We start from the raw sequence: 57,392 nt of genomic DNA, 5'->3' as shown, positions 1-57,392 counted from the left end.
CCACAAGCGCGGCGGGAAGCACGACCAAAATGGCCGCCCACGACAGGTGTTCGATCACGCCCATCCGCAGCAGCGCTTCCATTACCGGCATATGCCACAGGTACAGGCTGAAGCTGACCAGACCTACCCAGCGCAGGCCCCGCCATGCGAAAACCCGCCGCAGCCAGCCCGGACCATGCAGCGTCGCCAGCAGCAGCATCGCCCAGATCATGCCGAAGAACAGGTACCAGGTGCGCGTCACCGTCGCCTCGAACGGCATGCCGCGCAGGTGGCACCAGATGGCGGGAATCGCGACGCACCACAGCGCGACGGCCAGCAACGCCACCGCTCCCCACCAGGACGCTGACGACGGTCGCCGCGCCGCCCATTCATCCACGCGCGCGGCGAATGCGCCGCACAGGAACACCACCAGGTAGGGCCCGAGCCGCACGCCGTTCTCGACCGATTCGGCAGGCGGCCAGCACCACGTCGCCGCGACCAGCGCAACCACGAACACCCCTGTCTGCGCCCACGCCGGCCAGCGCCACCGCGCCATGCCCACCAGCGCCAGCACCAGCAACGGCAGCCACAGGTAGAAGGTGAACTCCACGGGGATGCTCCAGAGCACGCTCCGCCCTTCGCGCAGGGTCAGGTGCCGCCACAGCGCCGCAGTGTCGATGTCGTACAGCACAGGGTGGCCCATGCTCAGGGCCAGCCAGCTGGCGCCCAGCACCACCAGGTACAGCGGCCAGATGCGCAGCACGCGGCGCAACGCATAGTCCAGCCAGGTACGCGCCTGCCGCAGGGCTCCCGGAGGCTGCCGCAACAGGTTGCGCGCCAACAGATAGGCGCTGAGTACGAAGAACAGATAGACGCCGCTCTTGCCTACCCCATGCAGGGCCGGGCGCGGCAACAGTACCGCGGCGGAAAAATGTGAAGCCAGCACCACCAGGACCGCCAGCCCGCGCAGCCCGTCCAGTACTTCCAGCCGCGCCGTGCCGCGCGCATGGCCATCACCGCGCGCCGCGCGCTCAACGTCCATCTTCCCCATCCCCCCATCGAAACAAGGCGACGATTCTGCCCCGTTTACCAGCGTATAGGTAGACGGAACATCGACGCGTGCGCCGCTCCATCGACCTGGTCCCGATGACTGCCGCGACGTACCCATGGCCCCGGCCTTCCGGAAAAAAGGAAAGGCCCGCCGAAGCGGGCCTTTCCAGGTACTGCTACCGAACTACAGGGGCGATTAGTGGCCGCCCGCAGCAGCGTTGCTCGGGTTGATCATGTTGATGTTGCTGATGGTGTTCGCAGCGGTGTTGACCAGCTGGTAAACGCCCTTGATGTCTTCAGCCGGCGCGTTGACGATGGCGGTGACGGTGCCACGGGCGCGACCGTTGAAGGTCAGGGTGTTGGCCAGGTTGTCGAACACGTAGGTGGTACCGGCCTTGACGACGAAGCTGTTCGTGCCATTGACGGTCACGGTGCTGCTGTCGCCTTCGCTGTCGAAGCCCTGCGCACGCAGGGTGAAGGTGCGGTCCTTGGTGCCGGTGTTGCTGATGGCCAGACGGGCCAGCCAGTTGCCACCGGCCAGCTGCACCAGCGGGGTCATCAGCTTGACGCCGTCCTGGTCGATCTGACCAGCGTTGGCGGCAGCATCGGTCACGCTGGTGTCGGCCAGAACCAGGCTCTCGTCGATCGCCGGAGCCAGATCAACAGCAGCGCCCGAACCGGTGCCCACGACGTAGTTCAGGGTGTAGCCGGCGTTCGGGGTGACACGCATGCTGGCCTGGTAGATGCCCGACGGAATCTCGCCGTCGCCGTTGGCTTCAACGGTGAAGGCGTTCGCGGCGGTCAGCACGGTCAGCGGGTTGAACGCAGCCGAGGTCACCGACTCTTCGTCGGCAGCGGCGGTCAGGGCGGCACCGGTGAACACGGCGCTGTCCAGCCAGTCGCTGTTGAAGTTGCCGGTGATCTTCAGCGTGGCAGCGGTCGGGAAGATGTCGGCCAGGGCGATCGGGGTGCCGTCAGCCTTCAGGATGCCGCCCGGAACCAGCGCCAGGGTGGCGTTGCTGGCCAAGGTCACCGGACCCAGACCACCCGGGAACGCGTTCAGGCCCGAGCCCGCAGCGAAGGTGGTGTAGGACGGATCGACGGTCACGGTCGAAACGGCCTTGTGCGAGTCGATCTTCAGGGTGTACGCCTGCTTGAACGAGATCAGGGTCTCGGTGTCGCCGGTGCCCGGGATCAGCTGGTTGGCACCGCAGGCGCCAGCAGCGGCCGGGTTGTCGTACAGGCCGACAGTGGCGGTGATGGTGGCGTTGTAGTTGGTGGCATTGATCGCCAGGGCCGGCATCGTGACGATGTCAGCGGCGGTGCCGGAGATGCTGGCGGTCGGATCCGAGCTGATCGTGAAGAACGCCACGTTGTTGCCAACGACGTTGACGACGCCGGCGGTCAGGTCGCCGCTGCCGGTGATGGTCGGCGAGGTGATGCTGGCCGGCAGGGTGGCGCCCGACAGCTTGACGCAGGCGTAGCGGGTTTCGTTGGTGTTGAAGTTGTAGCCCAGCTTCCAGGCCACCGGCACGGTCAGGGTGGCCGGCAGCGCGATTTCCTTGGCGTAAACGGTGTTGGCGCTCTGGATTTCTGCATCAGCCAGCGCATTGCCGGAAGCCAGTGCGCCGAGAACGGCGACGGCCAGGACCTTCTTGTTGATGAACTTCATTTACTCAGCTCCTAAGCTTAGGGTTTGTCAATCATTTGACGCTTTTCAACACCATGGGCACCACTCGCCGTTCGCAGATGCGCGTATCGGCGCCGATACGTAACCATCGGCCGGTCAACAGCTGCATGAAGCCCCCTGTCCCCCTGTGCCTTTGGTTCACCTGCGCATGCAAATCCAAGCGCAGCCCCCAGATGCCGAGGCATCATACGGGCATCGTTCAAAGAGTGTCAACGATGCTTGATGCCCGCTGAAGACAGGTGTACGGAGCCCTCAAACGAGGGTATTTCCCCGTGTTGCGGGGACCGTCACATTCACCCGAGTGGTGGCTTTGGTAAGCCGCCCACCCGGCGATGACCCCGGACGAACCGGCCGGGCACCGGTGACGAAGGTGGCCGGGCGGAGCGAAGCCGGGGAGCGCCGGTGGATGCCGGCCGCGGGGACTCAGTTACCGCGGCCTTCAGCCGCCGCGTCTTTCGCAGGGACCGCATTTTCCGGGGGAGCCGCATCGCTGGACCGGGGGGGCGAGGGAACGGTGGCATCGCCCTCCGGCGCCTCTTCCCTGCGGCCCGGATCGGGCTTGCCCGGCCACTGGCGCTCGTTGCGGCCGAAACGATCACGCACCGCGCGGCTGATATCGTCCACCTGGCTGGCGTCTTCCAGGACGTAGGGCGTGATGAGCAACAGCAATTCGGTACGGTTGCCCGTCTTGTTGCGGTTCTGGAACGCCCGTCCAATCAACGGGATATCACCCAGCAGCGGCACCTTGGTCTTGGCATCGCTCTGGGTGCTGGAAATCAGCCCGCCCAGCAGCGTGCTCTGCCCGTCCGCCAGGCTGAGGCTGGTCTGCAGCTTGCGGCTCAGGATGCTGGGCGACGAGATGTCACTGGTGTCGGTGGTCGTGGCCTCGCTGACTTCCTGCGAGACCTTCAGGTCCACGCGCTGGCCGGAGTGCACGACCGCCTCGATATCCAGCAGCGTACCGGTCTTGCGGTACTGGATGGACTGCAGGATGGAGCCGTTGTTGCCGAGGTCAGACGCCGTTGCCTGGCTGGTGATGATGGGCACCTCGGTACCGACGTCGATGCTGGCGGTCTCGCCGCTTTTCACCATGAGCCGGGGGGTGGAGAGAATGGTGACGCGGCTGTCCTTGGCGAACAGGTTGAGCGTGGCACGGGTCTGCCCGGACGAGGACAGCGCGGCCCAGCGCAACCCGCCGGTGGGCGCCGACATGCCCGCCAGCGCCGTCAGCGGCCCGGACATGCCACCGGCCGAGACGTTCCGCAGCGCCCATTCCACGCCATGGGTAAGCTCGTCGGTAAGCATGACCTCGGCCACGGTCACTTCGATCAATACCTGGCGCGCCGGCTGGTCCAGCCGTGCAAGGACGCCCTGCAGCGCGCGCCAGCTCTGCGCGTCGCCCTGGAACACGATGAGGTTGCGCACGGTATCGGCGGCCAACTGCCCACCGAAACCGCTGACCGCCGTTGTGCCCGCCCGCTGCCTTGGCGCCGCGGACTGCTGGCCCGCCCCCGCCGCAGGGGTGGCCGCCGGGGCGGCAGCACTGCCCGTGCCCCCGCCTGCCAGCGCCTGCAGGACCGGCAGCATGGTCTCGACCGTTGTGTGGCGGGCGGCATAGACATACATTCCGCCGCCACCGGCGGTCTCGTTGGGCTGGTCGAGCTTGAGCACCCACTCGCTGATCGCATCCAGCGCTTCCTGGCTGTTGGCGAACACGACGAGCGCATTGGCGGAATTGATCGGCACGAAATTCACCGCCCCCGGCTCGCCGGAGCCCAGGCGCACGGCCATGCCCTGCGCGGTCAATACGTCACTGAGCTCCTTGGCCAGCAGGTCGGCCGGCATGTGCAGCGGATTGACGCGCATGGAGTACTTGTCGCGCAGCACCGACTGGTCGAGGGCATCGATGGCCTGCATGGCGGCGCGCACGGACGTACCCGGGCCGCTGAGGAGCACCGCATTGGTTTCCACCAGCGGCGTGAAGGCAACGCTGTTGCCCCCGATCAGTTCCTTGGCCTGGGGGATGACCGAACCCGGGCGCCGATACTGCAGCGGCATGGCCACGAACACCGACCGCTGCCCCACCGGCACTTCAGGCAAGGAGCGCGTCACCAGCATCTCCGCCTGTTCGGCGGCGCGCTGCTCGGCCGGCATGAAGCGCAGGACGCCGCCCAGCTCTTCGATGCGGACGCCATAGCTGCGCAGGACTTCCTCGGCGACACGGAACGCCTGCTCCGGCGGCATCGGCGCGGCCAGGCTGAGACTCAGCAGTTCCGGGCGGCGGCGCAGGGACTGGTCGATCTGGACCGGCAACCCCAGTTCCATGCCGTAGACGATGTTGATGAAGCTGTCCATCGCCACGCCATCGAGCACCAGCGATACCGGTTCGGTGCGCTGCATCGGCGGGATGCGGCTCAGGCCAGGATCGGCCCGCTGCACTTCGCGCACCGGTCCTGCCGGTTTCGGGCCCGCCTCGATGCGCGGCCGCGACTGCTCGGCGGCGCGCTCCTGGTTGAGCACCTCGCTGGCACTGGCCTCGGCCTTGGGCCCGCGCAATGGAGCGGGCAACTGCGGCGGCCGGGTGGCGCAGCCGGCGGCCAGCAGCGTCACCAGCGCGGCGGCCAGGAAAACGGCAAATCGGCTGGCACGGCCCGAACCGGGCCGGTAAGTGTTCTGCAAGTGCTTCACTGGCTCAGACTTAGGTTGGTTTGCGCGAATCGCGGGGACGCATGGCCGCGGGTGAAAAGGCATCAACGCGTCCTCCGCGAGGGCTTGGCAGCATCAGACCCGGCGCCTGCCCGGGGAGTTCCGCCCGCGGGCGCTTCCTCCTGGACGCGGTAGGCATTGAACATCTCGTGCTCGTGACGCTCCCCCTTGCCGTCCACCCATTCCACGCCGAGACGCGAAACCTTCAGCACGCGGCCGCCGTCGGGCAGCCGCCCGCCCGGCGGGATGCGCAGTTCGCCCGCCCCCTGCACGCTGAAAAGCGCCTCGAAACTGCGCTTGCCCTTGGCGATGCCCACGGGCATGGGCGGCGCCGGCTCATCGGCCTTGGCCGGCTCGGCCGCCTCCGGTGGCGGCGGCGGTGCCGGCCACGGCGGGCTCTCCTGCCACTGCGCATCGAGCGCGGCAAAATCAAGCACGGCAAGTTCCGGCACCTGCCAGTCAAGCGCGGCGGGGGGGCTGCTCGAAACCGAGGGCGGCTCAGCGCCGAACAGGATCGACGCGCCCGCTCCGAGACCCAGCGCAAGCAGGCCTGCCAGCGGGATTTTCCAGGCGCCGGTCATGGACTTTCCTCCTGCGCAGCGACCGACGCATCGCCGGCACCGCGCTTGTAATAGAAGCGCACGACCATGTTGACCCGCGAGGATTTGGTCTGCTCGCCCAGCTCCAGGCGCTCGACCTGCACCCACGGCAAGCCCCGCGAAAGACCCCGCAGCAGCGCCGCCTGGCCGAACTCGGGGAGTTTTCCGTCGAGCCGCGCGAGCACCTGCTGCAGCTCGGCGTGGCCCGGCACATCCAGGACGCTTTCCACCTTGATCGTCGGCCCTTCCAGGCCGACCGTTCCGGCCAGCTCGGTGAGCCACGCACGCGCTTCGGCCTGCGCCTGGCCGGCGCTGCCTACCTGCATCATCTGCCGGCGCAGGGCGTCCAGCTCAGCTTCCGCCTTGCCCGCACGCTCCGTCCATTCGGGCTGCGCAGCCACCAGTTCCATGCGTTCGCGCAACTGCAGATCGGCTTCGTACTGGGCGGCGGCCTTCACCCGGCGGCCATCGATGGCATCAAGCACATGCAGACCGGCAAAAACCACGATGACCATCGCCGCCACCCGCAGGCGAAGATTGCCCTGCCATTGCTCACGCACCTTGAGCCACTGCCCGCGAAGCTTGTCCCACTGTTCGCGGCTCATTCCTTGACCTCGTCGGTTGCGGTACTGGCCAGCTCGAACTCGAGCAGCATGCCCCCCTTGCCGGTGGGGGTCGCGGTGACGTCGGGCAGCCAGGCCGCCTCGATGAAGGGAAGGATGAACCTGCGCGGATCAGCCTCGGGCGAGGCAACCGTCAACCGCAGCTTCCCCGGCTCGCGGTTCCAGCTGCTCAGCTGCGTGCCTTCCGGCAACAGCGAGAACACCTCCAGCATCAGGCGGTAATCGCTGTTGGCCGCCTGCTGCAGGCTCAGCAGGTCTTCGATCTTGCCCGCGGCGCTTTCGGCACGCTCGCGCGCGTCGAGCAGCGGCTCCGCCTTCTTCCGTACCTGTTCCAGGCGCAGCGCCCCGCTGTCGACGGCGGCGTTCCAGCGCAGCAAAGCGGTCAACTGCCAGCCCACCGCGAACAGGAGTACGAAGGCGATGCTCCACCACGCCAGGCGTTCGGCCAGCACCGCATCGATGGCGAGCCGGCTCTCGGACTCGCCCCACGGTGCATCCGACCAGTCCATGCGCTGCGGATCGGGAACGGCCACGACATCCACCAGGGCCAGTCCGCCGGCACGCAGGAACCGCTGCCAGACCTGGATATCCGGCGGGTTCGGCCACCACTGGCTGGCCTGCAGGCGTCCCTCATGCCAGATCTGCCCTTCCACCCCCTGCGACACGCGCAACAGGCGCGCGCCCGACTCCAGCGGCGGCGCATACAGGCGGCTTTCCGGCAGCCAGCGCCGGTAATCGACCCGGTCGTCGTCGCCATCGCCCGGCATCCATATCCAATAGTGCGCGATGCCCTGCTGCCAGGCGATATGCACCCGGGCGCCGGGCGCGGGCTCGAAGCGCGGTACGGCCAGGCGCGCGGCGGCACGGCGGCGACGCGCCGGCAGCTGCGAGAAATCATGCTGCCGGTATTGGCATTCGCCCCGCGGAACGACCCATTCGCGGCCGCCCAGCAGGCCACCGGATGTCGGCGCCGTCCCATCCTCCCGGACAAGGCTACGGCTCGGCAAAAATAGCGCCGTCGGTCGTTTTTGCTGTGTGGTCATCGGCAGGGCGTGGGACCGGGTAGGCGGCCAGAATTGTCCAAGGCCCTCGCCGATCGGCGAGGGGCGTCAATCTTATATGATAGCGCTGACCCGGCCCTTTACGCCCCCATACGTCCAGCCGCATCACATCGGAGGGCACGAACCGGTAATCCACGGCGGCGTCGCCCGGCAACAACGCGCCGGCCAGGGCCTCGACCTCCGAAGCGCGTACCAGCGGACGCTGTGCGCGGCGTGCGAGTACCGCCTCGCACGCCTGCGGACAGTTGGGCACCCAGGCCGGCAACAACGCCGCGGGGACGGTGTTGAGATTGACGGATCCGGCGTAATTGACCGTCACCTGTGCCGTGATGGCTGCCAACCGGGACGGAGGCAGCTCGTCCCACGACAGGACGTTGGCCAGTTCACTGGGCAGCAGCAACGGCCGGTTCGGGGGCGGCGGGCGGCCGAGGCGCTCGTAATCGCGCCGCTCGGCGCCATTGAGCCGGTTCAGGTCATCCTCGTCGATGTAGTCGAGCAAGGTGTCGCGCAGGCGGGGGATTTTTCCCGCCTCGACGCCGTTGGCCTGGAGGAAGCGCTCGATGCTGCCGCCGGGCATCGCACGCAGCGAAAACAGCCCCGATTCGTCCTGGATGTCGAAAACGGCACTGCCACGCCCCTTGTAGAGCGTGCCGTCGAGCCGAAGTTCGCCGCCCACAGGGTCGAGCACGGTTCCCCCCAGCTCATCCAGCCGCCGGATCGCGAGCTCATCCTCGCCCAATGGCTTCAACGGCAGTCCGGCCAGGGTGAACTCCCGCGTGGAGGCGACGTACAGCAGGGTGTCCCGGGTCTCGAGGGCGGCCACTTCGTCGTCGAGGCGCTCGCTGTCGACATGCGCCTGCTCGACCTGCATGCGCGCCCACAGCGATACCAGCCCCACCGCGACGGCGATGCCGGCGAGCAGCCATAGCGTCACCGCCAGAACGAAGCCGGCCTGGCGATGGTTACTGGCCACCGATCAACTCCCGGAAACCCAGGTTCTGGTCCACCGGCCTCAGGTCCGATGGCAGGTGGACCACCCAGTCCAGCTGGCGCCCCTGCGCGGTCACCGCCTGGAAACGGAGCAGGCGCGGCAGGATCGGCGGGGGTGGCGGCGCAGCCGGCTCCCCGGGCGCCTGCTGCGCGTCGAAACTCGGCAACTGTGCGGGATCGGGCACCTCGCCACGCCATTGCTGCATCCACTGCTCATCCGTCGATGCATAGGAAAAGCGCGCATCGCGCAGCGGCCCCTTGACGATGACCAGTTGCTTCACCGCGGAGTCGGAATAGTTCAACGACATGCCGCCCCCTTCGTCCTGGGCAAGCCACCAGCGCACGCGGCCGCTGCCGCCGGTCACCAGCGGCACCGCACTGATGAAGGACACGCTGTCGGCAGCGCCCTCGAAGGCATCTCCCGTCCCGATGGTGGGGGGCTGGGCCGTGGCGATGTTCTCCCTGAACCAGGCTTCCTGCAGCAACATCTGCCGCGACTCGCCATACAACCGCAGCAGCCGCGTCCTCAGGCCCAGCGACTGCGACAGCGCCTGCATCAGCAACGCCATCAACATGGAGACGACCACCAGGGTCACCACTGCCTCCAGCAGGGTGAAGCCTGCCTGGCCCCGCGACATGGACCTTTTCATAGCACGCCGGGCTCGCGCACTTGTTCGTAGCCGACCCGGCGCAGTTCGATCTCCGCCAGCGGCTGCCCGTCCCGGTCGAGCTCCAGGCGCATCTTGTAGAGGCCCACCCGGTACAGCCCCGCGCGCTCATGCCCGGTGGCCGCGTCGCGGGGCGGCTCCACCGGCTCGGATGTCCAGCGCAGCCGCAGGTCGCCCAGTTCATGCTCACCACGCGGCTGCTGGGCCGGGTTGACGACCTGGATCCAGGCCACCGCATTGCGCAGGGCCGATTCGCGCTCGCGCACCTTCTCCGCTCTGGCCACCATGCTCAGCGACTGGTTCATGGCGGCGAACAACGCCATGCCGACCGAGGCCAGGATCGCCAATGCGACGATCGCCTCGAGCAGGGAAAACCCGCGCTGTCGTTCAGTTCGCATCGCCGACAGCGCAGTCCGGCATCTGCAGATGCCAACGCTCGACCAGACCTTCCGCGCGCACCTGCACGTCCGCGGCGTCGCAGATTCCGTTCTCCCTCACCCGCACCGGACTCAGGGCCACCACGCTCCACCCTTCCGGAAGCGCCAGCAATGCGGACAGGTCGGCATGTTCGTTCAGGGTGATGGCGGCCGCCTGACGACGCGCCTGCATCGGCAGCTCCTCGAGCTGCCGCACCACCTCGGCGCGGTCACCGCTGCGGCCGATCGCCGCCACCGTCTGCGAGAGGCGCGGGGCGACCAGCGCCACGACCATGGAAGTCAGCGCGAGCACGATCAGCAATTCCAGCAGGGTGAAGCCGCACTGCGCGGCCACCCGCCGACCGCCGGCATCACTTGCCTGGCAGGAACCCGACGTCCGCATCATTGCCCTCGCCCCCGGCCTTGCCGTCGGCGCCGAACGAATACACCGCGAACGGCAGGCCATCGCGCCCGGGAATCGCATATTGATAGGGATTGCCCCAGGGATCGGACGGCACCTGCTCATCCAGGTACGGACCGCGCCACCGGGCCTTGGCACGCTCGTCGGCGGGAGCGACGTAAAGCACGGACAGGCCCTCGCTCTCGGTCGGGATGCGCCCCACTTCGAGGCGGAACGTCTCGACCGCGCCGCGCAGCAGGCGCGTCTGCGTTTCGGCCACCTGGACCTTGGAGCTGTCCACGCGACTGAACAGGCGCGGGCCGACAAGGCTGGCGATCAATCCGATGATCACCAGAACCACCAGCATTTCCAGCAGGGTGAAGCCCGATTCGATTCGATGGGAACGCATGTGATACTCCGGAAATAACCTACAGGCGCACGTCGTTGACGCTGGTGATGGCCAGGATGATGGCGGTCATGATCGTGCCCACCACGATGCCGATCACGATGATGGCCAGGGGCTCGACCAGCTGCAGCGTGCGCTTCATGCGGTCCCGGCCGATTGTCTCATACAACTTGCCGAGCGCCGTGAGCAGCTTGGGCAGTTCGCCACTGGCTTCGCCGACCGCGACAAGGTCGTAGCCGGTGTCGTTCAGCGCCCGGTGCTCGCGCAGCGAGACGGCAATGGACTTGCCGGCCTTCACCGACTTGGCGACAGCGCCCAGGCGGTCGCGCAGGAAGCCCATCTTGACCGATGCGGCGGCCAGGTTGAGGGCGCGGATCAGTTCCACCTTGCCGCCAAGCAGGGCCGCAAGGGTGCTTGCCCAACGCCCCACCTCGGCCTCGATCAGCCATTCCCCCAGCACTGGCAGGCGCGCAGCGCGCTCGATCAGCCCTGCGGTGAACCCCGGGAGCTTGAACACCATGCGCAGCGCCACAGCGATGGCCAGCACCGCCGCCAGCACCAGCCATGCATGCGAACTCAGCCAGACACCGGTACTGATCACCCAGCGTGAAAGCGCCGGCATGCTGTCTCCATGCTGGGTAAGCAGGCCACCGAAGCGCGGCACCACCCACATGAAGATGATTCCCACGGCAGCGATGCCAGAGCCCACCAGCACCAGGGGGTAGATCAATGCCCCGGTCATTTCCTGGCGGACCCGCTGGTCGTATTCGAACTGTTCGACGCCGCTGCGCAACGACTCGGCCAGCCTGCCGGTGGCCTCACCGGCCTGGACCAACTGGTGGAAGTACTCCGGCACCGGCAGGACCGACGAACGCAAGGCCATGCTGAAGCTCTCGCCCCGCCGCACCATCCGCTCCATGTCCGCGAACGCGGCCACGAGCGAGGCGTGATGGCTGGAGTGGGCCAGCGAGGACAGCGCGGTCACCAGCCGGACGCCGGCCTCGAGCAGGGTGGTGAACTCGTGCAGCATCAGCTGCAGCTCGCGCGTGGACGCCCTGCCCCGCTTGAAGCCGCGCCATGCCGGACGGACCGGGGACAGCGCCGATACGGTCAACCCCTGCGCCGCCAGCATGCGCGACGCCTCGGCTTCGCTGGCCGCTTCCACATTGCCGGTCGCCCGCTTGCCGGCGCGGTCGAACGCTTCGTAACGGAAGCCTGCGCTCTCACTCATCGAGACTGATTCCCCCGGTCACGCGCACGACTTCGTCGATGCTGGTCAAGCCCGCGCGCGCCTTGAGCAGGCCATCCTCGCGGAGGCCGCGCCCGCCCTGCGCATCAGCGAGCGCGCGCATGCGCTCGGCCGGTGCGCGGGCGACGATCAGTTCCTGCATGGCGGGGGTAACGTCCACCAGCTCATAGATGCCCACCCGGCCGCGGTAACCGCTGCCCTGGCAACTTGCGCACCCCTTCGGCTGGCGCCAGTCGGCCGGAGCGCCATCCTCCACCATGCCGGCGACCAGTGCCTCGATCGCCGGGGGCGCCTCGGCCGGTTCGCTGCACCGGGTACAGAGCTTGCGCACCAGCCGCTGCGCCTGCACCGCACGCACGCTGGTCGCCACCAGGAACGGCTCGACCCCCATGTCCGTCAGGCGGGTGAAGGCGCTCACCGCATCGTTGGTATGCAGGGTGGACAGCACCAGGTGACCGGTGAGCGCGGACTGGACGGCGATGGCCGCCGTCTCCAGATCACGGATTTCACCAATCATGATGACGTCCGGATCCTGGCGCAGGATGGCGCGCAGCGCACGGGCGAACGTGTAGCCGATCTCGGCATTGCACTGGATCTGGGTGACGCCCTTGACCTCGTACTCGACGGGGTCCTCGACCGTGATGATCTTGCGATCGGCCTGGTTGAGTTCTTCCAGCGTCCCGTAAAGGGTCGTTGATTTACCCGAGCCGGTCGGGCCGGTGACGAGGATGACACCGTGCGGTTCGCGCGCCCAGGCACGGAACAGCTTCAGGTCCTGGGGCGAGAAACCGAGCCGCTCGAGGTTCAGGTCTTCCCGCTCCTTCGGCAGCAGGCGCATCACGATCGATTCGCCATGCACGGCCGGGACCGCCGAAGCGCGTATGTCCACTTCCTTGCCACTGACGCGGATGCTCAGGCGCCCGTCCTGCGGCAGGCGGCGTTCGGCGATGTCCATGCCGGATATCAGCTTCACGCGCGAGGCCACCGCCGGATAGCGGCTGGCAGGCAGGGTCATGCGGGAATGGAGGATGCCGTCAATGCGCATGCGCACATGGAACTGGGCCTCCTCGGGCTCGATGTGGACGTCGGACGCGCGCAGGTCCATCGCCTGCGCAAGCATGTTGTTCACCAGCTCGATGACCGGCGCTTCTTCCGCCAGCTCGCGCAGATGATTGACATCATCGTCCCAGGAGGGATCGGAGCCACCGCCCCCGGCATTGGCCAGTTCAAGCAGGCGCGCGAGCTCCTGCGACTGCAGCAGCCGCCATTGCCAGGGCCGGTCGGGAAACGCGCGCAGCAGCGCTTCGTTGACGACCGGCTCGAGCGGATCGGCGGCGGCGACCAGGATCCCATCGCCAGCGGGCGATTCCCACGCCACCACGCCATTGTCCAGCCACCAGCCCAGCGCGAACGGCGATGCGCTCAGCAGGCTGCGGATCGCCTCCCCCTCCATGGGCCATTCGGAGGCATGGATCAACGGTATGCCCAGCTGTTCGGAAAGTACCGGCAGCAGCGATTCTTCGGACAGGGCGCCAAGCCGGACCAGGACGCTGCCGATGCGCCCGCCGTACTGCTCCTGGAAGGCCAACGCCTTGCCCACGTCATTGCCGGAGACCAGCCGGCGCTCCACCAGAATCTCGCCCAGCCGCCGCCCTGCGATGCCTGCTGCAGCAGAGGCCGGCAGGGGGTGCGTTTCAATCGACGGATTCATGCTTGGACGGTCCAGAGGGCGCGGTGCGGTACCGGAGGCATGGGGTTGCGGCGCATCGACCCCGCAACCGTGCACTGACTCGAAGGTAGGCCGGGCGACATGGTAGCCGCAAAACCCGAACCGGAGCCATGCCCTCCATGGGCGCGCGCAGGCATGCCGTGGCCTGGCATGCGGCCCTTCCCCCGCGGTGCAACCCGGCCGCCTATCGCGGCTGCCCCTGTGCGCGCTGCGCCAGTTCACCCAGCACCCGGCCCACGCCTTCGCGCCAATCGGGCAGCTCAAGGCCGAAGTCCGCCACCAGCGCCGACGTATCCAGGCAGGAATATGCGGGCCGCCGAGCCGGCGTCGGATACTGCTCCGTGGTGATCGGCAGCACCTGCGGCAGACGCTCGATCATGCCCATCGCACCGGCCTGCCTGAAGATCTCCTCGGCAAAACCGTGCCAGCTGGTCTGCCCCGATGCGGTCAGGTGCCAGGTGCCGGACAGGCCGCCCGGGTGCCGCAGCGCGTGCGCGGTGACGTCGGCGATCAGCCCCGCCGGGGTCGGCGTGCCGATCTGGTCGGCGACCACGCGCAGCTGGTCGCGCTCGGCGCCCAGGCGCAGCATGGTGCGCAGGAAATTGCCGCCATGCGCGGCATACACCCACGCGGTGCGGAAGATCAGGTGGCGTCCGCCGGCCGCGCGCACCGCGTCCTCGCCGTCGCGCTTGCTGGTGCCATAGACGCCCAGCGGCGCGGTCGGCGCGTCCTCGCGGTATGGCGTGCCGCCCTGCCCGTCGAACACGTAGTCGGTGGAATAGTGCACCAGCGGCACGCCATGGGCGGCGCACCAGCGCGCGAGCACGCCCGGGGCCTGCGCATTGGCGCGGAACGCGGCCTCCAGCTCCTGCTCGGCACGGTCCACCGCGGTATAGGCCGCGGCATTGACCACGTGCGCCGGCTGCAGGCGGTCCAGCAGCGCCGGCAGGCTGTCGGGCCGGTCGAAATCGGCCACCTCACAGGCACTGCCGTCGGCCAGCATGCCGCTGCGGGTGGTGGCGACCACCGTGCCCAGCGGCGCCAGCGCGCGCAGCAGCTCCCGGCCGACCTGGCCGTTGCCGCCGAACACCAGCACCGTCATGGCACGTACACCGGCAGCCGCTCCTCGGCGATCTCCGCCAGGAACGGCGCGCTCTCGTCCTTGGCCGACAGCGTCGGCGCGCCGATCGGCCAGTCGACGGCGATGTCGGCATCGTTCCAGCGCACGCCGGCATCGGCTTCCTTGACGTAGACATCGGTGCACAGATAGCTGAACACCGCCCGCTCGGAGAGCACCGCGAAACCGTGCGCGAAGCCTTCGGGGATCCAGAACTGGCGGTGGTTCCCGGCGCTGAGCAGCACCGCTTCCCAGTGCCCGAAAGTCGGCGAGCCGCGGCGGATGTCCACCGCCACGTCATAGACCTCGCCCTCGAGCACGCTGACCAGCTTGCCCTGCGGCCGCGGCCACTGGTAGTGCAGGCCACGCAGCACGCCCTTGACCGAGGTGGAGACGTTGCTCTGCACGAACTTCGTCGGCAGCCCGTGCGCGGCGAAGCGCTCGGCGTTCCAGGTCTCGAAGAACATGCCGCGGGCGTCGCCGAACACCGCCGGCTCGATCACCACGCAGCCCGGCAGCGAGGTTTCGATGACCTTCATGGCACCACCCCGCGCTGCAGCAGTTTCTGCAGGTACTGGCCATAGCCGTTCTTGAGCAGCGGCGCGGCCAGCGCTTCCAGTTCGGCCGCGCCGATCCAGCCCTGCCCGTAGGCGATTTCCTCGGGGCAGCAGACCTGCAGGCCCTGGCGGGTCTGGATGGTCTCGATGAAATTGGACGCCTCCAGCAGCGACTGGTGGGTGCCGGTATCGAGCCAGGCGTAACCACGCCCCAGCTGCTCCAGGTACAGCGCACCGGCATCCAGGTAGCACTTGTTCAGGTCGGTGATCTCCAGCTCGCCGCGCGGCGAGGGCCTGAGCCCGGCGGCATGGTCGCTGGCGTTGCCATCGTAGAAATACAGCCCGGTGACCGCGTAGTTGGAGCGCGGGTTCTCCGGCTTCTCGACCAGCCCGACGACCTTGCCGTCGGGGCCGAACTCGGCCACGCCGTAGCGCTCCGGGTCATTGACCCAGTAGCCGAACACGGTGGCGCCGGTATCGCGCGCGTCGGCGCTGCGCAGCAGCTGGCGCAGGCCATGGCCGTGGAAGATGTTGTCGCCCAGCACCAGGCAGCTCGGCTTGCCGGCGACGAAATCGCGGCCGATCAGGTAGGCCTGTGCCAGCCCGTCGGGGCTCGGCTGCACCGCGTAGCGGATGTCCATCCCCCACTGCGAGCCGTCGCCCAGCAACGCCTGGAACAGCGCCTGCTCATGCGGCGTGTTGATGATCAACACCTCGCGGATGCCGGCCATCATCAATACGCTGAGCGGGTAGTAGATCATCGGCTTGTCGTACACCGGCAGCAGCTGCTTGCTGACGCCCTTGGTGATCGGATACAGCCGCGTGCCGGAACCGCCGGCGAGGATGATGCCTTTGCGTTGGGTCATGTCGTCTCCGGTGTCAGGCAGCGGTGCCGATGCGCTGCAGGCGATAGCTGCCGTCGAGCACGCCGTTGACCCACGCCTGGTTGTCCAGGTACCAGTCCACGGTGAAGGCGATGCCCTGCTCGAAGGTGTAGGCCGGCTCCCAGCCCAGCTCGTCCTTCAGCTTGGACGCATCGATCGCATAGCGGCGGTCGTGGCCCGGGCGGTCGGCCACGTAGGTGATCTGGCTGCTGCGCGGCTTGCCGTCCTCGCGCGGGCGGCGGGCATCGAGCAGTGCGCAGATCGCCTGCACAACCTCGATGTTCTGCTTCTCCGAGTTGCCGCCGACGTTGTAGGTCTCGCCGACCCGGCCCTTGGCCAGCACCGTGCGGATCGCTTCGCAGTGGTCGGTGACGAACAGCCAGTCGCGCACCTGCCTGCCGTCGCCGTACACCGGCAGCGGCTCGCCGGCCAGCGCCTTGGCGATCACCAGCGGGATGAGCTTTTCGGGGAAGTGGTACGGACCGTAGTTGTTGGAGCAGTTGGTGGTCAGCACCGGCAGCCCGTAGGTGTGGTGGAACGCACGCACCAGGTGGTCCGAGGCGGCCTTGGACGCCGAATACGGCGAGTTCGGCGCATACGGCGTGGTCTCGGTGAACTTGCCGGTCTCGCCCAGCGTGCCGTAGACCTCGTCGGTGGACACGTGCAGGAACCTGAACGCCTCGCCCTGCGCGGCCGGCAGCGCCTTCCAGTAGTCGCGCACCGCTTCGAGCAGGCCCAGGGTGCCGACCACGTTGGTCTGGATGAAGGCGCCGGGGCCGTCGATCGAGCGGTCGACATGGCTCTCGGCGGCGAAGTTCAGCACCGCGTCGGGCCGGTGCTCGGCCAGCAGGCGCTCGACCAGGACGCGGTCACCGATGTCGCCCTGGACGAAAACATGGGCCGGGTTGCCTTCCAGGCTCGCCAGTGTGCGCAGGTTGCCTGCGTAGGTCAGGGCATCGAGGTTGACGACCTTGATGCCGCGGGCGACCGCCTCCAGCACGAAGTTGCCGCCGATGAAGCCGGCACCGCCGGTCACTAGCCAGGTGGGCACTATTCTTGTCTCCTGTGACGTCCATTTGCCCGGATCTCCGCGATCCGAGGCTTGCTCCAGGCGGCACAGGATACAGGCAGCCCCGCCTCGCCAGCTTTGCCGCCACTGAACACCGGGCGATGCGTGTACATCCGGGTGCAGGCCGGCGATGGGCCGCCAGCGGGGGACAGGCGCACCTGCACGGACACGGGGCGACCACATCCATACGCATTCGCACGGGACTTCCCCACCCGCTAGAATCGGGCCTTCATCTGTCCGGCACTGGCGCCGGCCCCCTGCAACCGAAGGATCCCGCAGCACATGAAAATCCTCGTCGCGTACAAGCGCGTGGTGGACTACAACGTCCGCATTCAGGTCAAGCCGGATGGTTCCGGCGTGGTCACCGACGGCGTCAAGCTCTCGCCCAACCCGTTCGACGAAATCGCACTGGAAGAAGCCCTGCGCCTGCGCGACAAGGGCATCGCCAGCGAGGTGGTGGTCGCCACCATCGCCCCGGCCGACGCCCAGGCGCACCTGCGCAACGGCCTGGCCATGGGCGCCAACCGCGCCATCCACGTGGTCACCGACCAGGCCATCCAGCCGCTGACCGCCGCCCGCACGCTGCTCAAGCTGGTGGAAAAGGAACAGCCGGACCTGGTCATCCTCGGCAAGCAGGCCATCGACGACGATGCCAACCAGACCGGGCAGATGCTGGCCACGCTGTGGGCACGCCCGCAGGCCACGTTCGCCTCCAGGGTCGAGATCGCCGACGGCAAGGCCACGGTCACCCGCGAAGTGGACGCCGGCCTGGAGACGCTGGAAGTGGAACTGCCGGCGGTGATCACCACCGACCTGCGCCTGAACGAACCGCGCTTCATCAAGCTGCCGGACATCATGAAGGCCAAGGCCAAGCCGCTGGAAACCCTGCAGCTGGCCGACCTGGGGGTCGAAGCCGCCGACACCTTCAAGACCACCCACTACGCCGCGCCGGCCAAGCGCAGCAAGGGCGTGATGGTGAAGGACGCCGCCGAACTGGTGGCCGCACTCAGGCAGAAGGGGCTCTTGTGATCCCCCTTGATCAGGAGCCCGGCCGTCCATGGCCGGACTTTCCAATGCCGAAGCCTTGCGCCCCATTTGAAGGAAGTTCCGATGTCTAAAATTCTCGTAATCGCCGAACACCTGGACGGCAAGCTCAACAACGCCGTGGCCAAGACGGTCTCGGCCGCGGCCGCCATCGGTGGCGACATCGACGTGCTGGTGCTGGCCGCCGATCCGGCCGCCATCGCCGCCGAAGCCGCGCAGATCGCCGGTGTCGGCAAGGTGCTGACCATCGCCAACCCGGCCAACCAGCACGCCGTGGCCCAGGTCCAGGCCCCGCAGATCGCCAAGGCCGCCGCCGGCTACAGCCACGTGTTCGGCCCGTCCACCACCACCGGCAAGGACCTGATGCCGGCAGTGGCCGCGCTGCTGGGCGTCAACCAGGTCTCCGACCTGATGGCCGTCGAGGGCGCGCACACCTTCAAGCGCCCGATCTACGCAGGCAACGCCATCATCACCGTCGAGGTGCCGGCCGACCAGATGGTGGTGGCCACCGTGCGTGCCGCCTCCTGGCCGGAAGCGGCCAGGGGCAACAGCGCCCCGGTCGAAGCCATCAGCGTCGATGTCGCGCTGCCCGCGCACACCCGTTTCGTCGGCCTGGCCGCCGGCAAGAGCGACCGCCCGGACCTGCAGAGCGCCAAGCGCGTGGTGTCCGGCGGCCGCGGCGTCGGTTCGGAGGAGAACTTCAAGGTGATCTACCAGCTGGCCGACAAGCTCGGTGCCGCGGTCGGCGCCTCGCGCGCCGCGGTCGACGCCGGCTACGTGCCCAGCGACATGCAGGTCGGCCAGACCGGCAAGATCATCGCGCCCGAGCTGTACATCGCCGTGGGCATCTCCGGTGCCATCCAGCACCTGACCGGCATCAAGGACGCCGGCACCATCGTGGCCATCAACAAGGACGGCGACGCGCCGATCTTCGAAGTCGCCGACATCGGCCTGGTCGGCGACCTGTTCGCCATCCTGCCGGAGCTGGAAGCGGCGCTCTGACGCCGCGCGTGGCGGCAGCCGCTACCGGTTGCCGCCACCATCATCCCGCCCGCCTGCGCGGGTGCCTGTACGTTCGCGTCGCCGGCCCCGCCTCCGCAGGCACGAGGGCATCGCGGCCTCCCGTGCCGATCGCCGCCGCACCTTCCCGTCGCGGCGGGCGCTCCTGATATTGCAGGCATGCCGGGCGCCACCATGGCTCCTGCAGATTTCCTGCGCATCCCGCACGACGGCCGTCGCGCGGACCTCCGCTGCCCCGGAACGCCACCGCGGATGCAGCCGCGGCGGGCACGCGCCAGGCCGGCCGGAACCGGCAGGCGCTGCTAGCCCCGGGCAGCGGGTGACACCCTTGAAAGCGACCGGTGGATCGGGCGCTTGGGCACCGTCTGGATGTCATACCCCAGGAAAGCCAGAAGAAACTGCAGCCCGCTGATGATCGCCAACGTCGGCAGGACCACGGTACCGGTGGATGCTGCCACCCCGGAACGGCTGGCGATCCACCAGTGCACGCCACCGTAGACCAGCCCGCCGCTCAGCAGCACCATGGCGGCCAACAGCTCAAGGGATGCGACCGAGAGATCCCGCAGGTAGTAGCGGTACACGATCCTCTTGAAGAAATTCTTCGAATGCTTCAACGAGAACTCGCCGATCACCCGGGATATCTTCAGGCTGCTTTCCTCATCGCCATACTTCGCGTCCATCGGCACATCCACCACCACTGCCCGCATCGTGTTCAGGCGGAACAGCATGTCGGTTTCAAAGAAGTAGCGCCTGCTGATCGAATTGACCGGAAGCCTTTCAATTATCCGCGCGTGGATGGCGGTGTATCCGTTGGTGGGATCGAACACGTCCCAGTAACCGGTCGACGCCTTTGACATGAAGGACAGCCCCAGGTTTCCGATCCGGCGAAGCCATGGCATCTGCCGGATCTCGCCGAGATCCCAGAACCGGTTTCCCTTGGTGTAGTCGGCCTCGCCCATCATGATGGGACGCACGAACTGATACAGCAGCGCGGGATCCATCTGGCCATCGCCGTCGAGCTTGACCACGATGGTGGCGCCGTCGGTCACCGCGCGCTGGTATCCGCTGAGCATCGCCCCGCCGACCCCCTGATTCACCGCGTGCCGCACCACCACCACCCGCGGATCCCGGCACTCGCGCTCGATCAGATCACCGCTTCCATCCGGGCACGCGTCGTCGACGCAGTAGATCCGGCTTACCCGGTCGTCGATCGCGTCGATCACCTGCAATACGTGCCTGCGCACCTTGTAGCAGGGAATGACGACTGCAATGACGTCACCAGATTCCATCGATTCCATAGCGAAATTACCCATATTCATGGCCGTCCGCGCCGCCGGCATGGACACTCGAACCCAGATTCTCAGCCAACACCGCTCTACGCGATGACAAATTCGGTTCTTCCGGTCACTGGCAGGCCCCGGCCTGGTCGAAGCGATAGAGGCTCTGCGGGCCGAACTCGAACCGCGCAAGCGCCTCCCGCTCCACATGCACATCGGACGGAGCGATGATCCAGCTCACGCCCGGCGGCAGCTCGCCCGCGAAATCGGCCGCCTTGCCGATGCTGCGGACATGCTGCAGGTTGGCGAACTGCATCAGGAAGAACGAAGACCGGCCATAGCGGTCGTCGACAAGAACCAGGCCGGTTCCCGGCGGCGTGCCCACCAGGCACTCCCCGAGCATGTCCCCGGCTTCGATCATCGCGCGGTTGTCCCGTGCGCTCTGCCGCAGCCAGTTGGCCATCTGCACATGGCTGCCGAGCATCAGGAGCACGAGGTAGACCAGGTAGGCCCTTGCCGCGAACCTGTTGCGGAGAGCGCAGATAAAAAAAGCGACCGCCGCAAGCACGACCAGCCACATCAGCCAGTTGTTCACTCCCGGCAGCGACCAGTGCTTCAGGCCGGACGTGAAGAAAACGAAGATATCGGGATAGTCCCACGGATAGAGCCGGTACTGGAAACGCAGGTAGAGGCAGAACATGAGCACCGAAACCAACAGGGCCGCGCTCATCACCTTGAGCCTTCGCGAGGCGTAAACACCCCATACCGAGAACAGCAGCAGCAGCGGCAGCAACGGCTCCAGGTAGCGACCGTGGAGGCGGTACTTCTCGAACTCGCTCACCTGCGACGCGGCGTTGGTGAACGCGCCGATCATCGCCAGGAACGCGATGCCCAGCAGCGCAACGAGAACCGCGAACCGCCTCCGCTGAAGAGCGTCGTCGGCAAGCGGCGCCTCGCTCCGCCCCGTTGCCAGCGACCTTGCCACCCTCCAGCACTCCCCGGCGATCACCAGGCAGCCCGGCGCGAACATCAGCATCAGCACCCATGCGTGCCCGACGACGTAGTCGAGCATCGACCAGGCATTGCCCAGCAGATACGCCGGCGATGACAAGCGCTGCAGGTAGTATGCGTAGAAGCTCGAAACCATCCCGCCGCCGCCCCCGTCCGCGTCACCGGTGAGCCGGCGCACCAGGTAGACAACTGCGCCGGTCGAGAGCAGGTAGAGCGCACCGCGCACCACCCCCGACTTCAGCGCCGCCCACCTGCCGTCGACCCGGGCCAGCAGGTCGGACACCATGAAAAACGCGGCGATGCCGACCACCAGCGCCGCCGCGTGCGGCTTTGCAAAATATGCCGCTGCCGACACCAGCGCCGGCAACAGTACCGCCCACGGCGAACGCCGCGCCGCCGCCCACAGGGCCAGGGCGACGCCGGCATAGACCAGGGCCTGGAATTCGACCTCGGGAAGAAGGAGTGTCGAATAGAATGAAAACGGCAACAGCAGATAGAGTATCGAGGAGATCGTCGCGGTTCTTCGGTCGAATACCCTGTTGCCCAGCACGAACACCAGCAACGACGCAACGACGAAAACCAGGACGTTGAACAGGCGCCCGACCAGCGCCACGCGCTCCACTGAAACCAGCGTCCATGCGTCGAAAAGAACGCGATAGAGCTTGTTGTCGATCGGCTGCATCGCCGGGTCGTAGCGATACAGTTCCTGCCCCTGTGCCGCGTACTTGGCCCCCATGAAGTAGGCATACTCGTCGCTGGCCATTACCGGCGATTCGGTCGACACCACCCTGGCAACCAGGATCACAAAGGCAACGAACATCGCCACCAGGAGCGACTTCGGTACCTGTGCGACCCGCACCTGCCGCCAGAAATGCTTCATAGAACAATCCACCCCACAGGAAAGAAGATGCCTGGAACCCAGGCATCCCCTGCATCACATTCGAAGAAAAGGCCGGCGCCGGTTACTTGAGAATCACGGCCCGGCCGTTGTCGCAGACGACACTCTGCCCGCCACGGCGGTAGGAGAGCGTCAAACGGTAGGTGCCTGCATCCAGGGCCGATGCGTCGATCTCGCTGGAGAAGCCCGATTTCAACGCACCGGCGGCCCCGCCATGGGCCTGCTGCACATCCGGACGCTCGATGGCGGGTACCACCTTGTGCTGCCAGACGCGACCGTCGCCGGACTGCGAAGCGATGCGCACCACCAGCTCGGAAGGCGCGTCGCCACCGACCTCGTCAATCAGCCAGCCGGCGACCGGAAACCGCCTGGCCTTGACCGCGATGGGATTCATATCCTGCACGACGACACCATCCACCGCCTCGATGTTGCAGGTGCCCGAAAGCGTCGGCGCGACGCCGGAGGGGACTTCGACGATCAAGCCCCCATTCTCCGCAGCGGCACCGGCCGGGTCACCGGAAGCGGACTGCTCGGGACGGCTGCAGGCGGCCACGAGAAGAACCAGGGCCAGGGGGACAAGACGCTTCATATTCATTCTCTGGATGATCAGGTGATTCACGTTGGGCATGTCAATGCTGGAACGTCGTCGCTCCTGAAAGCGCGACGCTCCTGTCATTGATCCTGGTAAAGCCGTAGCGCGGCGCCGGAACCGGCCCGCGGTGTGCGAAGAACACGTCGTGCTGATATACCTGACGCGAAGATGGAACACAATGGAAAACCATGCTCCGCCGGGTCAGATCGGGGTTCAGGGCGGGACTGCCGCCATGCGGCAACTGCGGGTGCCAGATCGCGACATCGCCCTTCTTGAGCGCCACCACCGTCGGCGTGCCAAAACCGGAAGCGGCCCTGATCACGTCCCCGTAATACTGTTCCAGCGATTCGTTAATCAGCGCATCGCGCGCCGCTCCGGGCATGCGCGCCGCCACGGCGTCATAGATCCGATGGGGGTCGCAATCAAAACGATGTCCGCCTGGAACATACATGAGTGGACCTGCATCGATCGAGACGTCCTCGAGCGCAACCCACATCCCGAAAAAAAGGTTGCGCGGGAAGGTCTCGAAGAAAGGCGAGTCGCGATGTATGGGCTGCTGGCTTCCATGCTCGAAATATAACGAGGAATAGACCGAGGCCTCGTCGCCAAGCAGGAAATCAAGAATCGCCATCAACCGCGGGTTGCACCCGATGTTCGCGGCCGACCCCGAGGTCAGATGGAAATTGACCACCCGCAGCAAGCGCCCGCTGGCGTCCTTGTGCTGCTCCACCTCGGCACCGAGATCATCGATGAAGCGCCGGTAGTCGTTGACCACCGCGTCGCATTCGGCGCCGGCTATTGCTGCCGGGAGCACCACGAACCCATCGTTGATCATGCGCGAGCCGATGGCCTCCAGCTGCGCATCTCCCGCTGCGCGCCGCCCCAGCTGGGCGACCGCATCTACCTGATCCAGCCACAGTCCTTCCATCGCCCCACCCCTCAGCAACTCGACAATTGAATTGAAAAGCCGGAAAGCCGTCCCGGAGCCTCAGGCCGAGGCCGCTGGCTTGGCGGCGACGAAAACCACGGGCCATGCATGTCCGTCCGGATAGGGACATGCGTTGGTGAGCACGCCCTCGACGGGGTTGAACGCCAACCGCGCCTCGACGCCACAAAAGCCCGCTGCCGCCACCATGTCGAACAGGTCCTGCCCGAACTGGGTGAAGACCAGCGCTCCCCCTTCGTCGACCGGGTTGCCATGATAGGCAGCGGGCAGGTCATGCACCAGCACGCCATCGCGCAGCCACGCGCGCCTGATGGAGATGGTCAGCTCCTCATAGAACGGTGTCGAAAAAACCAGGCGGCCGCCAGGCACTAGAATCCGGTGGCACTCGCGCAGCGCCGCCATCGGATCGGGCACGTGCTCGAGCACATCGAAGTGCATCACCAACCCCAGCGAACCGCTTGCATAGGATGTATCGTCCATGCTTTCGTGGCGCACCTGCAGGCCACCGTGCTCGACCATGTCTCCAGAGCGGTACTGCATCCCAAGGAACTCGCTTCCGGTGATGCCGGGCAGCCGCCGGAGCAGGGGCCCGAACATCGGCGTGAGCCGCTCGAATACAGCCGCCTCCGGCACGGCATCCATGCGTGCGAGCACATCGTCGACGACGGCAAGCACACCCCGCATCCTCCCGTTCAGGCCACATGCGCACAGCATGCCCTCGGAAAGGTTCGCCCAGCCCTCCGCCTCGAGCGGCTGGACGAACCAGCTCCAGATGCCGCATCCCCTGCAATAGCCGAACGCCCGCCCCTGGTCGAACGCCTGCTTTTCAAGCATCAGCGCCACCGGCGACAAAGCATCCATCACCGCCTGCAGCGATGACATGCCATCGAAACCGCGCCTGGATTCATCTGCAACCTGCATCACATCTCCTTCGCACGATGCGCAAGCGGTTCTCGCCTATAATTCATCGTTTGAACGCGCCGATACAAGGCCCATCGGGACAGACGCCGGCTACGCCAGCCCAGGACAGTAACTTAATGCTCCGTTCAGGACCCACATCCACTTCATCCATATCCCCCTTGGCGCTTTCCGCATCGATCTGGCACCACCGCGCCACGATCCGTGCACTGGCCAAGCGCGAGGTGCAGAGCAAGTACAGGGGGTCGGTACTCGGGGTTTTCTGGTCACTGATCAACCCGTTGTTGATGCTGGCCATCTACACGTTCGTCTTCAGCGAGATATTCCGCATGCGCTGGGGCGGCGGGCTCGATCACCCGCTGGATTTCGCGCTGATGCTTTTCACCGGAATGATCATATTCGGCTTCATCTCCGAAACCCTGTCGCGCGCGCCCCACCTGATCACCGGCAATCCAAATCTCGTCAAGAAGATCGTATTCCCCCTGGAAATATCGGCACCGGTGACGGTAATCAGCGGATTGTTCCAGCTCATGATCGGCCTCGCGTTGCTGCTGCTGGTATTCACTGTGACCAAGGGAGCGCCACCGGCAACCGTCCTGCTGTTCCCCGTCATCGCAACCCCGCTCGTCCTGCTTACCCTTGGCGCGACCTGGTTCATCTCGTCGCTCGGGGTTTTCATCCGCGACATCAGCCAACTGATCGCGCACCTGCTGATGGTGACGATGTTCCTGTCTCCCATCTTCTACCCGATAACCGCGATCCCGGAGAAATTCCGTCCGTTCTTCTATCTGAACCCACTGACATTCCTTGTCGAGCAGACCCGCAGGATACTCATACTCGGCCTGCAGCCGGATTGGCAGCAGCTGATCGCGTTTACCGGCATATCGGCGCTTGTCTGCTACCTCGGGTTCGTCTGGTTCCAGTTCACCCGCAAGGGATTCGCAGATGTCCTCTGAGATCGCACTGCGCGTCAACCATGTCAGCAAGGTATTCCGTGCGTACTCGAATCCGGCGAAGCGCCTCACCCACGCGCTCGGCATTCGCGCGAACACTGTCCTGAGGAAGGTCGGGCTGCCGCAGTTGGCGACCGACCACGACGCGATACAGGAGTTCGTCGCACTCGACGACATCAGCTTCGAAGTGATGCGGGGCCACACAACGGGCATTGTCGGACGCAATGGCGCCGGCAAGTCCACGCTGCTGCAGATCATCGCGGGCACGCTGGCCCCCAGCCAGGGCACGGTCGAGGTCAGCGGGAGGATCGCAGCGCTGCTGGAGCTCGGCTCCGGCTTCAACCCCGAGTTCAATGGCATCGAGAATGCCAGACTCAACGCCGCCATTCTCGGCCTCTCTCCGGAGGAAATCGACGCACGGATGGACTCCATCCTGGCATTCGCCGATATCGGCCACTTCGTGAACCGGCCGGTCAAGACCTATTCCTCCGGCATGATGGTTCGCCTCGCATTCGCCGTGCAGGCCCAGGTGGACCCGGAGATACTCATCGTCGATGAAGCCCTGGCCGTCGGCGATGCCAAGTTCCAGTCCAAGTGCTTTGCCCGGCTGGATGCATTGAAGGAAACGGGAACCTCCATCCTGTTCGTGTCCCACTCCACGGAACAGATCGTCAGTCACTGCGATGACGCCATCCTGATCGAGGGCGGGCAGCTGCGGCAGCGTGGCCAGCCGAAGGACGTGGTCCATACCTACCTGGACCTGCTGTTCGGCAAACCGCCGGCATCCACGCCCGCGGCGCGACAGGCGCCTCAATCCACGGAGCCTGTGCCTGCCGGCCCCCCCCCCGTGCTGGAAACGCGGGGCAACAGCTATGCCGACCAGCCCCACTACAACCCCTATGAGTTCCGGTGGGGCGACGGTGCCGCGTGCATCGCCGACTTCAGACTGCTTGCCGATGGCGCCGAGGCGGCGCAGATCATCGCCGCGGGCACTTCGCTGCAGCTGGTGCTTGGAATATCGTTCGAACGCGCCATCAGTCGCCCGATCATGGGCCTGACGATCAAGTCGAAGGACGGCGTCACCGTCTTCGGGACAAACTCGGAACTGACCCGTTTCGCAGGCCTGCCCGCCTCGGTCGCGGAAGGCACGGAAATGCAGGTGGATATCCACTTCGAATGCAATCTTGGTCCCGGCGATTACTTCATATCGGTCGGCCTGGCCAGCCGCAAAGGCGAGGAGCTCGTCCCGCATGACCGGCGCTATGACTCCATACACTTCACCGTCACGGACGACGAGTGCTTCGGCTTCACCAAGCTACCGATGACTTTCAGCATCAAGGAACTACGGTCTTGACTACCAACAACAACTACTCCGATTTCCTGGGCCGCGCTGGCCTGCGCAGGAATGACGACTCGAGGGTATGGTCGCGCGGACCGGCGGCGGGCTTCGACTACACCGACGGCGACGAGGTCGAGGAAAGGATCGCCGATGCCATCGCCAGCAGCCGTGATGTCTCGCTGTTTTCGGAGGAGTTGTCGGATCACCGGACCGACTGGGCATCCACCTACCACCTGAGCCCGGTACGCGCCAACCTGCTGCGCCCGCTGCAGCCGATTCTCGAGGGTCGCAGGGTCCTGGAAATCGGCGCCGGCTGCGGTGCGATCAGCAGGTATCTCGGTGAGCTTGGATGCGGGCTCCTGGCACTGGAAGGCAGCCAGCGACGCGCCACGATCGCCGCGAGCCGCTGCCGTGACCTGGACAACGTCACCGTCGTCAACAGCCGCTTCGACGAGCTCCCCGAAGGACAACGGTTCGACGTGGTGACGTTGATCGGGGTGCTGGAGTATGCCCGCAAGTATTCGTCCGGCCCCGATGGCATCGCGACCACCCTGCGCAAGGCAAGGTCGCTGCTGGGCGAAGGCGGGTTGCTCATAGTCGCGATCGAGAACCAGTTGGGCCTGAAGTACTTCGCCGGCATGCACGAGGACCACCTCGGTCGCGCCATGGAGGGCATCCAGGACCACTATGCAGCCGACGGCGTGGTGACATTCGGCCGCCGCGAGTTGTCCGACCGCATCCTGGCCGCGGGCTTCAGCGCCTGCGAATTCGCCTTGCCATTTCCCGACTACAAGCTGCCCAGCAACCTGATCCTTCCCGCGGGATGGGACGGCAATGCGCAGTTCGACAGCGCGACGCTTGCCGGCCAGGCCACCCGCAGCGACCGCCAGCTCAATCATCCGCTGCTGTTCTCAACCAGCCAGGCCTTCTCGGTGGCGCGGCGCAACGGCCTGCTCGCGGACCTGTCCAATTCGTTCCTGGTGCTCGCGCAGGCAACCCCGGAGTCCCCAGGCTTCGCACGGTTTGCGCCCGGCATCCTGGCGCACCACTATGCCGTCGAACGGAGTCCGCGCTACGCCACCGCGACCACCATCCAGCAGCACTCCGGTTCGATCGAGGTCTGCCGGCGGCCGCTGATCGAGGATGCGCCGGCCGCATCATCATCCCTGATTGCCCATGCATCGCGCACCGAACCCTATGTGCTCGGCAGGCATTGGGGCGATGAGCTCGACCTGGTCCTGAGCCGCCACGGCTGGAAGGCCGATGACGTGGCGGGCTGGCTGCGTGCGTGGCTTGACGCATTGCGGGAAAAAAACACCGTCCTCGGCAGCATCGACCGGATTCCACTGCGGACGGAGCTGCCGGGCAGCCTGATCGATGCGATACCCAGGAACCTGATCCGGACCGCCGACGGCGAGTGGGCCTTTTTCGACCAGGAATGGGAGCTGCTCCACCCCATAAGCCTGGGTTACCTCATGTTCCGCGCCTTCAACGTGAGTCTGGCCTCGGTCACGTGCGTGGCGGAGCCTGCCGAGACCGAGCTTCTGCACGTACCGACGCTTTTCCGCGCCTGCCTGCGGCAACTGGGCATGGTCGTGACCGCATCGGACATCCTCGATTACCTCGACTTCGATGCCGCATTCGAGAGCGAGGTCCGCGGGAAGCTGGCCAGGCCGCTCACGCTCGCGCAGTACGAGGCGTATGTGCTCGCATCCACCCCGGACATCACCTCCATCCTGCATGGCACGCGGACATGCCTGCCCGCCGGGGTGGTTGAAACGCTGGCCCGCCGCAAGGCCGATCTCGAAAGCGCCCAGCACGAGCGCGAGTCCCTGCAACGCAGGCTCGAGGAAGTGGAGCATGAAGCCGGGCGCCGCGATGGCGAGCTCGCATCCTGCAACAGCCGGCTGCAGGAGCAGGCACTGAATCTTGCCGAGGCGTCCTCCGCGCTGATCACGGCCAATGCCACGGCCACCGCCCTGCAGCAGCAGCTGGAGAGCGTCGCCGCGGATCTGGAGTCGACAAGGAACTCGGCAAGCTGGCGCATCACCCGCCCGCTCAGGACCACGAAGGCGTTTGCCCGCCGAGCGCTGCGCACGTCCGTCGAGGGCGCGACGACACACACGCGCAAGCTGTACCGCAGGCTGCCGGTTTCCATGCGCCTGAAGCTGGCGGTCAAGAATGCGCTGTTCGGGAGCTTCCCGTTGCTTTTCTCGCGGACCAATGCGTACAGGCGCTGGAAAGCCCATGTCGCGACCCACGGAGCGGACGTCCACGCGTATGCGCCCGTTGCGCATCCCCAGGTACTGGAGGCACCCGGTCCGGCGTCCGCCCTGTACGTCGCGGATGGCGTGACGGAATGGAGGGACTACGGCGACGTGAAGCGCAGGATCGCCGAAGCGCTCCATGCCCGGGAAGATCGGGCCCCGGCTGCCGTCGGGATGCTGGACTTCAGCGGCCGCGACCTGGAGAAGATCGCCGGCCAGCTGAAACTGCCCGCCCCGGTCGAATCACCCGACGTCAGCATCGTGATCCCGGCATACAACCATGCCGCCCACACGCTTGAATGCCTTGCATCGATCGCGGAGTGCCACGATCCGTCGGGGCCGACAATCGAGATCATCGTCGCCGACGATGCCTCCACCGACGCGTCCGCGCTCGTGGTATCCCGCGTCGCCAGCATCCGTTTCGTGCGGCAGGCCGAGAACCTGGGCTTCCTGCGGAACTGCAACCGGGCCGCCGCGCAGGCCAGCGGCAAGGCCATTCTTTTCCTCAACAACGATGTGCAGGTGAAGCAGGGCTGGCTCAAGGCGCTGTGGACCTGCCTGGGTTCCGATCCCCGGATCGGCGCCGTCGGCCCGAAGATCATCTACCCCAGCGGCTGGCTGCAGGACGCGGGAACCCGCCTCCACCAGGATGGAACCGCCGAGATGATCGGCCTGAACAGCCTGCCCGACAAGGCGGCGTACTCGTATGACCGCGACGTGGACTATTGTTCCGGCGCCTGCCTGCTGGTCAGGCGCGACGACTTCGTCGCGCTCGGCGGGTTCGATGACCAGTTGGCGCCCGCCTACTGCGAGGACTCGGACCTGTGCATGCAGTTGCGCAAGCGCGGCAGGCGGATCGTGTTCTGCGCGGCGGCGCAAGTCGTCCACCACCTGAGCGTGACCTCGGACTCGCTGCCCAGTGACTACAAGCTCAGTTGCATCACCCGCAACCTCGGGGTCTTCAGCGAGAAGTGGCGCGAGGAGCTGGATGCGATGCAGCAGGTCCGCACCATCGCCTTCTACCTCCCGCAGTTCCACCCGATCCCGGAGAACGACCTGTGGTGGGGCGAAGGTTTCACCGAATGGACCAACGTCACCAAGGCACGCCCGAACTACGTGGGCCACGACCAGCCCAGGATCCCCGCCGATCTCGGCTACTACGATCTCCGCGTGCCGGAAGTGATGAGCAAGCAGGCCGAGTTGGCGCGCCGCTACGGAATTGGTGGCTTCTGCTTCTACTACTACTGGTTCGCGGGCCACAGGCTGCTGGAGCGGCCGATCGAACAGATGCTTGCGTCGGGCGAACCGGACTTCCCGTTCTGCCTGTGCTGGGCCAACGAGAACTGGACCCGGCGCTGGGATGGGCAGGAGCAGGACGTGCTGATGGCCCAGCAGCATTCGGACGAGGATGATCTGGCAGTCATCGAGGATCTGGCCCGCTATTTCCGCAGCCCGAGCTACATCCGCATCAATGGCAAGCCGCTGCTCCTGGTGTATCGCGTGACACTGTTCCCCGACTTTGCCCGCACCTCTTCGTTGTGGCGCAAGTACTGTCGGGAGAACGGCATCGGCGAGATCTACCTGGCCCAGGTCGAGTCGTTTGAACTGGCCAGTGCAGGCATCCATCCGGAAGACCTTGGATGCGATGCCGCCGTCGAGTTCCCGCCGCAGGGCATGGCGGAACCGCGTCAGCCGTCGGGGGAGATCATCAACCAGAACTTCGCCGGCGCGGTCGCGGACTATCGCGACCTGGCCGTGCGCTACGCCACCCGCGAGCTTCCCGCCTACAAGCGATTCATGGGCGTCATGCCGGGCTGGGACAACACCGCGCGCAGACAGAACAACAGCTACAGCTTCGAGCACTCCAGCCCGGGTGCATTCCAGGCATGGCTCGAGACTTCGGTGAAGCGCACCCGGCAGCAGTACAGCGGCGACGAGCAGATCGTGTTCATCAACGCATGGAACGAATGGGCCGAGGGCGCATACCTGGAGCCCGACAAGCGGTTCGGCCACTCCTTCCTGCAGGCCCACCTGAACGCGCTGGAAGCCGAGCACCTGGTCGAGCGCAAGACCTCCTTCCCCGGTTGAAGACATGAGCCACGGATCCGACATCGTCCTGATTGGACACCCTTTCGCGCCCATCGGCTGCGGCGAAAGCCTGCGCTGTTCGTATCGCGCGTTCCGCTCCGTTGCCCTTGCTCCGCGCCTGCTGGATGTATACGGCCATTTCAAGCCGGAACATGACGCGGAACGCGAGTTCGGGCCCGCCCTGACCGACACGCTTGGGCGGATCAACGTATTCCACCTCAACGCCGACGAGGTCGACAACGCGCTGTCGCTGCTCAAACTGCCGGCGGATTCCTACAACATCCTCTACCCGAACTGGGAGCTGTCGCATTTCCCGGAGCCCTGGATCGGGGCCCTGGACCGGTTCGACGAGGTATGGTGCCCTTCCGGGTTCATCTTCGATTCGATCAACGGCCACACCCAGGCGATCACCCGGCACCTTCCGGTCGCCTGCGAAGTGACGCTTTCGTCGATGCTCTCCCGCCGCTATTTCGGCATCCCGGAGAGTGCATTCGCGTTTCTGTTCTTCTTCGATTTCCGCTCGTTCGCCGCCCGCAAGAATCCCGATGCGGTGGTGAATGCGTTCCTCCAGCATTGCCGGGCGCTGCCTGCCGCCAACTCGCACCTGGTTGTCAAAACCAATGGCGCGGAAGCCGATCCGGCGGCGTTCGAGCGCCTGCAGAATACGCTCAGCCCGCTCCGCGGCCGAGTAACGTTCATCAACAAGACGATCAGCGACAACGAGATCAAGAACCTCGTGCGCTGTTGCGACAGCTTCGTCTCGCTTCATCGTTCGGAGGGTTACGGACGCGGACTGGCCGAGGCCATGTACCTGGCAAAGCCGCTGATCTGCACGGGATACTCCGGGAATCTCGACTTCATGGACGCCAAGTCGGCGCTGCTCACCGATTTCTCGCTCATTCCGGTAAAGGACGGCGAGTATCCATTCGCAGCGGGCCAGGTGTGGGCCGACGCGGATGTGGAGCAGGCCGCCAGGTTCATGTCCGAGCTGTACCTGGACAGGAATCGCGCACGCGAACTCGGGAAGCAGGCCTCGCGCACCGTCCGCTCGCGCGTCAGCTACCGCACCGTGGGCATGAACTACAGGAAGCGCATCCAGGAGATCCGCGATGCAATGCCGGACGGGGCCGGGGTACGGGCCTGCCAGTCGGCGCGCCCGGGGCCCTGATCCGGCTCGCGTGGGGGTCCGCGGACCCTCACCGTTCCACGCCGCCGGCTCCCGCGGGGGAATGCACACCCGGTTTCGGCCACAAAAAAGGGGGATCGCAGGATCCCCCTTCAAGCTTGCCGATCAGACGGACGAGGCACCCGCCGCGGCGCCCGCGTCAGCGGCGGCGCATCGCGGCAACGCGCCCCTCCGGGACCAGCTGCCCACCTCAGCCGCGACCGTCGGCGATGCGGCGCAGGTCCGCCTCGACCATCATCTCGATGAGCTGCTGCAGCGAGGTGGTCGCCTTCCAGCCGAGCCTGGCCTGGGCCTTGGCGGGGTTTCCGAGCAGGACATCCACTTCCGCCGGCCGCATGAACTTCTCATCGATGACCAGATGGTCCTCCATGTTCAGTCCGACATGGGCAAACGCGATCTGGCACATTTCCCTGACGGTCGACGTGATGCCGGTGGCCACCACGTAGTCATCGGGTACGTCCTGCTGCAGCATCATCCACATCGCCTCGACATAGTCGCCGGCGAATCCCCAGTCGCGCTTGGCGTCGATGTTGCCGAGCCGAAGCTGCTTCTGGCGTCCCAGCTTGATGGACGCCACCGCGTGGCTCACCTTGCGGGTGACGAATTCGATGCCGCGCAGCGGGGATTCGTGGTTGAAGAGAATGCCGCTCGACGCATGCATGCCATGGCTTTCGCGGTAGTTGACGGTCGCCCAGTGCGCCATCAGCTTCGCCACGCCATAGGGACTGCGCGGATAGAACGGGGTCGACTCGTCCTGGCGCTCCGCCTGGATAAGGCCGAACATCTCGCTCGTGGATGCCTGGTAGAAGCGCGCCTGCGGATTCACCAGCCTCACCGCCTCGAGAACCCTCAGGGCGCCCAGGCCGTCCACGTCGGAGGTCAGCAGCGGCTGCTGCCAGGAAGTGCCGACGAAACTCTGCGCACCCAGGTTGTACACTTCGTGCGCGCCCGACGCCTGCATCGCGCGGATAAGCGAGGACAGGTCGGTCAGGTCGCCATCGATGAACTTCACGTCGTCGACGATTCCCAGCTCGCGAAGGCGCCACAGCGTATCGGTACTTCTCCGCGCGAGCAGGCCGCTGACCGAATACCCCTTCTCCAGCAGCAGTTTCGCCAGGTAGGCTCCGTCCTGGCCGGTGATTCCCGTAATGAGGGCCGAATTTCCGCGGATAATCACGTCCTGCTCTCCATTTCTTCAATAATGTCTTGCAACGTCGTTTCCCATTGGACGGCGGGGAGCCAGCCGGTATCGCGCGATACCCGGTTGTTGTCCGCCACCATCCGGCGCTGTTCCGCGGGGCGGAACTTGGAAGGATCCTGCTCTATCCGGGCGTCCACCCCTTTCAATGCCAGGAGCTGCTGCAGGATCCCGCGGACGCTGCGCTCGACCCCGCTGCAGAGCTGGTAGACCCTTCCAGGGGCGCCGGCACCCAGCAGGCTGGCATAGCCGGAAACAATATCCCGGACATCGGTGAAATCCCGGGTCACGTCGATGTCCCCGGCGCTGATGACCGGCGCGGCCCGCCCCTGCGCGATCGCCACCACCTGCGCGGCGAGCGCCGGTACCACGAATGCACTGTCCTGGCCGGGACCGACATGGTTGAACGGGCGGGCGACCACGACATCAAGCCTGTTGGATCGATGCCACTGCAGGCACAGCTGCTCTGCCGCCAGCTTGGACACCGCGTAGGGATTCCTCGGCGCGGGGAGGAGTTCCTCCTTTACCGGCAGTTGCGATTCATCCACCGCTCCATACACGTCGCCGGAGCTGACATACAGGAAACGGCCGGAGAAACCCGCCTTGTCCAGCGACTGCAGCAGGTTCAAGGTTCCCATCAGGTTGACCTCGAGGGTTCCGGCGGGATCCTCGAAGGACCGCGGCACGAAGCTCTGCGCCGCGAGATGGACGACATGATCGGGCCTGATCGAAGCGACCTCGGCCTCGAGCGCCGGCCGGTCGCGGATGTCCACGCTCTGCAGGGTCGCGAACTCGACACCGGCGAAGGCCGCGGAGGCCATCAGATGCCTGCCGACGAAACCGGAGGCGCCCGTCACCAGAATGCGGCGCCCGCTGAGCTCATGCATCGAGCGCGTTCTCCAGGTCCGCACGCAGGTCCTCGACATCCTCCACGCCGACGCTCAGGCGCACCAGCGCATCGCTGATGCCCAGTTGCTGGCGGCGGACCGGCGGAATCGAGGCATGGGTCATCACCGCCGGGTGGTTGACCAGGCTTTCCACGCCACCGAGGGATTCGGCCAGGGTGAACAGCTGCGTGCGTTCGCAGAAGCGCCTGGCGGCCTCGAAACCGCCCTTGAGCACGATGGACACGATGCCGCCGTAGCCGCTCATCTGCCGGCTCGCCAGCGCGTGCTGCGGATGCGACGGCAAGCCCGGGTAGATCACCTTCTCGATGGCCGGATGCGCCTGCAGCCACTGCGCCAGCTCCAGTGCGTTGGCGCAGTGCGCCTTCATCCGCAGCGGCAGGGTCTTCAGCCCGCGCAGCGCCAGGAAGCTGTCGAACGGGCCCTGCACGCCACCGACCGAGTTCTGCAGGAAGGCCATCTGCTCGGCCAGTCCGGCGTTGTCGCCGACGACCACCATGCCGCCGACCATGTCCGAATGGCCGTTGAGGTACTTGGTCGCCGAGTGCACGACGATGTCCGCGCCCAGCTCCAGCGGGCGCTGCAGCATCGGCGAGGCGAAGGTGTTGTCCACCACCACGACCAGCCCATGGCGCCTGGCGATGGCCGCGACCGCGGCGATATCGACGATCTTCAGCATCGGATTGGTGGGGGTCTCGATCCACACCATCTTCGTCTTCGGCGTGATCGCCGCCTCCAGCGTGGCCGGGTCGGTCAGGTCGACGAAGCTGAAGTCCAACCCCGCGGTGCGCCGGCGCACGCGCTCGAACAGGCGGAAGCTGCCGCCGTAGATGTCGTCCATCGCCACCACGTGGCTGCCGGCGTCGAGCAGTTCGATCACCGTCGAGGTCGCGGCCATGCCCGAGGCGAATGCATAGCCGCGGCTGCCGCCCTCCAGCGCGGCCACGCAGCGCTCGTAGGCGAAGCGGGTGGGATTGTGGGTGCGCGAGTACTCGAAGCCCTGGTGCACGCCCGGGCTGGACTGCGCATAGGTGGACGTCGCGTAGATCGGCGGCATCACCGCGCCGGTGCTCGGGTCCGGCGACTGGCCGCCGTGGATGGCCAGGGTGGCAAGCGACAGGCTGCGCTCGCTGCCATCGTCGCGTGGATGCTGATCCGTCATGGTGCTTTCCGGCTTGTGAGGGGTGGAATTCTACGCGGACGACCTGAACCAGCCGTTCCGCCCGCGGCGGTCACTGCACGCGCCGCCGCAGGTAGTTCAGCAGGTCGATGCGGGTGATCAGGCCGAGGAAATCGGCGCCGTCCATGATGATGGCGACCTGGCCGCGGTCGAATACCGGCAGCAGCGCCTCGATCGGCGACTTCACGTCCAGGCGGTCGAGCTTGCTGACCATGGCGATGGCCACCGGGTCGCGGAACCGCGCCTCGTCGCCGTAGACATGCAACAGCACGTCGCTCTCGTCGATGATGCCGACCAGGCGGTCGCCATCCATCACCGGCAACTGCGAGACGTCGTACAGCTTCATGCGCTGGTAGGCGGTGGTCAGCAGGTCGTTGGGGCCGACCACCACGGTGTCGCGCTGGCTGTACGGGCGCAGGATCAGGTCGCGCAGGTCGTCGTAGCGCGGGCGCTCGAGGAAGCCGTTGTCCAGCATCCAGTAGTCGTTGTACATCTTCGACAGGTACTTGTTGCCGGTATCGCACACCAGCACCAGCACCTTCTTCGGCGTGGTCTGCTCGCGGCAGTACTTCAACGCCGCCGCCAGCAGGGTGCCGGTGGAGGAACCGCCGAGGATGCCTTCCTTGCCCAGCAGCTCGCGCGCGGTATGGAAGCTCTCCGCGTCGGTGATGGCATAGGCCTTGCCGACCCGGCTGAAATCGGAGATCGACGGCAGGAAATCCTCGCCGATGCCTTCCACCAGCCACGAGCCCGACTTCTCGTTGAGCGTGCCCTGGTTGATGTACTCGGCCAGGATCGAACCGACCGGGTCGGCCAGCACCAGCTCGGTCTTCGGCGACAGCCGGGCGAAGGCGCGCGACAGCCCGGTCATGGTGCCGGAGCTGCCGCAGCCGAACACGATGGCGTCCAGGTCGCCGTCCATCTGCTCGAGGATCTCCGGGCCGGTGCCGAACTCGTGCGCGGCCGGGTTGTCCGGGTTGCCGAACTGGTTGACGAAATAGGCGCCCGGGGTGCGCTCGGCGATGGTCTTGGCCAGGTCCTGGTAGTACTCGGGGTGGCCCTTGGCCACGTCCGAACGGGTCAGCACCACCTCGGCGCCCATCGCCTTGAGGTTGAAGATCTTCTCCCGGCTCATCTTGTCCGGGACCACCAGGATCAGCTTGTAGCCCTTCTGCTGGGCGACCAGTGCCAGGCCCAGCCCGGTGTTGCCGGCAGTACCTTCCACCAGCGTCGCGCCGGGCTTGAGGTCGCCACGCTGCTCCGCCGCTTCGATCATCGACAGGCCGATGCGGTCCTTGATCGAGCCGCCCGGGTTGGCGCTTTCGAGCTTGAGGTAGAGCTCGCAGACGCCGGCATCCAGGCGCTGGGCCTTGACGATCGGCGTGCGCCCGATGAGTTCGAGTACGGAGGAGTGGATTGCCATCGATATGCTTGGGATCGCGCCGCGCGGCGGCCGGAGCCCGATTATCCGATGGATATGCCCGAAAGTCAGGCAACGATCGGTTCTTGGATCATTGCCAACGCGCCTTTGCGCAAGCGGCGCGGGCAATGGCGACCGACGAGGAGGCCGCCATTGCCCGCGACGGAAAGACTTCAGCGTGGGGAAGGTTCAGTTGAGCCGGTCTTCATAGATCCGCAGCAGTTTCTGCTTGGCCAGCAGCTTTTCGCGCTTCATCTGCCCCAGGGTCACATCGTCGATGGGAAGTACTCCCAGTTCCGCATCCATGCATTTCTTGTTCAGCTTCTGGTGCTGCTGATAGAGCTGCTTGAACTCGGGGTTGACCTTGATCAACGCGTCGATCTCACTCTGCGGCTGCCCTTCGAACATGACTACCTCCTACATGCGGAAACACGAACGCCCCGGCCTTGCGGCACGGGGCGCTCTGGGATGGAGGTCCGGACGGAGCACGGCCGAACCCCTGGCTGCGTTCCGGCCTACTGCCCGGAAGCTGTCTGGTACTGGTTCGCGCCACGGTTGCACTGGCCCGGTCCTCCGCTGTACGGACGACGAAAATGTCGCCCGGACGATTGACCCTACGCCTGAAAAATAGTTCCGGCAAGCGCACCGCAAGGAGTCTGAAAAGGTTCAGCAACGGCCGCACATTAAGTGTTCACGACACGGCCGCGCGGCACGCCCGGGCATGCGCCCAGGCAACACAAGCGGTAGTACCGGAGCGGGGCAACACCCCACTCCATGGGGGCCGGCGAGGCCGGCAGCGCATCACGGCGCGACGATCACCTCGGCGGAACGGGCCCGGGTGGCGGCGGCCTTCTTGCCGCTGACCTGGATGCGGCTGGCGCCGACGCCGGCCGCCACCAGGGCATCCTTGAGCGCCTGCGCGCGGCGCTGGCCGACACCGTTGGCACTGTCGTACCCCTCGATGGTCACCCGCCCCTTCTTGCCGATGTTCAGGTACTCGGCCATTGCCTTGAGCTGGTCGCGCGCGGCAGCCGACGGGGTCGCCTGGCCTGCCGCGAAGGCGTCGCCGGCCAGGGTGAACACCTCGCCGCGATTGTCGAACCTGGACGCGGGCAGCTTCTTGCCGGAGACCAGTTCGGCCTCCTCGCGGGCCAGCCTGGCGGCGTTCTGCTGGGCCGAGCTCACCCGCGCCGCCTGCTTGCCGGCCACGCTGGTCAGCGCCGCCTCGGCGTCCTGCCGGGCCAGCGTCTCGGCCTCGGCGGCCTGGCGCAGGCGTTCGGCTTCCTCGGCCTGGATCTGCGCCTGCACGCGCAGCCGCTCGGCCTCCTGGCGGGCGCGGGCGGCCTCGCGGCGGCTGGCCTCGACCAGCAGTTCGCTGCGGGTGCGTTCGAGCTGGTCGACCTCGCGGCGGGCGGCTTCGGCGCGGGCACTGGCCTCGGCGATCGCCACCCGGCGCTCGGCCAGGTAACGCGCCTGGTCCAGCTCCTTGCGCCTGGCCTTGGCCAGCACCGCGATCGCCTGCTGTGCCTGCAATCGTTCCAGCGCCGCCAGGTCGGTGGTACGCGCGTCGGCCTGCAGGGTGATCAGGCGCTGGTTCAACATCGCCACCGCCGGGTCTTCGGCGGCGGCAGCGGTGGCGAGCAGCGGCACGGCCAGCAGGCCGGCCACGAGCAGGATGCGGATGCCCATCAGTGTCCCTCCCCGGTCGCGAGCTGGCGTTGCAGGCGCTCCACTTCGGCCCTGCGCTGGGCCAGCATGGCCAGCGCCACGGCCTCTTCGCTCTGGGCCCGGGCCAGGTCGGCGTCGACCGCGGCACGCTGTGCCAGCAGGGGCGCCTGCTTGCGCTCGCGGCGGTCGCCGGCCGCGCGCTGGGCCTGCTCCAGCTGCTGCCGGGCCAGGGCGATGGTGTCCGGCGCGTACTGGTCGGCATCGGCGCGGTCGGCGCGTTCGACCGCCTGCTGGGCGGCAAGCAGGTCGGCCGCGGCCGGGTCCTGCGCCATCGCGCTGGCACAGAGCGCAGATGCGCACGCGGTCACATACAGGAAACGTCGTAAGTGTGCGAAGCTAGGTTTCATTGGGGAGCCGTCGCGGAAAGTTGAGCACGGCCATTGTCGTCAAGGCTGCCACGTGCTTGCAACGCCGGGCGGCTCCTGCTTGGGGAACCTTCCATGGATATCGGCTATTTCCTGAAGCTGATGACCGAAAAAAAACGCGTCGGACATGTTCCTGACGACGGGCGCGCCGGTCCATATCAAGATCGAAGGAAAACTGTACCCCCTGGGCAATACCGGCCTGCCGCCGGGCATGGTCAAGAAGATCGCCTACTCGCTGATGGACGAGGGCCAGGTGCCGCAGTTCGAGCGCGACCTGGAACTGAACATGGCCATCGCGCTGGCCGATGTGGGCCGGTTCCGCGTGAACGTGTTCAAGCAGCGCGGCGAGGTGGGCATGGTCATCCGCGCGATCAAGAACCGGATCCCCTCGATCGAGGAACTGAAGCTGCCGGACGTGCTCAAGGACGTGATCATGACCCCGCGCGGGCTGGTGCTGGTGGTCGGCTCCACCGGTTCGGGCAAGTCCACGTCGCTGGCGTCGATGATCGACCACCGCAACGCCACCACCACCGGGCACATCCTCACCATCGAGGACCCGATCGAATTCCTGCACCGGCACAAGCAGTCCATCGTCAACCAGCGCGAAGTCGGGCTCGACACCCACGCCTTCCACAACGCGCTGAAGAACGCGATGCGCGAGGCGCCGGACGTGATCCTGATCGGCGAAATCCTCGACGCCGAGACCATGGAGGCGGCCATCGCCTTCGCCGAGACCGGCCACCTGTGCCTGGCCACGCTGCACTCCAACAACGCCGACCAGACCATCGAGCGCATCCTCAACTTCTTCCCCGAGAGCGCGCATCGCAACGTGCTGATGAACCTGTCGCTGAACCTGCGCGCGGTGATCAGCCAGCGCCTGGTCAAGGGCACCGACGGCCGCCGCCGGCCCGCGACCGAGGTGCTGATCAACACGCCGATGATCCGCGACCTGCTGCGCCGCGGGCAGGTGCACGAGATCAAGCAGGCCATGGAACAGTCGCTGGAGGAGGGCATGCACAGCTTCGACCAGTGCCTGTTCCGGCTGGCCAAGGAGGGCGTGATCGAGCAGGAGGAGGCGCTGCGCGCGGCCGATTCGCGCGACGGCCTGGCGCTCAAGTTCCGGCTGTCCGAAGGCGCCAGCGGCGAGCACGACCCCTACGCGGATTTCTCCGCCCCAGCGGCACCGGCGTCGATCACCCACGGGTTCTGAGGCGCGCCACCGCCGCGATGGCGCACCACGAAGCCCGGCTGCGGCGGGGCTTTTTCGTGGCTGCCCGGCTGCGGCGCGGCGCGGTCAGGCCGCGTCCGGCTGGTTCTCGGGCCGCGCGCCGTCGAATGCCGGCAGCGCCAGGCAGGCGGCTTCGATCCGCCGCAGGGTCGGGAAGGCGTCCAGGTCCAGGTTGAAGCGGCGCGCGTTGTACAGCTGCGGCACCAGGCAGCAATCGGCCAGCCCGGGCGCGTCGCCATGGCAGAAGCGGCCGGTCTGCGCCGAGCCCGCCAGCGCCGTCTCCAGCGCCGAAAGGCCCGTGCGCATCCAGTGCAGGATCCAGTCATCGCGCTCGGACTGCGGCACGTGCCATTCCTGGTCGAAGAACTGCAGCACGCGCAGGTTGTTGAGCGGATGGATGTCGCAGGCCACCAGTTGCGCCAGCGCGCGCACCCGCGCGCGGTCGCCGGCCGCGGCCGGCAGCAGCGCCGGCTGCGGGTGGGTTTCCTCCAGGTACTCGAGGATCGCCAGCGACTGCGTCAGCACGCGTTCGCCATCGCACAGCGCCGGCACCAGTTCCTGCGGGTTGAGCGCGGCATACGCCGGCGCGTGCTGCTGGCCACCGTCGCGCACCAGGTGCACCGGCACGATGGCGTAGTCCAGCCCTTTCAGGTTCAGGCCGATGCGTACGCGGTAGGCGGCGCTGGAGCGCCAGTAGCTGTAGAGCGTCAATGCCTGTTGCATGTCCATGTCCTTTTGCCTGCAGGCCACCATACCCGCCGGCGACGGAAGCGCCCGTGCCGCCGGTCGGTCCATCGCGCCGTCGGCCGGGAATGCCCCCGGCCGGTCGGCGGGTACCCGCTCGCGCACCGCTGGGGTGCGCGCCGCCCTCAGGGCCGCGCGGCCTGCTCGATGCGCTGTTCGATGGCGCCGAAGATGCTGTTGCCGGCGCGGTCGAACATCTCGATCCGCACCACGTCGCCGAAGCTCATGAACGGCGTGGACGGCTTGCCGTCGCGCAGGGTTTCCACGGTACGGCGCTCGGCGAAGCAGGACGCGCCCAGTGCGGTGTCCTCGTTGGCAATGGTGCCCGAACCGACGATGGCGCCGGCCGACAGCGGACGGGTCTTGGCCGCGTGCGCGACCAGCTGGGCGAAATCGAACTGCATGTCCACGCCCGCTTCCGGCGCCCCGAACCATTCGCCATTGATGTGGGTCACCAGCGGCAGGTGCACCTTGCTGCCCTGCCAGGCCTCGCCCAGCTCGTCCGGGGTGACGAATACCGGGCTCAGCGCCGAGCGCGGCTTGGACTGCAGGAAGCCGAAGCCCTTGGCCAGTTCGGCCGGGATCAGGTTGCGCAGGCTGACATCGTTGACCAGACCGACCAGCTGGATGTGGCCGGCGGCCTGCTCCGGCGTCACCGCCATCGGCACGTCGTCGGTGATCACCACGATCTCCGCTTCCAGGTCGATGCCGTAATCCTCGCTGATCACCTTGACCGCGTCGCGCGGGCCATGGAAGCCGGCGCTGGTGGCCTGGTACATCAGCGGATCGGTATAGAAGGTTTCCGGGACCTCGGCGCCGCGCGCCTTGCGTACCCGCGCCACGTGCGGCAGGTAGGCGCTGCCATCGACGAACTCGTAGGCGCGCGGCAGCGGTGCGGCCAGCGCCTGCATGTCCAGGTCGAACACGCCATCGGCATCGCCGTGGTTGAGCGACTCGGACAGCGCGTTCAGCCGCGGCGCGACGTTGGACCAGTCCTCCAGCGCCTGCTGCAGGGTGGCGGCGATGCCGGTGGCGCGCACGGCGCGGGCCAGGTCACGCGAGACCACGATCAGGGTGCCGTCGCGGCCACCTTCCTTCAGGGAACCAAGCTTCATCGGAGCGTCCAGTCCAGGGGCGGGAAACAAGTTTCGATTGTAACGAATAGTCCGGCGGCGACCAGCGCCGCGCCGGCGCCGCCGGGAATCCACCCGGTCACGCGCCGCCAGGGCGCCGCAGCGGCCGCAGACGGCACCGCGCCCTGCCGGGTCGATCGGGAACCCGCGTCACCCGACCGTAGCTGAACAGGGGTTTTTGTGCCGTTCCCGAACATCCCTTAGACTATCGCGGTCTGCCAGCGGCCGTCCGTTTCCCTTCCGGGATCGCCGGCGGCGCAGGACCGCAGGCCTCGTCGCCCGGTCCGCCCGCCCGCCCCCATTCCGACGCCATTCGTCTCGCATTCCGGCCAGCGCGCCTTGCGCTGGTCGCACCCATGATCTCGCAGCGCGGTTTTACGGGAACGCTCCGAGCCGACCGGTCGCCACGACCGGCAGCGCAGACCCATCCGGGCCGGCGCGTCCCCATATTGCGGAGTTTCCATGTCGTTCGAAGATCTGGGCCTTGCGCCCTTCCTGCTGCGCGCGCTCGCCGAGCAGGGTTACGAAAACCCCACCCCGATCCAGCAGCAGGCCATCCCGCTGGTGCTGGAAGGCCACGACCTGCTGGCCGGCGCGCAGACCGGCACCGGCAAGACCGCCGCGTTCGGCCTGCCGCTGCTGCAGCACCTGGCCACCTCGGCGCAGGAAGTGCGCAACGGCCCGCGCCGGCCGCGCGCGCTGATCCTGACCCCCACCCGCGAACTGGCCACCCAGGTGCATGACAGCCTGCGCGGCTACAGCAAGTACCTGCGCATCCCCAGCACCTGCATCTACGGCGGCGTCGGCATGGGCAACCAGCTCGACATCCTGCGCCGTGGCGTGGACCTGCTGGTGGCCTGCCCGGGCCGCCTGATCGACCACCTGGAGCGCCGCAGCATCGACCTGTCCGGCATCGAGGTGCTGGTGCTGGACGAAGCCGACCGCATGCTCGACATGGGCTTCCTGCCCTCGATCAAGCGCATCCTGGCCAAGCTGCCCAAGCAGAACCGGCAGACCCTGCTGTTCTCGGCCACCTTCGCCGACCCGATCAAGCAGCTGGCGCTGGAGTTCATGCGCAACCCGCGCGAGGTGATGGTGACCCCGCGCAACACCGTGGCCGAGACCATCGCCCACCGCGTGCACCCGGTCGACGCCGGGCGCAAGCGCGAACTGCTGCTGCACCTGCTGGCGCAGGACTCGCGCGAGCAGACCCTGGTGTTCGCCAAGACCAAGCACGGCAGCGACAAGCTGGCCACGTTCCTGGACAAGTCCGGCATCAAGACCGCGGCGATCCACGGCAACAAGAGCCAGAGCCAGCGCCTGCGCGCACTGGGCGACTTCAAGGCCGGCCGCGTCACCGTGCTGGTGGCCACCGACATCGCCGCGCGCGGCATCGACATCAACGAGCTGCCCAAGGTCATCAACTACGACCTGCCGATGGTGGCCGAGGATTACGTGCACCGCATCGGCCGCACCGGCCGCAACGGCGCCAGCGGCCAGGCGGTTTCGCTGGTGGCGCAGGAAGATGCCAAGTACCTGCGCCAGATCGTGCGCCTGCTGGACCGCGACATGGATATCCGCGACGTGCCGGGCTTCGAGCCGCACACGCCGATCCGCTGGGGCAACAGCGCCCCGGGCAAGGCCGAGCAGCCCGGCGGCGAACGTCCGCCGCGCCGCGGCAATGGCGGCCGCCCCGGCGGCCACCGCGACGCCGCGCCGGGCCAGCGCCGTGGCGGGGCGGGTGCGGCGTCCGGTGCCCCGCGTGGCGAGAACAACGGCCAGCGCCGCGAAGGCCAGCCGGCCGGCGCCGCGCGCCGCCGCCGTGGCGGCCGTGGCCGCGGCAAGGCGCCGCAGCCCAACAGCGCGGTCTGACCGACCCGCCTGGACCCGTAGCGAACGGCCGCGATGCGGCCGTTCGCCGTTGACACCGCCTGCACCCGCCGGACATCCGGCCCGCGCCCACCGGCTACTACAATCGCGCCATGGACATCTTCAAAGACTTCACCCTCGAGGCCGCCCACCGGCTGCCCAACGTTCCCGCCGGCCACAAGTGCGCGCGCCTGCACGGGCACTCGTTCCGCGTGCGCCTGGAGGTGAGCGGCGAGCCCGGCGCGGAGTCCGGCTGGGTGATGGACTTCGGCGACATCAAGGCCGCCTTCCAGCCGCTCTACGAGCAGCTCGACCATCATTACCTCAACGACATCCCCGGGCTGGAAAACCCCACCAGCGAGCGCCTGGCGATCTGGATCTGGGACCGGCTCCAGCCGGCCCTGCCGCAGCTCAGCGCGGTGACCGTGCACGAGACCTGCACCTCCGGTTGCCGCTATCGCGGCATCTGAGCTGAACGATTCCCCGGCGGCCGCAGGCGCCGGACTTCCGCGCCGCCATGGCGAACGTTATGCTGCGTCGCAACAAACGACGGAGCAACGGCATGCCCGCCCGGTTCGACGACGGTTTCAGCGGCTACACCCGGCAGTTCGCGGCACTGGCCCATCGCGCCAACCGGCTGGCACTGGAAAACGCGGAGAGCGCGTTCGGCGTGCAGCTGCGTACCTTCGAGCGCAATGCCAACGCCACCGCCGGCTTCCTCGGCGAGCTGGTCCATCCCGACCCGGCGGCCGACCTGCCATCGCTGCTGCCCAAGGGCCTGCGGGTAGCCCGGGAAAACCTGCAGCGGCTTGCCTCGGCCGGGCAGGAGATCGCCGGGCTCGGGCTGCAGACCGGACAGGCGCTGGCCGAACTGGCACGGCAGCCCCTCCAGGATGGCACCGGCAGGCGCCAGCGCGCCAGGACCCGCTGACTCCCCCTCAACAGCGCGCGGATCCCCCTCCCCCGCGCCCTGTCCGGACCCGGCAACGATCTCTCTCCCGTTGTCGGGTCTTTCTTTTTCCGACGCCGTACCGCACGTCATCGAGTGCGGCGCCATGCCCCGGGCGATCACGGCGCACCGGGCGCTGCCGGTACCGGCGGACACCATCGCGGGGGCGCAGCGGTTAGACTTTGCCCCATGTTCAGTTCCACCACGCTCACCGGCAGCAAGCCGGAACAGTACGCCCAGTTGCTGGCCCAGGCCCGCGCCCTGGTCCACGGCGAGAGCGACCGCATCGCCAATGCCGCCAACCTGTCGGCGCTGGTGTACCACGCGTTGCCGCAACTCAACTGGGTGGGTTTCTATTTCTTCGATGGCACCGAACTGGTGGTCGGCCCGTTCCAGGGCCTGCCGGCCTGCGTGCGCATCCCGCTGCACAAGGGCGTGTGCGGGGCGGCGGCCAGCAGCCGCCAGACCCAGCGCGTGGACGACGTGGATGCCTTCCCCGGCCACATCGCCTGCGACTCGGCCTCGCGCTCGGAACTGGTGGTGCCGCTGGTCCATGACGGCGCGCTGGTCGGCGTGTTCGACCTCGACAGCCCGGTCACCTCGCGCTTCGACGCCGACGACCAGGCGGGGCTTGAAGCCATCGCCCGGGTGTTCGTCGAGGCGCTGGCATGAGTGCGCTCAAGCTGCGCAACATCGGCCCCAAGAGCGCGGCGTGGCTGCGCCAGGTCGGATTGCGCAGCGCCGAAGACCTGGCCGCGGTGGGCGCCGTCGGCGCCTTCGTCAAGGTGCGCCGCGCCGGCTTCAAGCCCAGCCTCAACCTGCTCTACTCGCTGGAAGGCGCGCTGGTCGGCTGCCACTGGCAGGAAGTACCCGACGCGCGCCGCCAGCAACTGGTCTCCGAATACGAAGCCGCGGCCGGCGGGCAGACTGCCGCGCGCGCCGGGCAGATGGCCGGGCCGGTCCGCGAAACCCGCATGCAGCCGCACGCGGACCTCGACGACGCCGGCGACGAGGCCGGCGAGATCCGCTTCAGCGAGGACTGATGCCCGCGGCCGGGCCGCTACGGCAGTCCCCGTTCGACCCCGCCCAGCAGCACCAGCGCCAGCAGCAGCAGGCTTTCGGTGACCTCGACGCTGGCGCCCAGGCAGTCGCCGGAAATGCCGCCCAGCCGGCGCCGCCACCAGGCCGCGATCAGCGCCACCAGCGGCAGCGCAAGCAGCAGCGGCCAGGCCACGAAGGCGGTGACCACCGCCAGCAGCAGCGCCCACACCCACATCGAGCGCAGGCTCAGCTGCCATGAAAAGCGCTCGGCCATGCCCGCACCGTGCAGCGACGGCAACAACCGGCTCCACCACAGCGTGCCCCAGCGCGCCCACGCCGGCACCAGCACGATGCCGTACCACAGCGGGCTGGCGGACAGTTCGGCCAGCAGCACGAACTTGAGCAGCAGCTGCATCACCAGGGTGACCACGCCGAACACGCCCATGTGCGGATCCTTGAGCACTTCAAGGAAACGCTGTGGGTCGCGGTGCGCGGCGCCGAAGGCATCGGCGACATCGCCCAGCCCGTCCAGGTGCAGCGCGCCGGTCACCCACACCCACGCCAGCAGCGTGAGCACGCCGGCCAGCCAGGGCTGGTCGCCGAGCAGGTACAACGGCGCGGCCAGCAGCGCGCCGATGATCACACCGACCAGCGGGTAGTACACCGCCGCGCGGCTGAGGTCGTCGTCGCGGAAGTCCCGGACCTGCGGCGTCGGCAGCCGGGTCAGGAACTGGATGGCCAGGACCAGGCGGCGCACGCTCACGGCTGGCACAGCTCCAGCAGCTCGCCCCACACCTGCCCGTCCTGCGCGCGCTCCACGCGCAGGCGCACGCGGGTGCCGTAGTCGATGCGCATCGCCCACAGGGCCGCCAGCGGGATGCCGCACACGCGCGACACCGCCAGCCGCAGCACGCCGGCATGACTGACCACCAGCACCGGCCCGTCACCCTCGTCCTCGTCCTCGTCCAGCAGCCGCTGCAGCTGGGCATCGACGCGCTGCTGGAACTGCTGCCAGCTTTCGCCGTTGGGCGGCACCACGGCATGCGGCGCGTCGTAGAGCCCGGCCAGCAGTTCGGCAGGGATCTCGTCGTAATGGCGCCCGTCCCAGTCGCCGAAATCCAGTTCGGCCCAGTCCGGGTGGATTTCGCAGAACAGCTCGCGGCCGGCGAGCAGCGCGGTGGCGGTATCCAGCGCACGGCGCCGCGGCGAAGCGATCACCCGGCTCCACTGGCCGTCGCCGTGGCGCTGCAGCAGCGCGTCCACCGCGCCGTCGAGCAGGGGCGGATCGCTGCGGCCGTCCAGGTGGCCCTGGCGGCCGGTGGAGGCATGGCGCATCAGGTCCAGGATCACGGCGCGGCGCTCCGGTCGGCAACCGCGGCTTCGGCGAACGTCGCCATGCCGTTGTGCAGCGCGCAGGCCAGGCGCAGCAGCGGCAGCGCCAGCGCCGCGCCGGACCCTTCGCCCAGGCGCAGGTCCAGCTGCAGCAGCGGGTCGGCCTGCAGCTGCTCCAATACCCGTGCATGGCCACGCTCGGCGGAGCGGTGCGAGAACAGCAGCCACGGCCGCAGCGAAGGATTGATGCGCACCGCCGCCAACGCCGCGACGGAGACGATGAAGCCATCCACCAGCACCGGTACGCCACGCTGGGCGGCGGCGATCATGGCCGCGGCCAGTGCCGCGATCTCGAGCCCGCCGACGCGGCACAGGGCCTCGCGGCCCGGGTCGCCGGCCGCGGCGATCGCGTCGCCGTGCAGCGCCAGCGCCTGCGCGGCGACGGCCTGCTTGTGGGCGATGCGCGCCGCATCCAGGCCGGTGCCGGCCCCCACCAGTTCCGCCAGCGGCAACGGCCCCAGCACCGCCGCCAGCGCGCTGGCCGAGGTGGTGTTGCCGATGCCCATCTCGCCAAGCAGCAGCAGGTCGGCGCCATCGCCGCAGGCCGCGGACACCGCGCGCCTGCCGGCGGCGAACACCGCATCGAGGTCGGCCGGGACCATGGCCGGACCGGCAGTGAAATCGTCGGTGCCGCAGCGCGGCTTGTCACAGGTGACGCCGCTGACCGGCGCATCGGCCAGGCTGCCCACGTCCCAGACATGCAGCGGCACGCCCAGTTCGCGCGCCAGCACGGCAATGGCGGCGCCCCCGGTGGCGAAGTTGCGCAGCATCTGCACCGTCACTTCCGCCGGATACGCCGACACGCCCTGTGCGGCGATGCCATGGTCGCCGGCGAACACCAGCACCGGTACCCGCGTGGCCTGCGGCTGCTCACGCCCCTGCAGGGCGGCCAGTTCGATGGCGAGGGTTTCCAGGCGCCCCAGCGCCCCCTCGGGTTTGGTCAGTTGCCGCTGGCGGGCGATGGCATGCTGCCGGTGCGCCTGCGAAGGCGCGGGGCAGGCCCGGGTGAACCATGCGTCTGTCACGTGTGTTCCGATACCGCGTTGCAATCGCGCATTGTAGGGCGCATGACGCCTGCACGATGTGCCGTGACGGGCGCCGCCGCCTGCCCCTGCACGGGCCTCAGCGGGCAGCGCGGCGGGTGATGGCATAGAATGCCCGCACTTTCGGGTGACCGGCCAGATTCGCTCTGGTCGGTTGAAACGGGAAGCCGGTGCCGCGCCTGCCAGGAACATCCTGGCCCGCGCCAGTCCGGCGCTGCCCCCGCAACGGTAAGCAGGACAAGGACAGGCATACCGCCACTGTGCATCCAGCGCACGGGAAGGCGCCTGGCCGGAAGCGTCGATGCGCGCTTCGCCTGCGAGCCCGGAGACCGGCCCGGAAGCCGACTGGTTGCGATGCGGAGGGCATGGCGGCGGCAGTGGCGCCGTGCGCGCACTCCGTCGTTTCCCTTCTCCTGGCAGCCTCCACCGTCCATCCGCGCGGGAGCGCGCGGATCCAGGAGTTCAGATGAAACTGCCATACCACACCCTTTCCCTCGCCCTTGCGCTGGTGCTGCCGGGCATTGCCAGCGCCGAGCAGGCGCCCACCGAACTCGACGACGTGGTGGTCACCGCCACCCGTACGCCGGTTTCCATCGCCGACAGCGTGGTGCCGGTGCAGGTGATCGACCGCGAGCAGATCGACCGCAGCCAGGCCGGCTCGCTGCTGGACCTGCTGCGTGGCCGCGCCGGCCTGGACTTCGTCAACCAGGGCGGCCCCGGCAAGATCACCTCGCTGTTCATGCGCGGCAGCGCCTCCAGCCAGGTACTGGTGCTGGTCGACGGCGTGCGCATCGGCGCCGCCTCCAGCGGCATGCCGGCGCTGCAGGACCTGCCGATCGACCAGATCGAGCGCGTGGAGATCGTGCGCGGGCCGCGTTCGAGCCTGTACGGCTCCGAGGCGATCGGCGGCGTCATCCAGATCTTCACCCGCGCCGCCGGCCAGGGCCTGCAGCAGAACCTGGCACTGACCGCCGGCAGCCACAACCTGCGCCAGGCCAGCGCCGGTTTCAGCAACCGCGGCGAACGCGGCTGGGTGTCGGCGCAGGGCGCCTGGCAGAAGACCGATGGCATCAACGCGTGCAACGGGTCGGCCACGCTGTTCCAGGGCTGCTATGTCGACGAGCCCGACCGCGACGGCTACCGCAACACCTCGCTCAACGTGCGCGGCGGCTACGCGCTGGGCGAAACCCTGAGCGTGGAAGGCCACATGCTCGACGCCGCCAGCCGCAACCAGTACGACGGCAGCATCTATGGCGGCAACGAGGCCGACAACCAGCAGCGGGTATACGGCGGCAAGCTGCGCTGGACCCCGGGTGACGCGTTCGGCCTGTCCGTCCAGGTGGGCCGCAACGACGACCAGGCCGACAGCTACTACGTCCAGGCCGGCAAGCGCAGCTTCGTTTCCACCTTCGACACGCGCCGCGACACCGCCAGCGTGCAGGGCGATTTCCTGTTCGCCGAGGGCCAGCAGCTGAGCGTCGGCGGCGACTGGCAGAAGGACCAGGTGACCAGCACCACCGCCTATTCGATCGACAACCGCGACAACACCGGCGTGTTCGCCGAGTACCAGGGCCGCTTCGGCGCGCACTCGCTGCAGGCCAGCGTGCGCAACGACGACAACGAGCAGTTCGGCAACCACACCACCGGCAGCCTCGGCTACGGCCTGGCGCTCGGCCACGGCCTGCGCCTGACCGCGAGCGCCGGCACCGGCTTCAAGGCACCGACCTTCAACGACCTGTACTTCCCGTGGTCGAGCAACCCGGCATTGAAGCCGGAGGAATCCACGAGCGTGAACGTCGGCATCGCGCAGTACGGCGAGGGCTGGAACTGGACCTTCAACGCCTACGAAAGCCGCATCGACCAGTTGATCGCGCTGGACAGCACCTACACCCCGTACAACATCGCCAAGGCCCGCATCCGCGGTGCCGAGCTGACCGGCTTCGCATCGCTGGCCGGGTTCGACATCAACGCCCAGGCCAGCTTCACCGATCCGCGCGACCACACCCGCGGCGCGGCCAGCTACGACAACTGGCTGCCACGGCGTGCCCGCAGCAGCGGCCGCCTCGACGTGGACCGTGGCTTCGGGCCGCTGCGCGTGGGCGTGACCGCCACCGCCACCGGGCACCGTTTCGACAACGCCGGCAACAGCCTGCGCCTGGCCGGCTACGGCACGGTGGACCTGCGCGTGGAGTACGCCATCAACGAGGCATGGAGCCTGCAGGCGCGGGCGGCCAACGTGTTCGATCGCGAGTACGAAACCGTGGCCTGGTACAACCAGCCCGGTCGCGAGTACCAGTTGACGCTGCGCTACCGCTCGCGCTGAAGCCGCCACCACGGCCGCTCCGACGACGCTCCGGCCCCATGCCGGGGCGTCGTCCCATGATCACGAGGGCCTTGCCGGCATCATCCACGGCGGACGTCCGGCAGTGGACCGGGCAGCGCCTGGCGCCATGCCCGCTCGCCGCGCCATCCGGCCGATCCTCGCTCAGAAGCCTGCGAGCAGTTCCCGCATATCGTCGATCACCGCGACCGCACCGGCCGCATCCAGGTCGAGATCGCGCGGGTAGCCGTAGCGCACCAGGGCGATGGGCATGCCGGCGGCGTTGGCCGCCTCCAGGTCGGTGGCCGAGTCACCGACCATCAGGCACTGCGCCGGCGCGTGGCCGAGCAGCCTCGCCGCATGCAGTACCGGCTCGGGCGACGGCTTGCGCTGCGGCAGCGTGTCGCCACCGACGATGTGCGCGAAGTACCCGGCGATGCCCAGATGCGCGAGCAGCGGCGGTACCAGGGCCGATGGCTTGTTGGTGCAGATCGCCATCGGCAGCCCACGCGCCTGCAGCTGCCGCAGGGCGTCGGCCACGCCGTCGTACAGACGCGGGCTGCGCAGCAGGCAGTCATGGTAGTGGCGCATGAACAGCGGCATCACCTCGTCCGCCGCGCGCGCGCTGCCGGCGTGCGCCAGCGCGATGGCGACCAGGCGGCGCACGCCTTCGCCGATCCAGCTGCGGACCGTCGCCTCGGACACGCGCGGCAGCGACAGCTCCTCCAGCGAGCGGTTGATCGCCTCGGCGATGTCCTCGGCGCTGTCCACCAGCGTACCGTCCAGATCGAATACCAGCGCTGCGATGCCCACGCACCCACTCCATGACAGTGAACCGGTGATTGTACCGGGGCGCGGAAACCCGTCAGTCCACGGCCGCATCGCGGAACAGGTCGCCCTGCAGCGCCGTATCCTCGCGGTCGCGGAAGCCGGACAGGCCCACGCCCACCAGCCGGTAGCGCGTGTCGGGTGGCAGCTGCACGCGCTGGCACAGGGCCAGCGCGATGTCGCGCAGTTCCTCCTCCGAGGCCGGCGGCGCATCCGGCGTGAGGCTGCGGGTGAGGATCCGGAACTGGGCGGTCTTGAGCTTGAGCACCACGGTATGGCCGATGCGTTCGGTGCGCCCGGTCGCGCGCCACGTCCGCGCCGCCAGCTGGGCGATCAGTTCGTCGAATTCGCCCAGCCGCAGGTCCTCGGCGAACGTGTCCTCCGAGGAGATCGACTGCACCGGCTGGTCGGGCTCCACCGGGCGCTCGTCGATGCCGCGCGCGCGCCGGTACAGGCGTTGCCCGAACGTGCCGAACAGCGCTTCGAGCTGCTCCAGTGGCAGCCCGCGCAGGTCGCCGACGGTAGCGATGCCCAGCGCCGCCAGGCGTCCTTCCATGACCTTGCCCACGCCGGGCACGCGGCTCACCGGCAGCGGCGTCAGGAACTGCTCCACCCGCGCCGGCGGCACCACGAACTGACCATCGGGCTTGCGCCAGTCGGAGGCGATCTTGGCCAGGAACTTGTTCGGCGCGATGCCGGCCGAGGCGGTGAGCGAGGTCACTTCGCGGATCTGCGCGCGGATGGTGCGTGCGATCTCGGTGGCGATGCCGTCGCAGGTCGGCGACCCGCTCACGTCCAGGTAGGCCTCGTCCAGCGACAGCGGCTCGACCAGCGGGGTGTGCTGCAGGAATATCTCGCGGATCTGCCGCGACACGGCCTTGTAGCGGGCGAAATCCGGCGGCACGAACACCGCGTCCGGACACAGCCGCTCGGCGCGCACCGCGGGCATCGCCGAGCGCACGCCGAACCTGCGCGCCTCGTAGGAGGCCGCGCATACCACCGACCGCGCCCCGCGCCAGGCCACCACCACCGGCCGCCCCCGCAACGCCGGATCGTCCCGCTGCTCGACCGACGCGTAGAACGCGTCCATGTCGATGTGGATGATCTTGCGCATGGCGAGCAACACGACCGCGGAACGAAGGACCGCCATCATAGCGCCGCGCTCCATACGCACCGGTACGATCTACGACGAACGTGCCGCCTTTTCCCCGCAACACTACGGATGCGTACGGATAAAACTGTTGATTGAAAGCCCGCGCATCATGCATGCTCGGGCGTTAACCCACGTTTTCGTGCTCCGGATTACCGCTTCGATGAACCGTCTCAATGCGTTCTCGCGCGAACAGCTGCTGGCCAGTGCCCGCGGCGAGCTGTTCGGGCCCAACAAGGGCCGCCTGCCCAACGACCCGATGCTGATGTTCGACCGCATCACCGACATCCGCGACGACGGGGGGCCCCACGGCAAGGGCCTGGTGCGCGCCGAGCTCGATATCCGCCCCGACCTGTGGTTCTTCGGCTGCCACTTCATCGGCGACCCGGTGATGCCCGGCTGCCTCGGCCTGGATGCGATGTGGCAGCTGACCGGCTTCTTCCTGACCTGGCTGGGCGCCGAGGGGCGCGGCCGCGCCCTGGGCTGCGGTGAGGTCAAGTTCACCGGCCAGGTACTGCCCAGCGCCAAGCTGGTGCAGTACGAAATCGACATCTCGCGCGTGATCAACCGCAAGCTGGTCATGGCCCAGGCCGACGCCCGCATGCTGGTCGACGGGCGCGAGATCTATACCGCCAAGGACCTGCGCGTGGGTCTGTTCACTTCCACCGAGAGCTTCTGATGCGTCGTGTCGTCATCACCGGCATGGGGATCAACTCCTGCCTTGGCAACGATCTGGATACCGTTTCCAGCGCCCTGCGCGAAAGCCGTCCCGGCATCGTCGCCCTGCCCGACCATGCCGAAGCCGGCCTGCGCAGCCAGATCGGCGGCCGCGTCGACATCGACCTGGACGCGCAGATCGACCGCAAGCTCAAGCGTTTCATGAGCGACGCGGCGGCCTACAGCTACATCGCCCTGCGCGATGCCATCGCCGACGCCGGCCTGGACGAGGCCCAGGTCAGCAACGTCCGTACCGGCCTGATCGCCGGCTCCGGCGGCGGCTCCAGCCAGTGGCAGGTGGAAGCCGCCGACCTGCTGCGCAACCGCGGCGTGCGCAAGGTCGGTCCGTACATGGTGCCGCGCACGATGTGCTCGACGGTCTCGGCCAACCTGGCCACCGCCTTCAGCATCAAGGGACTGAGCTACTCGCTGTCCGCTGCCTGCGCCACCTCGGCGCACTGCATCGGCGCGGCCGCCGACCTGATCCGCCACGGCGCCCAGGACATCGTGTTCGCCGGCGGCGGCGAGGATCTGCACTGGTCGATGAGCGTGATGTTCGATGCCATGGGCGCGCTGTCCACCGGCTTCAACGACACCCCGGCGTCCGCATCGCGCCCCTATGACGCCAACCGCGACGGCTTCGTCATCGCCGGCGGCGCCGGCATGCTGGTACTGGAAGACTACGAGCACGCCATCGCGCGCGGCGCGCATATCCATGCCGAACTGATCGGCTACGGCGTGACGTCCGACGGTGCCGACATGGTCGCCCCGTCCGGCGAAGGCGCGGTGCGCTGCATGCACATGGCGCTGGCCGGCATCGACCGCCCGATCGATTACCTCAATACCCACGGCACCTCCACTCCGCTGGGCGACATCACCGAGCTGGGCGCGGTGCGCGAGGTCTTCGGCGGGCAGGTGCCCCCGATCTCCTCGACCAAGGCGCTGTCCGGCCACTCGCTCGGCGCGGCCAGCGTCCACGAGGCGATCTTCTGCCTGCTGATGATGCGAGACGGTTTCATGGCCGGTTCTGCGAACATCGAGACGCTGGATCCGCGCGCGGAGGGCTTCCCGATTCTTCGCCAGACGCAGGAAGGGCGTCTTGAGACGGTGATGTCGAACAGTTTTGGTTTTGGGGGTACGAACGCGACGCTGGTATTCGGCCGGGTGTAAGGCCGGGACATCGAGTAGGTTCAAGCAACGGCGCCTGAGGGCGCCGTTGTCGTATGCGCGGTGGGCGCGGATCTACGTGAGGCAGCCCGTGCTGCACGCGTTCGCGTGCGAGGCTCCGTTCCGGTGCAGGCGCCCGGCCCGCGAGGGCCCTGGCCTTTGTCTCTGTCGCGCGCCTGCAGGGCGGCCGTCGCCGTGCACCACCCGCAGTAACGCCGAACTGAGTGCGTGTAACCCGCCAACGGCGCCTTTTGGCGTCGTTCTGGTTTATGCGGCTTCCGGGTTTTGGATGCCGTAAAAAAGCAAACCCCCGCTGCATTTGCAGCGGGGGTTTGGGGATAAAGCCCCTGGCGATGACCTACTCTCGCATGGCTTGAGCCACACTACCATCGGCGCAGCTGCGTTTCACTTCCGAGTTCGGGATGGGATCGGGTGGTTCCACAGCGCTAATTTCACCAGGGAGAGGGTTGGAGGGTCGCTATCCATTGGAGCAGGATAAAGCGCCAGCCTCTCGTAGGTCTTGTGACGTAGCGTGCACTTGGGTCTATCGACATGTCATGTCGGCCAAGGCAACTTGAGGTTATATGGTCAAGCCACACGGATCATTAGTATCAGTTAGCTCAACGCGTTGCCGCGCTTACACACCTGACCTATCAACCACGTAGTCTACATGGTTCCTTCAGGGGGCTTGTGCCCCGGGAAGTCTCATCTTGAGGCGCGCTTCCCGCTTAGATGCTTTCAGCGGTTATCGCTTCCGAACATAGCTACCCGGCAATGCCACTGGCGTGACAACCGGAACACCAGAGGTTCGTCCACTCCGGTCCTCTCGTACTAGGAGCAGCCCCTCTCAAACTTCCAACGCCCATGGCAGATAGGGACCGAACTGTCTCACGACGTTCTGAACCCAGCTCGCGTACCACTTTAAATGGCGAACAGCCATACCCTTGGGACCGACTACAGCCCCAGGATGTGATGAGCCGACATCGAGGTGCCAAACACCGCCGTCGATATGAACTCTTGGGCGGTATCAGCCTGTTATCCCCGGAGTACCTTTTATCCGTTGAGCGATGGCCCTTCCATACAGAACCACCGGATCACTAAGTCCTACTTTCGTACCTGCTTGATCCGTCGATCTTGCAGTCAAGCACGCTTATGCCTTTGCACACAGTGCGCGATGTCCGACCGCGCTGAGCGTACCTTCGAGCTCCTCCGTTACTCTTTAGGAGGAGACCGCCCCAGTCAAACTACCCACCATACACGGTCCCCGACCCGGATAACGGGCCTAGGTTAGAACGTCAAGCACGACAGGGTGGTATTTCAAGGATGGCTCCACTGCAGCTGGCGCCACAGTTTCATAGCCTCCCACCTATCCTACACAGACGAACTCAACGTTCAGTGTAAAGCTATAGTAAAGGTTCACGGGGTCTTTCCGTCTTGCCACGGGAACGCTGCATCTTCACAGCGATTTCAATTTCACTGAGTCTCGGGTGGAGACAGCGCCGCTGTCGTTACGCCATTCGTGCAGGTCGGAACTTACCCGACAAGGAATTTCGCTACCTTAGGACCGTTATAGTTACGGCCGCCGTTTACTGGGGCTTCGATCAAGAGCTTCGCCTTGCGGCTGACCCCATCAATTAACCTTCCAGCACCGGGCAGGCGTCACACCCTATACGTCCACTTTCGTGTTTGCAGAGTGCTGTGTTTTTGATAAACAGTCGCAGCGGCCTGGTCACTTCGACCATCGCCAGCTATAGCCCGCATGGGCCACCGGCAATGGTGCACCTTCTCCCGAAGTTACGGTGCCATGTTGCCTAGTTCCTTCACCCGAGTTCTCTCAAGCGCCTGAGAATTCTCATCCTACCCACCTGTGTCGGTTTACGGTACGGTCTGCGTAAGCTGAAGCTTAGGAGCTTTTCCTGGAAGCGTGGTATCAGTGACTTCGTCTTAAAGACTCGTCTCGGTGCTCGGTCTTAAAGGATCCCGGATTTGCCAAAGATCCAAACCTACCGCCTTTCCCCAGGACAACCAACGCCTGGTACACCTAACCTTCTCCGTCCCTCCATCGCACTTACGCGAGGTGCAGGAATATTAACCTGCTTCCCATCGACTACGCATTTCTGCCTCGCCTTAGGGGCCGACTCACCCTGCGCCGATTAACGTTGCGCAAGGAAACCTTGGGCTTTCGGCGTGCGGGTTTTTCACCCGCATTATCGTTACTCATGTCAGCATTCGCACTTCCGATACCTCCAGCAGACTTCTCAATCCACCTTCGCAGGCTTACGG

General features: G+C 67.1%; 50 protein-coding genes, 2 rRNA genes, 1 pseudogene and 1 riboswitch (2 of these 54 only partly in view). Of the genes and pseudogenes, 15 read left to right on the top strand and 38 right to left on the bottom strand.

Annotation, left to right across the window (positions count from 1 at the left end; genetic code table 11):
* The 17 genes from F0P95_RS06455 to rfbB all read right to left on the bottom strand — a co-directional run.
* Nucleotides 1-1,021, bottom strand: the 5' portion of a protein-coding gene (locus F0P95_RS06455; RefSeq protein WP_182336128.1) for an acyltransferase family protein. The gene continues 68 nt to the left of window position 1, outside the view; only the first 1,021 of its 1,089 coding nucleotides appear in the window; its start codon is at nt 1,019-1,021; the stop codon falls past the left edge of the window.
* Between the two features lie 204 nt (nt 1,022-1,225).
* The gene (locus F0P95_RS06450; RefSeq protein ID WP_182336127.1) at nt 1,226-2,701 is read right to left on the bottom strand and encodes a hypothetical protein; all 1,476 of its coding nucleotides are present in this window, start codon (nt 2,699-2,701) and stop codon (nt 1,226-1,228) included.
* Between the two features lie 441 nt (nt 2,702-3,142).
* Nucleotides 3,143-5,470, bottom strand: coding sequence for a secretin N-terminal domain-containing protein (locus F0P95_RS06445; protein ID WP_182336126.1), 2,328 nt, complete (start codon nt 5,468-5,470; stop codon nt 3,143-3,145).
* Nucleotides 5,470-6,006 (bottom strand): hypothetical protein, encoded by a 537-nt coding sequence (locus F0P95_RS06440; RefSeq protein WP_182336125.1) that lies wholly within the window; start codon nt 6,004-6,006, stop codon nt 5,470-5,472. Before F0P95_RS06440 ends, F0P95_RS06445 begins: the two co-directional genes overlap by 1 nt.
* Nucleotides 6,003-6,629, bottom strand: coding sequence for a hypothetical protein (locus tag F0P95_RS06435; protein ID WP_182336124.1), 627 nt, complete (start codon nt 6,627-6,629; stop codon nt 6,003-6,005). The genes F0P95_RS06440 and F0P95_RS06435 overlap by 4 nt, the downstream gene beginning before the upstream one ends.
* On the bottom strand, nt 6,626-7,459 hold the full coding sequence (locus F0P95_RS06430; RefSeq protein WP_182336123.1) for a hypothetical protein: 834 nt from the start codon (nt 7,457-7,459) through the stop codon (nt 6,626-6,628). The genes F0P95_RS06435 and F0P95_RS06430 overlap by 4 nt, the downstream gene beginning before the upstream one ends.
* A gap of 181 nt (nt 7,460-7,640) precedes the next feature.
* Nucleotides 7,641-8,681 (bottom strand): type II secretion system protein GspK, encoded by a 1,041-nt coding sequence (locus tag F0P95_RS06425; RefSeq protein ID WP_182336122.1) that lies wholly within the window; start codon nt 8,679-8,681, stop codon nt 7,641-7,643.
* Entirely contained in the window at nt 8,671-9,336 is a 666-nt protein-coding gene (locus tag F0P95_RS06420; protein WP_182336121.1) for a prepilin-type N-terminal cleavage/methylation domain-containing protein, read from the bottom strand. The genes F0P95_RS06425 and F0P95_RS06420 overlap by 11 nt, the downstream gene beginning before the upstream one ends.
* A gap of 8 nt (nt 9,337-9,344) precedes the next feature.
* On the bottom strand, nt 9,345-9,764 hold the full coding sequence (locus F0P95_RS06415; protein ID WP_182336120.1) for a PulJ/GspJ family protein: 420 nt from the start codon (nt 9,762-9,764) through the stop codon (nt 9,345-9,347).
* Nucleotides 9,754-10,137, bottom strand: coding sequence for a prepilin-type N-terminal cleavage/methylation domain-containing protein (locus F0P95_RS06410; RefSeq protein ID WP_182336119.1), 384 nt, complete (start codon nt 10,135-10,137; stop codon nt 9,754-9,756). The genes F0P95_RS06415 and F0P95_RS06410 overlap by 11 nt, the downstream gene beginning before the upstream one ends.
* Before the next feature lie 16 nt (nt 10,138-10,153).
* Complete coding sequence (gene gspG, locus F0P95_RS06405; RefSeq protein ID WP_182336118.1) at nt 10,154-10,591, bottom strand: type II secretion system major pseudopilin GspG; 438 nt, start codon at nt 10,589-10,591, stop codon at nt 10,154-10,156.
* 19 nt (nt 10,592-10,610) lie between these two features.
* Complete coding sequence (locus tag F0P95_RS06400; protein ID WP_182336117.1) at nt 10,611-11,819, bottom strand: type II secretion system F family protein; 1,209 nt, start codon at nt 11,817-11,819, stop codon at nt 10,611-10,613.
* The gene (locus tag F0P95_RS06395) at nt 11,812-13,548 is read right to left on the bottom strand and encodes a GspE/PulE family protein (RefSeq protein WP_182336116.1); all 1,737 of its coding nucleotides are present in this window, start codon (nt 13,546-13,548) and stop codon (nt 11,812-11,814) included. The genes F0P95_RS06400 and F0P95_RS06395 overlap by 8 nt, the downstream gene beginning before the upstream one ends.
* Before the next feature lie 202 nt (nt 13,549-13,750).
* Nucleotides 13,751-14,668: a dTDP-4-dehydrorhamnose reductase gene (gene rfbD / locus F0P95_RS06390; RefSeq protein WP_182336115.1), complete on the bottom strand. Its 918-nt coding sequence runs from the start codon at nt 14,666-14,668 to the stop codon at nt 13,751-13,753.
* Complete coding sequence (rfbC, locus tag F0P95_RS06385; RefSeq protein WP_182336114.1) at nt 14,665-15,222, bottom strand: dTDP-4-dehydrorhamnose 3,5-epimerase; 558 nt, start codon at nt 15,220-15,222, stop codon at nt 14,665-14,667. Before rfbC ends, rfbD begins: the two co-directional genes overlap by 4 nt.
* Entirely contained in the window at nt 15,219-16,106 is an 888-nt protein-coding gene (gene rfbA, locus F0P95_RS06380) for a glucose-1-phosphate thymidylyltransferase RfbA (RefSeq protein ID WP_182336113.1), read from the bottom strand. Before rfbA ends, rfbC begins: the two co-directional genes overlap by 4 nt.
* A 13-nt stretch (nt 16,107-16,119) precedes the next feature.
* A complete protein-coding gene (gene rfbB, locus F0P95_RS06375; RefSeq protein WP_056930887.1) occupies nt 16,120-17,175 on the bottom strand; it encodes a dTDP-glucose 4,6-dehydratase in 1,056 nt (351 codons plus the stop codon).
* Between the two features lie 300 nt (nt 17,176-17,475).
* Here rfbB and F0P95_RS06370 point away from each other — a divergent pair, with 300 nt between their 5' ends.
* Entirely contained in the window at nt 17,476-18,222 is a 747-nt protein-coding gene (locus F0P95_RS06370) for an electron transfer flavoprotein subunit beta/FixA family protein (RefSeq protein ID WP_056930886.1), read from the top strand.
* An 81-nt stretch (nt 18,223-18,303) separates the two neighbouring features.
* On the top strand, nt 18,304-19,239 hold the full coding sequence (locus F0P95_RS06365; RefSeq protein WP_182336112.1) for an electron transfer flavoprotein subunit alpha/FixB family protein: 936 nt from the start codon (nt 18,304-18,306) through the stop codon (nt 19,237-19,239).
* A gap of 320 nt (nt 19,240-19,559) precedes the next feature.
* On the opposite strand, the gene F0P95_RS06360 is transcribed toward F0P95_RS06365, so the two are convergent.
* The 5 genes from F0P95_RS06360 to F0P95_RS06340 all read right to left on the bottom strand — a co-directional run bounded on the left by F0P95_RS06360 (nt 19,560) and on the right by F0P95_RS06340 (nt 24,902).
* Nucleotides 19,560-20,576 carry a glycosyltransferase family 2 protein gene (locus tag F0P95_RS06360; protein ID WP_232528877.1) on the bottom strand — a complete coding sequence of 339 codons (1,017 nt, stop codon included), beginning with the start codon at nt 20,574-20,576 and terminating at the stop codon, nt 19,560-19,562.
* Nucleotides 20,577-20,661: 85 nt separating this feature from the next.
* On the bottom strand, nt 20,662-22,425 hold the full coding sequence (locus F0P95_RS06355) for a glycosyltransferase family 39 protein (protein WP_182336111.1): 1,764 nt from the start codon (nt 22,423-22,425) through the stop codon (nt 20,662-20,664).
* Between the two features lie 82 nt (nt 22,426-22,507).
* Nucleotides 22,508-23,062, bottom strand: a complete 555-nt coding sequence (locus tag F0P95_RS06350; RefSeq protein ID WP_182336110.1) for a hypothetical protein — start codon at nt 23,060-23,062, stop codon at nt 22,508-22,510.
* A 10-nt stretch (nt 23,063-23,072) separates the two neighbouring features.
* Complete coding sequence (locus F0P95_RS06345; RefSeq protein WP_182336109.1) at nt 23,073-23,963, bottom strand: phytanoyl-CoA dioxygenase family protein; 891 nt, start codon at nt 23,961-23,963, stop codon at nt 23,073-23,075.
* A 60-nt stretch (nt 23,964-24,023) separates the two neighbouring features.
* Nucleotides 24,024-24,902, bottom strand: a complete 879-nt coding sequence (locus tag F0P95_RS06340; RefSeq protein WP_182336108.1) for a class I SAM-dependent methyltransferase — start codon at nt 24,900-24,902, stop codon at nt 24,024-24,026.
* Nucleotides 24,903-25,060: 158 nt separating this feature from the next.
* On the opposite strand from F0P95_RS06340, the gene F0P95_RS06335 reads away from it, so the two are divergent.
* The 4 genes from F0P95_RS06335 to F0P95_RS06320 are packed head-to-tail and all read left to right on the top strand — an operon-like array spanning nt 25,061 to nt 32,714.
* On the top strand, nt 25,061-25,855 hold the full coding sequence (locus F0P95_RS06335; RefSeq protein ID WP_232528875.1) for an ABC transporter permease: 795 nt from the start codon (nt 25,061-25,063) through the stop codon (nt 25,853-25,855).
* Nucleotides 25,845-27,206 (top strand): ABC transporter ATP-binding protein, encoded by a 1,362-nt coding sequence (locus F0P95_RS06330; protein ID WP_182336106.1) that lies wholly within the window; start codon nt 25,845-25,847, stop codon nt 27,204-27,206. Before F0P95_RS06335 ends, F0P95_RS06330 begins: the two co-directional genes overlap by 11 nt.
* Entirely contained in the window at nt 27,203-31,546 is a 4,344-nt protein-coding gene (locus F0P95_RS06325; RefSeq protein ID WP_182336105.1) for a glycoside hydrolase family 99-like domain-containing protein, read from the top strand. Before F0P95_RS06330 ends, F0P95_RS06325 begins: the two co-directional genes overlap by 4 nt.
* 4 nt (nt 31,547-31,550) lie before the next feature.
* Nucleotides 31,551-32,714, top strand: coding sequence for a glycosyltransferase (locus F0P95_RS06320; protein WP_182336104.1), 1,164 nt, complete (start codon nt 31,551-31,553; stop codon nt 32,712-32,714).
* Nucleotides 32,715-32,922: 208 nt separating this feature from the next.
* Here F0P95_RS06320 and F0P95_RS06315 read toward each other — a convergent pair whose 3' ends face one another.
* The 7 genes from F0P95_RS06315 to F0P95_RS06285 all read right to left on the bottom strand — a co-directional run bounded on the left by F0P95_RS06315 (nt 32,923) and on the right by F0P95_RS06285 (nt 39,510).
* Nucleotides 32,923-33,903, bottom strand: coding sequence for a GDP-mannose 4,6-dehydratase (locus F0P95_RS06315; RefSeq protein WP_182336844.1), 981 nt, complete (start codon nt 33,901-33,903; stop codon nt 32,923-32,925).
* A 2-nt stretch (nt 33,904-33,905) separates the two neighbouring features.
* Nucleotides 33,906-34,817 carry a GDP-mannose 4,6-dehydratase gene (locus tag F0P95_RS06310; RefSeq protein ID WP_182336103.1) on the bottom strand — a complete coding sequence of 304 codons (912 nt, stop codon included), beginning with the start codon at nt 34,815-34,817 and terminating at the stop codon, nt 33,906-33,908.
* Nucleotides 34,810-35,997, bottom strand: a complete 1,188-nt coding sequence (locus tag F0P95_RS06305; RefSeq protein WP_182336102.1) for a cystathionine gamma-synthase — start codon at nt 35,995-35,997, stop codon at nt 34,810-34,812. The genes F0P95_RS06310 and F0P95_RS06305 overlap by 8 nt, the downstream gene beginning before the upstream one ends.
* Nucleotides 35,998-36,067: 70 nt before the next feature.
* The gene (locus F0P95_RS06300) at nt 36,068-37,438 is read right to left on the bottom strand and encodes a pyridoxal-phosphate dependent enzyme (RefSeq protein ID WP_182336101.1); all 1,371 of its coding nucleotides are present in this window, start codon (nt 37,436-37,438) and stop codon (nt 36,068-36,070) included.
* 186 nt (nt 37,439-37,624) lie between these two features.
* The gene (locus tag F0P95_RS06295; RefSeq protein WP_056930865.1) at nt 37,625-37,843 is read right to left on the bottom strand and encodes an HP1242/YdcH family protein; all 219 of its coding nucleotides are present in this window, start codon (nt 37,841-37,843) and stop codon (nt 37,625-37,627) included.
* Nucleotides 37,844-38,236: 393 nt separating this feature from the next.
* Nucleotides 38,237-39,124 carry an OmpA family protein gene (locus tag F0P95_RS06290; protein WP_182336100.1) on the bottom strand — a complete coding sequence of 296 codons (888 nt, stop codon included), beginning with the start codon at nt 39,122-39,124 and terminating at the stop codon, nt 38,237-38,239.
* Nucleotides 39,124-39,510: a DUF4398 domain-containing protein gene (locus F0P95_RS06285; RefSeq protein ID WP_056930863.1), complete on the bottom strand. Its 387-nt coding sequence runs from the start codon at nt 39,508-39,510 to the stop codon at nt 39,124-39,126. Before F0P95_RS06285 ends, F0P95_RS06290 begins: the two co-directional genes overlap by 1 nt.
* A gap of 93 nt (nt 39,511-39,603) precedes the next feature.
* On the opposite strand from F0P95_RS06285, the pseudogene F0P95_RS06280 reads away from it, so the two are divergent.
* Nucleotides 39,604-40,738: pseudogene (locus F0P95_RS06280) on the top strand (PilT/PilU family type 4a pilus ATPase).
* An 84-nt stretch (nt 40,739-40,822) separates the two neighbouring features.
* Here the strand turns inward: F0P95_RS06280 and maiA are convergent.
* Both maiA and F0P95_RS06270 read right to left on the bottom strand, forming a co-directional pair.
* Nucleotides 40,823-41,479, bottom strand: a complete 657-nt coding sequence (maiA, locus tag F0P95_RS06275; protein ID WP_182336099.1) for a maleylacetoacetate isomerase — start codon at nt 41,477-41,479, stop codon at nt 40,823-40,825.
* A 146-nt stretch (nt 41,480-41,625) separates the two neighbouring features.
* Nucleotides 41,626-42,615 carry a fumarylacetoacetate hydrolase family protein gene (locus F0P95_RS06270; RefSeq protein ID WP_182336098.1) on the bottom strand — a complete coding sequence of 330 codons (990 nt, stop codon included), beginning with the start codon at nt 42,613-42,615 and terminating at the stop codon, nt 41,626-41,628.
* A gap of 480 nt (nt 42,616-43,095) precedes the next feature.
* On the opposite strand from F0P95_RS06270, the gene F0P95_RS06265 reads away from it, so the two are divergent.
* The 5 genes from F0P95_RS06265 to F0P95_RS06245 all read left to right on the top strand — a co-directional run bounded on the left by F0P95_RS06265 (nt 43,096) and on the right by F0P95_RS06245 (nt 46,494).
* Nucleotides 43,096-44,505, top strand: a complete 1,410-nt coding sequence (locus F0P95_RS06265) for a DEAD/DEAH box helicase (RefSeq protein ID WP_182336097.1) — start codon at nt 43,096-43,098, stop codon at nt 44,503-44,505.
* A gap of 110 nt (nt 44,506-44,615) precedes the next feature.
* The gene (gene queD / locus F0P95_RS06260; RefSeq protein ID WP_182336096.1) at nt 44,616-44,972 is read left to right on the top strand and encodes a 6-carboxytetrahydropterin synthase QueD; all 357 of its coding nucleotides are present in this window, start codon (nt 44,616-44,618) and stop codon (nt 44,970-44,972) included.
* Nucleotides 44,973-45,064: 92 nt separating this feature from the next.
* Entirely contained in the window at nt 45,065-45,433 is a 369-nt protein-coding gene (locus F0P95_RS06255; RefSeq protein ID WP_182336095.1) for a phasin family protein, read from the top strand.
* Nucleotides 45,434-45,640: 207 nt separating this feature from the next.
* Complete coding sequence (locus F0P95_RS06250) at nt 45,641-46,123, top strand: GAF domain-containing protein (RefSeq protein ID WP_182336094.1); 483 nt, start codon at nt 45,641-45,643, stop codon at nt 46,121-46,123.
* Entirely contained in the window at nt 46,120-46,494 is a 375-nt protein-coding gene (locus F0P95_RS06245) for a TfoX/Sxy family protein (RefSeq protein WP_182336093.1), read from the top strand. Before F0P95_RS06250 ends, F0P95_RS06245 begins: the two co-directional genes overlap by 4 nt.
* 17 nt (nt 46,495-46,511) lie before the next feature.
* On the opposite strand, the gene cobS is transcribed toward F0P95_RS06245, so the two are convergent.
* From cobS to cobT, 3 genes are read right to left on the bottom strand one after another with little or no spacing between them, the layout of a single operon-like run.
* Nucleotides 46,512-47,255 (bottom strand): adenosylcobinamide-GDP ribazoletransferase, encoded by a 744-nt coding sequence (cobS, locus tag F0P95_RS06240; RefSeq protein ID WP_182336092.1) that lies wholly within the window; start codon nt 47,253-47,255, stop codon nt 46,512-46,514.
* Nucleotides 47,252-47,842 carry a histidine phosphatase family protein gene (locus F0P95_RS06235; RefSeq protein WP_182336091.1) on the bottom strand — a complete coding sequence of 197 codons (591 nt, stop codon included), beginning with the start codon at nt 47,840-47,842 and terminating at the stop codon, nt 47,252-47,254. The genes cobS and F0P95_RS06235 overlap by 4 nt, the downstream gene beginning before the upstream one ends.
* Nucleotides 47,839-48,909: a nicotinate-nucleotide--dimethylbenzimidazole phosphoribosyltransferase gene (gene cobT, locus F0P95_RS06230; protein WP_232528873.1), complete on the bottom strand. Its 1,071-nt coding sequence runs from the start codon at nt 48,907-48,909 to the stop codon at nt 47,839-47,841. Before cobT ends, F0P95_RS06235 begins: the two co-directional genes overlap by 4 nt.
* 126 nt (nt 48,910-49,035) lie before the next feature.
* A riboswitch (cobalamin riboswitch) is annotated at nt 49,036-49,279 on the top strand.
* A 114-nt stretch (nt 49,280-49,393) separates the two neighbouring features.
* Here cobT and btuB point away from each other — a divergent pair.
* Nucleotides 49,394-51,250, top strand: coding sequence for a TonB-dependent vitamin B12 receptor (btuB, locus tag F0P95_RS06225; RefSeq protein WP_182336089.1), 1,857 nt, complete (start codon nt 49,394-49,396; stop codon nt 51,248-51,250).
* A gap of 162 nt (nt 51,251-51,412) precedes the next feature.
* Here btuB and gph read toward each other — a convergent pair whose 3' ends face one another.
* Nucleotides 51,413-52,060: a phosphoglycolate phosphatase gene (gene gph / locus F0P95_RS06220; RefSeq protein ID WP_232528866.1), complete on the bottom strand. Its 648-nt coding sequence runs from the start codon at nt 52,058-52,060 to the stop codon at nt 51,413-51,415.
* A gap of 52 nt (nt 52,061-52,112) precedes the next feature.
* Nucleotides 52,113-53,189 carry a DNA polymerase IV gene (dinB, locus tag F0P95_RS06215; protein WP_198422026.1) on the bottom strand — a complete coding sequence of 359 codons (1,077 nt, stop codon included), beginning with the start codon at nt 53,187-53,189 and terminating at the stop codon, nt 52,113-52,115.
* Between the two features lie 199 nt (nt 53,190-53,388).
* Between dinB and fabA the strand changes: the two genes are divergently transcribed.
* Both fabA and fabB read left to right on the top strand, forming a co-directional pair.
* Entirely contained in the window at nt 53,389-53,904 is a 516-nt protein-coding gene (fabA, locus tag F0P95_RS06210) for a 3-hydroxyacyl-[acyl-carrier-protein] dehydratase FabA (protein WP_055772609.1), read from the top strand.
* On the top strand, nt 53,904-55,112 hold the full coding sequence (fabB, locus tag F0P95_RS06205) for a beta-ketoacyl-ACP synthase I (RefSeq protein ID WP_182336087.1): 1,209 nt from the start codon (nt 53,904-53,906) through the stop codon (nt 55,110-55,112). The genes fabA and fabB overlap by 1 nt, the downstream gene beginning before the upstream one ends.
* Nucleotides 55,113-55,454: 342 nt before the next feature.
* Here fabB and rrf read toward each other — a convergent pair.
* Both rrf and F0P95_RS06195 read right to left on the bottom strand, forming a co-directional pair.
* Nucleotides 55,455-55,569: ribosomal RNA gene (rrf, locus tag F0P95_RS06200) — 5S ribosomal RNA — on the bottom strand.
* A 124-nt stretch (nt 55,570-55,693) separates the two neighbouring features.
* Nucleotides 55,694-57,392, bottom strand: a 23S ribosomal RNA gene (locus F0P95_RS06195); it runs 1,179 nt beyond the window's last position.

It is taken from the genome of Stenotrophomonas acidaminiphila (genome assembly GCF_014109845.1).
GTDB lineage: Bacteria > Pseudomonadota > Gammaproteobacteria > Xanthomonadales > Xanthomonadaceae > Stenotrophomonas > Stenotrophomonas acidaminiphila.
Note: the sequence above shows the minus strand (reverse complement) of the source record. Positions and strands in the feature narration are given on the sequence as shown.

Bases quoted from the DNA above. Each gene is read 5' to 3' on its own strand.
- F0P95_RS06450 (WP_182336127.1), bottom strand. From the start codon at position 2,701: ATGAAGTTCATCAACAAGAAGGTCCTGGCCGTCGCCGTTCTCGGCGCA.
- F0P95_RS06445 (WP_182336126.1), bottom strand. From the start codon at position 5,470: ATGCCTTTTCACCCGCGGCCATGCGTCCCCGCGATTCGCGCAAACCAA.
- F0P95_RS06440 (WP_182336125.1), bottom strand. From the start codon at position 6,006: ATGACCGGCGCCTGGAAAATCCCGCTGGCAGGCCTGCTTGCGCTGGGT.
- F0P95_RS06435 (WP_182336124.1), bottom strand. From the start codon at position 6,629: ATGAGCCGCGAACAGTGGGACAAGCTTCGCGGGCAGTGGCTCAAGGTG.
- F0P95_RS06420 (WP_182336121.1), bottom strand. From the start codon at position 9,336: ATGTCGCGGGGCCAGGCAGGCTTCACCCTGCTGGAGGCAGTGGTGACC.
- F0P95_RS06415 (WP_182336120.1), bottom strand. From the start codon at position 9,764: ATGCGAACTGAACGACAGCGCGGGTTTTCCCTGCTCGAGGCGATCGTC.
- gspG (WP_182336118.1), bottom strand. From the start codon at position 10,591: ATGCGTTCCCATCGAATCGAATCGGGCTTCACCCTGCTGGAAATGCTG.
- F0P95_RS06400 (WP_182336117.1), bottom strand. From the start codon at position 11,819: ATGAGTGAGAGCGCAGGCTTCCGTTACGAAGCGTTCGACCGCGCCGGC.
- F0P95_RS06395 (WP_182336116.1), bottom strand. From the start codon at position 13,548: ATGAATCCGTCGATTGAAACGCACCCCCTGCCGGCCTCTGCTGCAGCA.
- rfbD (WP_182336115.1), bottom strand. From the start codon at position 14,668: ATGACGGTGCTGGTGTTCGGCGGCAACGGCCAGGTCGGCCGGGAGCTG.
- rfbC (WP_182336114.1), bottom strand. From the start codon at position 15,222: ATGAAGGTCATCGAAACCTCGCTGCCGGGCTGCGTGGTGATCGAGCCG.
- rfbA (WP_182336113.1), bottom strand. From the start codon at position 16,106: ATGACCCAACGCAAAGGCATCATCCTCGCCGGCGGTTCCGGCACGCGG.
- F0P95_RS06370 (WP_056930886.1), top strand. From the start codon at position 17,476: ATGAAAATCCTCGTCGCGTACAAGCGCGTGGTGGACTACAACGTCCGC.
- F0P95_RS06365 (WP_182336112.1), top strand. From the start codon at position 18,304: ATGTCTAAAATTCTCGTAATCGCCGAACACCTGGACGGCAAGCTCAAC.
- F0P95_RS06360 (WP_232528877.1), bottom strand. From the start codon at position 20,576: ATGAATATGGGTAATTTCGCTATGGAATCGATGGAATCTGGTGACGTC.
- F0P95_RS06355 (WP_182336111.1), bottom strand. From the start codon at position 22,425: ATGAAGCATTTCTGGCGGCAGGTGCGGGTCGCACAGGTACCGAAGTCG.
- F0P95_RS06345 (WP_182336109.1), bottom strand. From the start codon at position 23,963: ATGGAAGGACTGTGGCTGGATCAGGTAGATGCGGTCGCCCAGCTGGGG.
- F0P95_RS06340 (WP_182336108.1), bottom strand. From the start codon at position 24,902: ATGCAGGTTGCAGATGAATCCAGGCGCGGTTTCGATGGCATGTCATCG.
- F0P95_RS06330 (WP_182336106.1), top strand. From the start codon at position 25,845: ATGTCCTCTGAGATCGCACTGCGCGTCAACCATGTCAGCAAGGTATTC.
- F0P95_RS06320 (WP_182336104.1), top strand. From the start codon at position 31,551: ATGAGCCACGGATCCGACATCGTCCTGATTGGACACCCTTTCGCGCCC.
- F0P95_RS06310 (WP_182336103.1), bottom strand. From the start codon at position 34,817: ATGCATGAGCTCAGCGGGCGCCGCATTCTGGTGACGGGCGCCTCCGGT.
- F0P95_RS06305 (WP_182336102.1), bottom strand. From the start codon at position 35,997: ATGACGGATCAGCATCCACGCGACGATGGCAGCGAGCGCAGCCTGTCG.
- F0P95_RS06300 (WP_182336101.1), bottom strand. From the start codon at position 37,438: ATGGCAATCCACTCCTCCGTACTCGAACTCATCGGGCGCACGCCGATC.
- F0P95_RS06295 (WP_056930865.1), bottom strand. From the start codon at position 37,843: ATGTTCGAAGGGCAGCCGCAGAGTGAGATCGACGCGTTGATCAAGGTC.
- F0P95_RS06290 (WP_182336100.1), bottom strand. From the start codon at position 39,124: ATGGGCATCCGCATCCTGCTCGTGGCCGGCCTGCTGGCCGTGCCGCTG.
- F0P95_RS06285 (WP_056930863.1), bottom strand. From the start codon at position 39,510: ATGAAACCTAGCTTCGCACACTTACGACGTTTCCTGTATGTGACCGCG.
- maiA (WP_182336099.1), bottom strand. From the start codon at position 41,479: ATGCAACAGGCATTGACGCTCTACAGCTACTGGCGCTCCAGCGCCGCC.
- F0P95_RS06270 (WP_182336098.1), bottom strand. From the start codon at position 42,615: ATGAAGCTTGGTTCCCTGAAGGAAGGTGGCCGCGACGGCACCCTGATC.
- F0P95_RS06265 (WP_182336097.1), top strand. From the start codon at position 43,096: ATGTCGTTCGAAGATCTGGGCCTTGCGCCCTTCCTGCTGCGCGCGCTC.
- queD (WP_182336096.1), top strand. From the start codon at position 44,616: ATGGACATCTTCAAAGACTTCACCCTCGAGGCCGCCCACCGGCTGCCC.
- F0P95_RS06255 (WP_182336095.1), top strand. From the start codon at position 45,065: ATGCCCGCCCGGTTCGACGACGGTTTCAGCGGCTACACCCGGCAGTTC.
- F0P95_RS06250 (WP_182336094.1), top strand. From the start codon at position 45,641: ATGTTCAGTTCCACCACGCTCACCGGCAGCAAGCCGGAACAGTACGCC.
- F0P95_RS06245 (WP_182336093.1), top strand. From the start codon at position 46,120: ATGAGTGCGCTCAAGCTGCGCAACATCGGCCCCAAGAGCGCGGCGTGG.
- btuB (WP_182336089.1), top strand. From the start codon at position 49,394: ATGAAACTGCCATACCACACCCTTTCCCTCGCCCTTGCGCTGGTGCTG.
- dinB (WP_198422026.1), bottom strand. From the start codon at position 53,189: ATGCGCAAGATCATCCACATCGACATGGACGCGTTCTACGCGTCGGTC.
- fabA (WP_055772609.1), top strand. From the start codon at position 53,389: ATGAACCGTCTCAATGCGTTCTCGCGCGAACAGCTGCTGGCCAGTGCC.
- fabB (WP_182336087.1), top strand. From the start codon at position 53,904: ATGCGTCGTGTCGTCATCACCGGCATGGGGATCAACTCCTGCCTTGGC.